42 protein-coding genes and 2 tRNA genes are annotated in these 47,633 nt (G+C 65.5%); 15 read left to right on the top strand and 29 right to left on the bottom strand.

Features of this window, described 5'->3' with window-relative positions; all coding sequences use genetic code 11:
* The coding region (locus tag HNW77_RS11140) for a retropepsin-like aspartic protease (RefSeq protein ID WP_172157669.1) at positions 1-1,127 on the bottom strand (1,127 nt) is incomplete at its 3' end.
* Positions 1,081-2,049: an ion channel gene (locus HNW77_RS11135; protein ID WP_172157668.1), complete on the bottom strand. Its 969-nt coding sequence runs from the start codon at positions 2,047-2,049 to the stop codon at positions 1,081-1,083. The genes HNW77_RS11140 and HNW77_RS11135, both read right to left, overlap by 47 nt.
* Before the next feature lie 158 nt (positions 2,050-2,207).
* Between HNW77_RS11135 and HNW77_RS11130 the strand changes: the two genes are divergently transcribed.
* Entirely contained in the window at positions 2,208-3,107 is a 900-nt protein-coding gene (locus HNW77_RS11130) for a 3'-5' exonuclease (RefSeq protein ID WP_172157667.1), read from the top strand.
* A gap of 99 nt (positions 3,108-3,206) precedes the next feature.
* On the opposite strand, the gene HNW77_RS11125 is transcribed toward HNW77_RS11130, so the two are convergent.
* From HNW77_RS11125 to HNW77_RS11090, 8 genes are all read right to left on the bottom strand, one after another.
* Complete coding sequence (locus HNW77_RS11125) at positions 3,207-3,452, bottom strand: hypothetical protein (RefSeq protein WP_241694417.1); 246 nt, start codon at positions 3,450-3,452, stop codon at positions 3,207-3,209.
* A 14-nt stretch (positions 3,453-3,466) separates the two neighbouring features.
* Positions 3,467-4,864: an amidohydrolase family protein gene (locus HNW77_RS11120; RefSeq protein WP_172157665.1), complete on the bottom strand. Its 1,398-nt coding sequence runs from the start codon at positions 4,862-4,864 to the stop codon at positions 3,467-3,469.
* A gap of 79 nt (positions 4,865-4,943) precedes the next feature.
* On the bottom strand, positions 4,944-5,282 hold the full coding sequence (locus tag HNW77_RS11115; RefSeq protein WP_172157664.1) for a hypothetical protein: 339 nt from the start codon (positions 5,280-5,282) through the stop codon (positions 4,944-4,946).
* 308 nt (positions 5,283-5,590) lie between these two features.
* A tRNA-Glu gene (locus tag HNW77_RS11110) sits at positions 5,591-5,666 on the bottom strand.
* Between the two features lie 69 nt (positions 5,667-5,735).
* Complete coding sequence (gene recJ / locus HNW77_RS11105) at positions 5,736-7,436, bottom strand: single-stranded-DNA-specific exonuclease RecJ (RefSeq protein WP_241694420.1); 1,701 nt, start codon at positions 7,434-7,436, stop codon at positions 5,736-5,738.
* A 222-nt stretch (positions 7,437-7,658) separates the two neighbouring features.
* Positions 7,659-8,999, bottom strand: a complete 1,341-nt coding sequence (locus tag HNW77_RS11100; protein WP_172157663.1) for a homoserine dehydrogenase — start codon at positions 8,997-8,999, stop codon at positions 7,659-7,661.
* A gap of 26 nt (positions 9,000-9,025) precedes the next feature.
* Positions 9,026-10,267 carry an LL-diaminopimelate aminotransferase gene (locus HNW77_RS11095; RefSeq protein WP_172157662.1) on the bottom strand — a complete coding sequence of 414 codons (1,242 nt, stop codon included), beginning with the start codon at positions 10,265-10,267 and terminating at the stop codon, positions 9,026-9,028.
* Positions 10,268-10,358: 91 nt separating this feature from the next.
* Entirely contained in the window at positions 10,359-11,393 is a 1,035-nt protein-coding gene (locus tag HNW77_RS11090; RefSeq protein ID WP_172157661.1) for a hypothetical protein, read from the bottom strand.
* A 211-nt stretch (positions 11,394-11,604) separates the two neighbouring features.
* Here HNW77_RS11090 and HNW77_RS11085 point away from each other — a divergent pair, with 211 nt between their 5' ends.
* The gene (locus tag HNW77_RS11085) at positions 11,605-12,279 is read left to right on the top strand and encodes an ATP-dependent Clp protease proteolytic subunit (RefSeq protein ID WP_172157682.1); all 675 of its coding nucleotides are present in this window, start codon (positions 11,605-11,607) and stop codon (positions 12,277-12,279) included.
* 211 nt (positions 12,280-12,490) lie between these two features.
* A complete protein-coding gene (locus tag HNW77_RS11080; RefSeq protein ID WP_172157659.1) occupies positions 12,491-13,495 on the top strand; it encodes a ferritin-like domain-containing protein in 1,005 nt (334 codons plus the stop codon).
* A 58-nt stretch (positions 13,496-13,553) separates the two neighbouring features.
* On the opposite strand, the gene HNW77_RS11075 is transcribed toward HNW77_RS11080, so the two are convergent.
* Complete coding sequence (locus HNW77_RS11075) at positions 13,554-14,078, bottom strand: hypothetical protein (RefSeq protein ID WP_172157657.1); 525 nt, start codon at positions 14,076-14,078, stop codon at positions 13,554-13,556.
* A gap of 246 nt (positions 14,079-14,324) precedes the next feature.
* On the opposite strand from HNW77_RS11075, the gene HNW77_RS11070 reads away from it, so the two are divergent.
* The 7 genes from HNW77_RS11070 (at position 14,325) to HNW77_RS11040 (ending at position 24,809) form a co-directional block, all read left to right on the top strand.
* Complete coding sequence (locus HNW77_RS11070) at positions 14,325-14,690, top strand: hypothetical protein (RefSeq protein ID WP_172157655.1); 366 nt, start codon at positions 14,325-14,327, stop codon at positions 14,688-14,690.
* A gap of 58 nt (positions 14,691-14,748) precedes the next feature.
* Positions 14,749-15,300, top strand: a complete 552-nt coding sequence (locus tag HNW77_RS11065; RefSeq protein ID WP_172157653.1) for a cytochrome b — start codon at positions 14,749-14,751, stop codon at positions 15,298-15,300.
* Positions 15,301-15,697: 397 nt separating this feature from the next.
* Positions 15,698-17,773 (top strand): putative bifunctional diguanylate cyclase/phosphodiesterase, encoded by a 2,076-nt coding sequence (locus HNW77_RS11060; protein ID WP_241694416.1) that lies wholly within the window; start codon positions 15,698-15,700, stop codon positions 17,771-17,773.
* A gap of 38 nt (positions 17,774-17,811) precedes the next feature.
* Complete coding sequence (locus tag HNW77_RS11055) at positions 17,812-20,070, top strand: EAL domain-containing protein (RefSeq protein ID WP_172157649.1); 2,259 nt, start codon at positions 17,812-17,814, stop codon at positions 20,068-20,070.
* A 162-nt stretch (positions 20,071-20,232) separates the two neighbouring features.
* Positions 20,233-22,368, top strand: a complete 2,136-nt coding sequence (locus HNW77_RS11050; RefSeq protein ID WP_187353235.1) for a sensor domain-containing protein — start codon at positions 20,233-20,235, stop codon at positions 22,366-22,368.
* A gap of 174 nt (positions 22,369-22,542) precedes the next feature.
* Entirely contained in the window at positions 22,543-23,883 is a 1,341-nt protein-coding gene (locus HNW77_RS11045; protein WP_172157647.1) for a dihydroorotase, read from the top strand.
* Between the two features lie 200 nt (positions 23,884-24,083).
* On the top strand, positions 24,084-24,809 hold the full coding sequence (locus HNW77_RS11040; protein ID WP_172157645.1) for a hypothetical protein: 726 nt from the start codon (positions 24,084-24,086) through the stop codon (positions 24,807-24,809).
* Positions 24,810-24,904: 95 nt separating this feature from the next.
* On the opposite strand, the gene HNW77_RS11035 is transcribed toward HNW77_RS11040, so the two are convergent.
* The 12 genes from HNW77_RS11035 to HNW77_RS10980 all read right to left on the bottom strand — a co-directional run bounded on the left by HNW77_RS11035 (position 24,905) and on the right by HNW77_RS10980 (position 34,220).
* Positions 24,905-24,980: transfer RNA gene (locus HNW77_RS11035), tRNA-Phe, on the bottom strand.
* A 59-nt stretch (positions 24,981-25,039) separates the two neighbouring features.
* Positions 25,040-25,246, bottom strand: a complete 207-nt coding sequence (locus HNW77_RS11030; protein WP_172157643.1) for a DNA gyrase inhibitor YacG — start codon at positions 25,244-25,246, stop codon at positions 25,040-25,042.
* Entirely contained in the window at positions 25,243-26,361 is a 1,119-nt protein-coding gene (locus HNW77_RS11025) for a ribonuclease E/G (protein ID WP_172157641.1), read from the bottom strand. Before HNW77_RS11025 ends, HNW77_RS11030 begins: the two co-directional genes overlap by 4 nt.
* The gene (locus HNW77_RS11020) at positions 26,358-26,987 is read right to left on the bottom strand and encodes a Maf family protein (RefSeq protein WP_172157639.1); all 630 of its coding nucleotides are present in this window, start codon (positions 26,985-26,987) and stop codon (positions 26,358-26,360) included. The genes HNW77_RS11025 and HNW77_RS11020 overlap by 4 nt, the downstream gene beginning before the upstream one ends.
* 16 nt (positions 26,988-27,003) lie before the next feature.
* Positions 27,004-27,222, bottom strand: a complete 219-nt coding sequence (infA, locus tag HNW77_RS11015; protein ID WP_010508114.1) for a translation initiation factor IF-1 — start codon at positions 27,220-27,222, stop codon at positions 27,004-27,006.
* Positions 27,223-27,319: 97 nt separating this feature from the next.
* Positions 27,320-28,624, bottom strand: a complete 1,305-nt coding sequence (gene hisD / locus HNW77_RS11010; protein ID WP_172157637.1) for a histidinol dehydrogenase — start codon at positions 28,622-28,624, stop codon at positions 27,320-27,322.
* On the bottom strand, positions 28,621-29,388 hold the full coding sequence (gene hisG / locus HNW77_RS11005) for an ATP phosphoribosyltransferase (protein ID WP_241694415.1): 768 nt from the start codon (positions 29,386-29,388) through the stop codon (positions 28,621-28,623). Before hisG ends, hisD begins: the two co-directional genes overlap by 4 nt.
* 58 nt (positions 29,389-29,446) lie before the next feature.
* Positions 29,447-30,709, bottom strand: a complete 1,263-nt coding sequence (gene murA / locus HNW77_RS11000) for a UDP-N-acetylglucosamine 1-carboxyvinyltransferase (protein WP_172157635.1) — start codon at positions 30,707-30,709, stop codon at positions 29,447-29,449.
* A 17-nt stretch (positions 30,710-30,726) separates the two neighbouring features.
* On the bottom strand, positions 30,727-31,281 hold the full coding sequence (gene dcd / locus HNW77_RS10995; RefSeq protein ID WP_061273403.1) for a dCTP deaminase: 555 nt from the start codon (positions 31,279-31,281) through the stop codon (positions 30,727-30,729).
* A gap of 95 nt (positions 31,282-31,376) precedes the next feature.
* On the bottom strand, positions 31,377-31,556 hold the full coding sequence (locus HNW77_RS10990) for a hypothetical protein (protein ID WP_172157633.1): 180 nt from the start codon (positions 31,554-31,556) through the stop codon (positions 31,377-31,379).
* Between the two features lie 58 nt (positions 31,557-31,614).
* Positions 31,615-32,760 carry a Rieske 2Fe-2S domain-containing protein gene (locus HNW77_RS10985; RefSeq protein ID WP_172157631.1) on the bottom strand — a complete coding sequence of 382 codons (1,146 nt, stop codon included), beginning with the start codon at positions 32,758-32,760 and terminating at the stop codon, positions 31,615-31,617.
* Positions 32,761-32,990: 230 nt separating this feature from the next.
* Complete coding sequence (locus HNW77_RS10980; protein ID WP_172157676.1) at positions 32,991-34,220, bottom strand: glycosyltransferase family 4 protein; 1,230 nt, start codon at positions 34,218-34,220, stop codon at positions 32,991-32,993.
* Between the two features lie 202 nt (positions 34,221-34,422).
* Between HNW77_RS10980 and HNW77_RS10975 the strand changes: the two genes are divergently transcribed.
* From HNW77_RS10975 to infC, 4 genes are all read left to right on the top strand, one after another.
* On the top strand, positions 34,423-35,295 hold the full coding sequence (locus HNW77_RS10975) for a tetratricopeptide repeat protein (protein WP_241694414.1): 873 nt from the start codon (positions 34,423-34,425) through the stop codon (positions 35,293-35,295).
* Positions 35,296-35,298: 3 nt separating this feature from the next.
* A complete protein-coding gene (locus HNW77_RS10970; protein WP_172157629.1) occupies positions 35,299-36,201 on the top strand; it encodes a glycosyltransferase family 9 protein in 903 nt (300 codons plus the stop codon).
* A gap of 42 nt (positions 36,202-36,243) precedes the next feature.
* The gene (gene thrS, locus HNW77_RS10965) at positions 36,244-38,178 is read left to right on the top strand and encodes a threonine--tRNA ligase (protein ID WP_172157627.1); all 1,935 of its coding nucleotides are present in this window, start codon (positions 36,244-36,246) and stop codon (positions 38,176-38,178) included.
* A gap of 224 nt (positions 38,179-38,402) precedes the next feature.
* Positions 38,403-38,924: a translation initiation factor IF-3 gene (gene infC, locus HNW77_RS10960; RefSeq protein ID WP_172157625.1), complete on the top strand. Its 522-nt coding sequence runs from the start codon at positions 38,403-38,405 to the stop codon at positions 38,922-38,924.
* 142 nt (positions 38,925-39,066) lie between these two features.
* On the opposite strand, the gene HNW77_RS10955 is transcribed toward infC, so the two are convergent.
* The 6 genes from HNW77_RS10955 to hrpB form a co-directional block, all read right to left on the bottom strand.
* Positions 39,067-39,816, bottom strand: a complete 750-nt coding sequence (locus HNW77_RS10955; RefSeq protein ID WP_172157623.1) for an SIMPL domain-containing protein — start codon at positions 39,814-39,816, stop codon at positions 39,067-39,069.
* Complete coding sequence (locus HNW77_RS10950) at positions 39,813-40,145, bottom strand: hypothetical protein (protein WP_172157621.1); 333 nt, start codon at positions 40,143-40,145, stop codon at positions 39,813-39,815. The genes HNW77_RS10955 and HNW77_RS10950 overlap by 4 nt, the downstream gene beginning before the upstream one ends.
* 4 nt (positions 40,146-40,149) lie before the next feature.
* Complete coding sequence (locus HNW77_RS10945; RefSeq protein WP_241694413.1) at positions 40,150-41,754, bottom strand: sensor histidine kinase; 1,605 nt, start codon at positions 41,752-41,754, stop codon at positions 40,150-40,152.
* 114 nt (positions 41,755-41,868) lie between these two features.
* Positions 41,869-42,549, bottom strand: coding sequence for a winged helix-turn-helix domain-containing protein (locus HNW77_RS10940; RefSeq protein WP_078524887.1), 681 nt, complete (start codon positions 42,547-42,549; stop codon positions 41,869-41,871).
* Positions 42,550-42,580: 31 nt separating this feature from the next.
* Positions 42,581-43,795 carry a S1C family serine protease gene (locus tag HNW77_RS10935; RefSeq protein WP_241694412.1) on the bottom strand — a complete coding sequence of 405 codons (1,215 nt, stop codon included), beginning with the start codon at positions 43,793-43,795 and terminating at the stop codon, positions 42,581-42,583.
* 136 nt (positions 43,796-43,931) lie between these two features.
* Entirely contained in the window at positions 43,932-46,490 is a 2,559-nt protein-coding gene (gene hrpB / locus HNW77_RS10930) for an ATP-dependent helicase HrpB (protein WP_241694411.1), read from the bottom strand.
* Between the two features lie 99 nt (positions 46,491-46,589).
* Here hrpB and HNW77_RS10925 point away from each other — a divergent pair.
* Positions 46,590-47,633: protein-disulfide reductase DsbD domain-containing protein (locus HNW77_RS10925; RefSeq protein WP_408886817.1), on the top strand; the 1,044-nt coding region annotated here is incomplete at its 3' end.

Below are 47,633 nucleotides of genomic sequence, written 5' to 3'. Positions count from 1 at the left end.
GCTTGATCGGGCGTGGCCTGCATCGGCTCGCCTGGCGCGGGTGGGGTGGGCGGCGCATCAATCAGGCGGGCAATGGCCGTTCGGGTCGTGAGCATGCCGTGGGCGGCCTGGCCGTGGTCGTTGGGCATGTCAGCCTGGGGGGTCATGTACATCATGCCCTGCGGAAAGGCCATGAGCACGCGCCTGCGCCGCAGGAAGTTCATGCCCAGCACGCTGTAGCTGGTTTTTTCCACATTCACGTCCAGTGGCAGGTCATGCCATGCGCCAATGGCGATGTTGTCAAAATGGTGCCTGCGTCCGTTCAGGATCTTGCCGGCATTGGTCCGTACGTGAATGTCGTCGTGCAGGATGGCAGGGGTCAGGCCCAGCGCCCTGGCATCCTTGCGCGAGAGCGAGGACATGTCCGCCCCCGGTTCGATCTCCATGCGCGTGCTCCGCGTGCCTGCCTGCATGCTGATGCCGGTCAGGTGGCCGAGGCGGTCGGGCTGCAGGGGCAGGGCCATGCTGTCCGGCCCGAGCCAGTCCTGCAGGGGCGGGCAGCCGGCTGCCGTGCTGGCAAGGAACAGCACCATGACGCGGGCGGGGAAATCAAACAGCACATCATAATTGCCCAGTATGTCGTAGCCGATCACGCCAAGCACCGGCTGGTCATTGAGGCGGGGCTGGACCGTGCCTTCAAGCAGGGCGGGCACGTCACCGGCGCGGCCATTGGTAATGCGCAGTTCGTGCAGAACCGTGGTGTAGGTGGTGTCCACGCCTGCGATGGTCTGGATGCTGATGGCCGACAGCACGGGAAAGGCGGCGGGGGTTGGCGCGTAAACGCCCACCTCATCCTGCGTTACGCTGACATAGGCCAGTCCGGCCATGTCATTGAACGTGGCGGGAATGATCGGGCTGCCGCTATTGGTCAGCAGCGGCGCCGCGATGACATGGGTCAGGCACGCGGCGGGCAGGCCATAGCGCAGCGCGGGTGGCGCGGAGGGCGGGGGCGCGTGCCGTGCGGCATGGGCGGGTGTGCCGCCCGCAAGGGCAAGCAGCACCACGCCTGCGCGGGCAAGCCGTGCTGGTGCCGTGTGCGGGTCAGTCCGGCTGGTCAGCCAGGTATTCCGCCACCTCGGCGCTTTCATCGAGGGGGGATTCGGTCTGGTCAAAGCGGGTGTAGTCAACGGTGATCCGCCCATCCGGCCCGGCGTTGATGATATCGACGAAGCGGTGATTATACAGCATGCGGTCAAATCCGTAAGCGGAACGCGCAAAAACGGTCTGGCCCGAGGCCTCGTCGGTTCCGGTCAGGCTGACGATGATTTCCGCCTCCTCTGCGGCCAGGTCATGTTCGGTCAGGCCATAAAGGGGGCTGCTGGCATCAATGACATGGGTGGGCGTGCACGCAAAGCGCAGCACCGGCACATGCGACTGCTGGAGCGTGAGCGGGTCGAACTGCCGCACTACCCGGCCCGATGGCGTGTGGATAAGGCGGGCAAGCGCAAACTCCACATCCACCGACAGGATGGGGCTGCGGCGGCAGTTGGCCAGGCGGATATCAAGGTGAAGGTGCCCGCCTTCAGACAGGATCAGCGCCTTGTCGCTGAACATGACCCGCGCGCGCGGGCGTGAAAAGCGCGCAAAGATGAGGCCCGTCGCCAGGGCGTTGATCATCATGCCCGCCAGTACTTCCACCGTGGCGATCATGTTGGCGGTGCGGCTGACAGGCACCATGCCGCCATAGCCCACGGTGGAGAGGGTCTGCACGCTGAAGAAGAAGAAATCAGCGAAGCTGTGCGGGTCAGCCCCCTTAACGCCCTGGCTGTCGGCCATGTACAGCAGCGCGAAAAGCAGATTGGCCCCCACATAAACCAGCAGCGCGCCGTAAAAGAACGTGCGCCACGGTGCCGTAAGGGCATGGTGATAGAAATCGGACCAGATGCGGTCCACCTGCCCCACGCGCACGATCGTATCGTGCCCGCGGTCTTCCAGTTTGTGGAAAGGGGGTGGCCTGCCTGCCGGGGGGCTGGGGCGTGGGGGTGTCTGTGGCCCGGCGTCCTGTGCCATGGCGTGTCCTGCCTGCGCGTGTGGTGTGGAGCCAGGGCAGATCAGACCAGCCTGACAAACTTTGTAATATGGCATGCGTCCCGGCGGGGCAACGCCCTGCGTGGTAGAGAGGGCGTGCGCCCGTCGCATATCCATGCATCCCGCCGGCAGGAGACCCCATGACAGAACTGACCCCAGACCAGATGGAACACATGGCCACCACGCTGGAAGGAACGGGCCGCTACCGCGTGCTCCGCCCGCTCGCGCCGCGTGTGCTGGCGGAGTACCCGCCCGAGGCCGGAACGCGGCTGGGCATGTTCCTTGACCTTGAGACCACCGGGTTGAGTGCGGTGAAGGACGAGATCATCGAATTTGGCATCGTGCCCTTTGTGTACACGCTGGACGGGCGGATTCTGGGCAGCCTGGAGCCGTTCAGCCGCCTGCGTGAGCCCACGCGCCCCATTCCGCCACAGATCACCGCGTTGACCGGCATCACCCCGGCCATGGTGGCGGGCCAGTCGGTCACGCCTGAGGAGGTGGCCAGTTTCGTGGCGCCTGCTTCACTTATTATCGCACATAATGCAGATTTTGACCGCAAGTTTGCCGAGCGTTTCACCCCCGCCTTCACCACCAAGCCCTGGGCGTGCTCCATGAAGGATGTGGACTGGGCGGCGGAAGGCTTTGAGGGGCGCAAGCTGTCCTATCTGGGCATGCAGGCGGGGTTCTGGTTTGACGGGCATCGTGCGGTGGATGACTGCCAGGCCGGCATTGCCATCCTCGACCGGGTGCTGCCGGTATCAGGGCAGCCTGCCCTTGCCGCGCTGCTGGAAAATGCCCGGCAGGTCCGCTGTCGCATCTGGGCGGAAAATGCGCCCTATGAGTTCAAGGACCAGTTGCGCCAGCGCGGCTACCGGTGGAATGACGGCACGGATGGCAACCCGCGCGCGTGGTCCATCTCGCTGCCCGAGGCGGAGGTGGAAGCCGAACTGGCTTTTCTGCACGCCGAGGTCTTTGCCCGCCCGGTGGAACTGCCGGTCACGCGCATTACGCCGTGGGACCGGTTTTCCACCCGTTGCTGATGGCGGCGGGGCAGGGATGTTTTTTGGGGCTTTCAGTATTGCGGCGCTGGGTGAAGCTTTTTGGGGAAAAGCTTCGAAAAAACGTAGTCCCCGGAAATTTCACGGGCCGGTAAAGAACGCATCCCCCATGTAATCGGGCGGCCCGCCGTCCAGTCCTTCGGCCTCGAAACCATCATTATAGGGGCCTGAATAATACCCCATGCCGTAATTATGTTCATTCCAGTCATTATTCGCAATCATCGGGCCATCCGGTCCCGAAAGCTGCGGGCCCTGAGGTCCTGCGCACGCTCCCAGGCCGCCCAGCAGGAGCAGGCTCAGGCACAGGGCGGTTTTGCGTGCGGGCATGAAGCGGGTTCCTGTCATTTCCGGGGGGCGGGCTGACCGGGCAGCGGGCCGGGCACCGGCTGGCCACGGTGCCAGACCTGGCGGATCCGGTCCAGCGCGGCAGGCTCCACCGTGGGGTTGCCCTGCACCACCAGCAGGTCGGCCCACTGGCCGGGCGCTATGGTGCCCCGGTCGGTCAGGTGCATGAGGCGTGCGGCATCGCCCGTGGCCAGCGTAATGGCCTGCAGCGGCGTCAGCCCGGCCATGATGGACAGGCGCACTTCCCGATGTTCCGCAAAGCCGGGAATGCGCACCGGCGTGGCCCCTGAATCCGTGCCGAAGCCTGTGGGGATGCCCGCACGGTACACCGCCATCAGGTTCTGCATGTTCATGGCCAGCGCCCGGTGGGCGGCGGCACTCAGGGGGGCGGCCAGCGTTCTGGCCCGCCAGGCGGGGTCGGCAAATTGCTGGCGCAGCGCGGGCGAGAGGCCGAAGGACAGGAAGGGGTCATCCAGCCATTCGGGGTGCTCGGCAAAGATGTAACCGGCCTCGTCAAGCGAGAGCGTGGCGATATAGCCCGTGCCCTGCGTGCGCATGGCGTTGAGCAGGGTTGTGTCTATGGGCCGGTCGCGCACGCCGTGGGCCAGAATATCCACGCCCGCGGCCACCAGCGCGCGGGCATCGGCCAGGTCATGAATATGGGCCGCGATCCGCTTGCCCCGCGCATGCGCCTGCGCAATGGCGGCGCGGTAGATCGCAGGCCGCATCTTGGGCAGGGGGCGGGCGCCGGGCACACCGTTGCGGAAATCATCCACCCACAGCTTGATCAGGTCCGTGCCTTCATCAACCATGCGATCGACGGCGGCGCGCGTCTCGGCAGGCGTGGTCGGGCGAAAGACCTGATCGGGGCCGATATGGAACATACTTTCGGGCGGCACGCCATCGGGCGCGCCAATGCCCTGATCCACGCCAAACAGGTCAGCACCCGGGTTGAGGGCCGCATGCTGCTCGCGGCGCAGGTCATCAAATAGCGGGGAGCGGTTCAGCCCGAGTGCGACCACCGTTGTTACGCCGTAATGTTCATACTGCGCGAGTTCGGCAAGGATGTTGGCGCGGGTATAGTTTTCCGCCCCGTTATGGATGCCCCCGACCTGGCCCACATGGCTGTGGTCTGAAATCAGGCCCGGCAGCACGCTCAGCCCGGACAGGTCAAGCACGCGGGCATGGGCGGGTAGCTTCAGGCCATGCCCCGTGGCGGTGATATGCCCGTTTTCGATCAGGATATCCGTATCGGTCCGTGCCGGCTGCCCCGTGCCGTCAATGACGGTGGCATGGCGCAGCAGCACGGGTCTTGCCGTTTCGGCACGGGCGGTGCCGCACAGGGCGGGCAGGCTGGCCAGAACGGCCATCAGGGCAGGGCGGACACGGGGCATGCATACCTCTCCATCGGGCACGGGCAATGGCGCAGTGTTGCCCATCAGGGGCGCCTGCGTCCATTCACGTCCGTGCCGGTCAGGCGGCCTGGGCAGGCAGGCGGGTCGCGCCCCCTTCAATCAGGTCGGCAAAGGCGTCCTGCACGTCGCCACTTTCGGGAAAGCAGACCAGAACGTCATCGCTTTCCGCTTTCGCCTCGCGCGCGGGGCTGACTACGCTCTCCCACTGGCGCGAAAGGGAGGTGACCGTGCCGATCTCGGGTTCGAGAAACTGCCACGACCCGCCCTTGGCCGTTGACCCCATGACAGTGGTGAGCAGGAACACGCCAGCCTGGTCCGGTAGGGGCGAGGGCACGCGATGAAACTGGTAGAGCGTGCCGGATTTTCCAAACAGCGTGAATGAATTCCACGGTTCCATAAGCCTGTGACCTCCCTCGGTGGCGCGGCAGTATGCCATACTTCGCCATGATGGTGGAAAGGTGGTGCAGGGCCTGCCAGCCATGCGGGCGGGGCGTGAACGGGGAGGAAAGTCAAAGCTCTTGAGGAATGCCTTTATTTTGAAAAGGCAGCATTTTCTTAAGCTTTTTGAAAAAAGCTTCACCAGGAATTTTTGATGATTACCGGGCGTGACGGAAAACCATCTACCATGGAAATGGCGGACAATCTGGTCAATGAGGAGAAGAGCCTGTGTTCAGCAATACGCGCAGGTTGCTGCGGTCAAGTAGCTGGCGTCCCGTACGGGATTCGAACCCGTGTTGCCGCCGTGAAAGGGCGGTGTCCTAGGCCTCTAGACGAACGGGACTAAAGGCGTGAGCGGTAAGTATCCCGCTACGGGGGGCGGGTCAACCCCCTGATGCAAAAAAGGCTGAAATTATTGAGCGATCGCCACGTCGCGGATGAAGAACGTGGCTGATGTCCGCCCGTTCCAGCTCTCGGCCCGCAGCCAGCCTGCAAGGTGCAGCGGGGGCGTGTCGCGGTCTTCCAGTACCGGGGCGATGGCACTTTCATTGGCGCGGAACACCAGTGCCTTGAGCCGTGGGCCCCGGCCTTCGCCCTGAAGTGTGAGGCGCAGGGTATTGCCCTCGCGCCCGATCCGCTCGGCATAGGCCACGCGCACCCGGGGCAGGGCGATGAGCGGTTCGTCATTGCCCGGGCCAAAGGGGGCGAGGCGGTCCATCTCGGTTGCAAGGGCTACGTCAGCGGCGGCCACGTTCACCACGGCGTCGATGGTCAGGTCCACCGCATCGGGCAGGTCGGCGGCGGAGGCCAGGTAGCGGTCAAGAAAGTCGTGCAGCGCGGGCACGCCTTCGGCAGGCAGCCCAAAGCCTGCCGCCATGGCGTGGCCACCGCCCGAGGTGAGCAGCCCCGCCTGCCGCGCGGCAATGATGGCGCCGCCCAGGTCCTGCCCCGGCACGGAGCGGGCCGAACCCTTGACGCTGCCATCATCAAGTTCCGCGCCCACCAGCACGGGGCGGTTGAATTTTTCCTTTATGCGCCCGGCCACGATGCCCACCACGCCGGGGTGCCAGTCGCGCCCGCTCAGCACCAGCACGCCGTGGCCCTGCGCGCGCTGGGCGGCGGCCAGTTCCATGGCGCGGTCCAGAATGCCGGCTTCCACGCTCTGGCGGTTGTGGTTGACGGTATTGAGCTTGTCGGCCAGCGCCTGCGCCTCGGCCGCGTTGTCTGACAGCAGCAGCCGCAGCCCCAGCCCGGAATCGGCAATCCGCCCCCCGGCATTGATGCGTGGGCCAAGCGCAAACCCGCAGGTAAAGGCCGAGAGCGGATCACGCGCGCCCGCGGCCTCAAGCAGGGCGGCCAGCCCCGTGCGCCCGCGCTGCGCCATGATGTTCAGCCCATGAATCACGAAGGCGCGGTTCAGCCCGGTCAGCGGCATCACGTCGCATACGGTGGCCAGGGCCACCAGGTCGAGGCTGTGCTTGAGCTGCGGGTCGGGATGGGTGTCAAACCACCCTTCGCGGCGCAGCAGGCGCGTGGTGGCGCCTGCCGCCAGGAAGGTCACCGCCGCCGCGCAGATATGGCGCAGGCCGGAGGGGCAGTCCGCCCGGTTGGGGTTGACCGTGGCCACCACGCGGGGCAGCGTGCCCTGCACCTGGTGGTGGTCGAGCACGATCACATCGCAGCCCTGGCTGACATGTTCGAGTACATCGACCGCCGCCGTGCCGCAGTCGAGGCAGATGACCAGGCTTGCCCCCTGCGCCTGCATGGCCTCGATGGCGGGGATGTTGGGGCCGTAGCCTTCCGTCATGCGGTCGGGGATGTGGGTGAGCACCGTGCAGCCCTGTCCGCGCAGGAAAGCGGTCAGGAGCGCTGTGGAGCACGCGCCATCCACGTCATAATCGCCAAACAGGCCGATGGTCTCGCCATTGCGGATGGCGCGCGCCATCCGTTCGGCGGTCACGTCCATGTCCACCAGCGTCGAGGGGTCGGGCAGCATCTGGCCCATGACGGGCCTGAGGTAGCTCTCCACCTGCTCCGGGCTGATATGGCGGAGAGCGAGCATGCGGGCCACGATCTCGGGCAGGCCGGTCTGCTGGGCAATGGCCATGCCCATGCGGTCGACATGGCTGGCCTGGCTGCCCGCGCGCCATGTCCATCGCCGCCCTGTCACGCTGTGGGTTACCCCGAGCACGGCGGGAACGGCTCCGTCCTCTACCCGTTGCGCGGCAGGGGCGGGATGTGTCAGGTCGGTAACAGGCACGGGCGGGTCCTTGTGCTGGGGGCCGGGATCAGCGACGGGGGGGGCGGATGGGCTCAAAGCCCACCCGCGCCGTTCCTAGCCCGCGTCGATGCGGATCAGGGCGGGCTCGTCCAGCACGGCGCTTAGTTCGGCAATGTGGTGCAGGGCGTGCTGCATGGCTGCTTCGTTGGTCTTGTGGGTCAGCAGCACCAGCGGCACGGCATGGGTGCCGTCAGGGCGGGTTTCATGCGCATCGGCATGCTGGAGCATGCTGCGCAGCGAGACGCCATTGTCACGCAGTACGGCGGTGATGTCGGCAATCACGCCGGGGCGGTCTTCCACGTTCAGGCGCAGGTAGTATTCGCCCATGAACGACTTGGCCGGCAGGGCCACGGCCTGCGTCAGGCTATCGGCATCGCAGCCCCATACGGGAATGGCGGCCCCGCGCGCGATGTCGATCAGGTCGGCGCATACGGCGGTGGCCGTCGGTCCTTCGCCCGCGCCCCGGCCTTCAAGCATCAGGCGGCCGACAAAGGCGCCTTCGGCCACCACGGCGTTGAACACGCCATTGACCTGCGCAATCGAGGCATCCTGCGGCACGAGGCACGGATGCACGCGGGCCTCGATGCCGTTTTCATGCTGGCGGGCAATGCCCAGCAGCTTGATGCGGTAGCCCATCTTGCGCGCGAACTGCAGGTCAAGCGCGCCAATGCGGCGGATGCCCTCGATATAGACGGAGGCGAACACCACCGGCCGCCCGAAGGCCAGCCCCGCCAGGATGGCCAGCTTGTGGGCGGTGTCGATGCCATCGACATCGGTGGAGGGATCGGCCTCGGCATAGCCCAGCTTCTGGGCATCGGCCAGGATCTCGGCAAAGTCGCGGCCGGTCTCGTGCATCACGCTCAGGATGTAGTTGCACGTGCCGTTGAGGATGCCGCCGATCTTGAGGATGCGGTCCGCCGCCAGCCCTTCGCGCACGGTCTTGATGGCGGGAATGCCGCCCGCTACCGCCGCCTCGAACATCAGCGGCACGCCCGCCGCCTGCGCCGTGCAGGCCAGCTCCGCGCCGTGGATGGCGATCAGCGCCTTGTTGGCGGTCACGACCGGCCGGCGGTTTTCCAGCGCGCGGGTCACGGTCAGGCGGGCAGCGCCTTCGGCGCCGCCTATCAGTTCGGCCACCACGTCCACATCGGGGTGGGTGGCCAGTGCCTCGGGCGTGTCGCACCAGGCCACGCCAGACAGGTCGATGCCACGATCACGCGTGCGGTCGCGCGCGCTTACGGCGGTCACCACCAGTTCGCGGCCGGCGCGGGCGCGGATCAGGGCCGCGTTCTCGCGCAGCAGTTTCATAACGCCAGCGCCAACCGTGCCCAGCCCTGCAATGCCGATGCGCAGGGGCGGTCTGGGTGCGGGCGAAGAAGAAGGTTTAGAAGTCATCTGTTTTCCGTCAACCGAATGGGCCGTCATGAATGGGCGGGCTGTTCTTCAGGCAGGGGGGCAGCCTGCTGGCTGGTGGGGGCAATGCCGCCATGTTCCGTCATGAAATGGCGGATCGAGCGGCAGGCCTGCCGCAGGCGCTGGGTGTTCTCCACCAGGCCGATGCGCACGAAACCCTCGCCATGCTCGCCAAAGCCAAGGCCGGGTGCCACCGCAACGCCTGCTTCCCTGAGCAGCAGCTTGGAGAAGCCGACGCTGCCAAGGTCGCGGAACCGCTCGGGAATCGGCGCCCAGGCGAACATCGAGCCCTCGGGCGAGGGTACGTCCCACCCGGCTGCATGCAGGCCCTGGATCAGCACGTCGCGGCGCTTGCGATAGATGTCGCGAATTTCGGCAACGCAGTCCTGCGGGCCGCTCAGCGCCGCCACGGCGGCGACCTGGATGGGCGTGAATGCGCCATAGTCAAGGTAGGACTTGATGCGCGTCAGCGCCGAAATCAGCCTGGGGTTGCCTGCCGCAAAGCCCATGCGCCAGCCCGCCATGGAATAGGTCTTGGACAGCGAGGTGAACTCGACCGCGATATCCTTCGCCCCCGGCACCTCAAGGATCGAGGGGGGCACGTTGTCGCCAAAATAGATCTCGGCATAGGCCAGGTCGGACAGGATCCAGATCTCGTGCTTGCGGGCGAATGCCACGAGCTTGCGATAAAAATCGAGATCGGCCAGATACGCGGTCGGGTTTGATGGAAAATTGACGATCAGCGCCGTGGGCTTGGGCACCGAATGGCGCACCGCGCGGTCAAGGGCCTCGAGCATTTCATCATCCGGCGTGGCCGGGATGGAGCGCACGGACGCGCCCGCGATGATGAAGCCGAACTGGTGGATGGGGTAGGACGGGTTGGGCACCAGAATGGTGTCGCCCGGGCTGGTGATGGCGGAGGCGAGGTTGGCCAGCCCTTCCTTTGAGCCAAGGGTCGCGATCACCTCGGTCTCGGGGTCGAGCTTCACGTTGAAGCGGCGCTCGTAATACCCCGCAAGCGCCCGGCGCAGGCCCGGAATGCCCCGGCTGACCGAGTAGCGGTGCGCGCGCGGGTCCGACACGGTCTCGACCAGCTTCTGCACGATATGCGGCGGCGTGGGCGTGTCGGGATTGCCCATGCCGAGATCGATAATATCCTCTCCCCGCGCTCGGGCGGCGGCCTTGGCCTTGTTGACTTCAGCGAAGACATAGGGCGGCAGGCGGCGGATACGATGGAATTCTTCGGTCATGGGACGCTCTGTTGCGGGCGGGCGGAAAATGCGCGCGCCGGGTTGGGAATCAGCTCATGCAGGCCCGCGTGCCGGGCCTGCGGGCGCCACTCTAGCGCAGCACGGCAATTCTTGCACCATTGCCAAAGGCATGGGCGCGCACCACGATTTTTGACGCGGGCACGCCGCGCGCAACCAGCATGCTGGTGATGGTGCGGGTGCGCAGGATGGCGAGGTTGAGGGCGGCGGTCTGCCCTTCCGCCGTGGCGCTGGTGGCGTTGCCATAGCCGTTCACGATCACGAAATTGTCGCCGCGTTCCGTTACGGCGTTGTTCACCACCTCATCCTCGCCATCGGCAATGTGATCCGAGCCGGGCAGGAAATGCACCGTTGGTCCGTCATCGGCGCTGGCAAGGTGGTAGTTCGGCAGGTCCAGCCCGTCACGCGCCGCGTTGTCGGGCAGGGTGATGCCGCCCACCTGGGGCAGGGCCGGGGCTTCGGCCGCAATGGGGGGCAGGTTGGCGGGAATGGCCTCGGGGTGTTCGCTCACCATCGCCGTAACCGCGGGCATGAGCAACTGGCCGTTGCTGCCATAGAGCGGGCTCCCGTCCGGGCCGGTCTGCGGGGCGGATGCGCTGTTCGGCGCCGTGGTGGCCGATGTGGTAGTGCCCGCTGCGGTGGTGGCGGTCGTGCGCGCGGCAGGCGTGTCAGGGCTGTCCGCCGCCTTGAGCGAGGCGGACTGCGTGCCGAACTGCGTGCGCGAGGGGATGGGCGGAATATCCGTCATCGTGGGCATGGTGCCCATGATCGCGTCCTGGCGTTCGTTGAGTTCGTGCTGGGCCTCGAGGTCGGCGGTAATGTCCTCGCGCAGGTCGGGCGAGGGGAGTTCAGGCGCCTTGCGCGGGCCGAGCCCGATCCTGGGATAGGGCTGGTGGGTGCCCGGCGGCGGGGGGCGCTGGTGGCTGATCACGCCGCCCTGGTACTGGTGGTACCACTGCGTCACGGTATCGACCGTGTCCTGATGGTGCACGCAGCCCGCAAGCGCTGCCGCGCACAGGGCCAGCATGGCGGGCCGTGCGGCACGCACGTGGCCTGGTGGCGGAAAAAAAAATCTTCCGGGACTTGGCGATGGCACCCGCTTTCCCAATCTCTAGCTCCCATGGCCCTTGTGGCCTGCACACGACACGACCGGGGCAAACTAGCCTGCAATGCCGTTCTTAGCGAGAGGGGTTGCATCACTTGCGTCATGACGTGCGCCACCTCTCTGCCCGATTGCAAGCTCGGGACTTGGCACCGGGCGCAAGGCAGCGCAGGATAAGGGCATGACCAGGACAGTCCCGGAGAAGAGGGAGAACCCGATGAACGGCATGCAGCCGAACTACCGCATCCGCATGGATGATGAAGACCCGAGAGATCCCGATATCCCCGAACCCCAGGGCCCGGAAACCGAGGAGCCCGACAAGAACCGCACGCTGTCCTCGCCCATTGGCGAGCTTGAAAGCCGCCTGTTCGACCAGCGCAAGGTTCTGGTGTTCGGCCCGATCAACGACAAGATCGCCCGCGACGTGACCGGTCGCCTGCTTGCCCTTGCCGGTGCCTCCGACAAGCCGATCGATGTGTACGTCAACTCGCCCGGCGGCCATGTGGAAAGTGGCGACACCATTCACGACATGATCCGCTTTGTCGATTCGGTGGCGCCGGTGAACATGATCGGCACGGGCTGGGTCGCCTCGGCTGGCGCGCTCATCTTTGCCGCGGGCAACAAGGAACGGCGCTACTGCCTGCCCAACACGCGCTTCCTGCTGCACCAGCCCATGGGCGGCGTGCGCGGGCCTGCCACGGATATCGACATCGAGGCCCGCGAGATCGTCAAGATGCGCGCGCGGCTCAACCACCTGTTCGCCCGCGAGACCGGCCAGCCTTACGAGAAGGTGTGCAAGGACACCGACCGGAACTACTGGATGTCCGCTGATGAAGCGATCGCCTATGGCCTGGTGACACGCGTGATCGACAAAATCTCCGACCTGCATTGATTTAAGGCAAGGCGGCGTTTAGGGCTCGCCCATAATGCTGGCGTTCCGTTCCGCAGGAGGGGCAAGACCCCTTCTGCGGAGTCCTGATAACAGTCCTGCACTTTGCATGGACTTATGATATGGGAACCGGCAACGAGGGTGTCAGGCAGTTTGAATGAACGCCTCATCGGCCGGCGTATTCACGCGACACCGTTCCGAACAGCGAGCCGACATGACGAAATCACTTTCTGACATTTATACAACCCTGCCTGAAGCCCGTGATCCAGGTGCCGCCACGGCGGATGCCGTGGCGAAGGCCGATTTCAATGCGCGGCACTGGTCCAGCCCGGTTGCAGGTCCCCTCAAGCCGGGCTCGCCTGCGCACAAGAAGGCCGTGGCGGACATGTTCCGCGAGACCTTCAACCCCTACAAGCCATCCGTCATCGAATGGCCCGAACTCGATGCCGAGACGCTGCAGCGCGTCACCTCCCTGCCGATCTGGGACATCGCGGTCCAGACCGAAGGCAAGGCCCGCCTGCGCATGGCTGCCTACGCCCGCCTGATCGACGACCCCGACATGAAGGATGCCCTGTCACGCAATGCGTGGGAGGAGAACCGCCACAAGGAAGTGCTGTCCAAGATGGTGGCGGCCTACAACATTCCGCTGGCGTCCGAGCCGCCCTACATCGAGCCGCGCGATGTGGAATGGGCCTATATGGTCACCGGCTTTTCGGAATGCGTGGACAGCTTCTTCGCCTTCGGCCTGTTTGCCATTGCCCAGAAATCCGCCTTCTTCCCGCCCGCGCTGATCGACACGTTCGAGCCGGTGATGCAGGAGGAATGCCGCCACATCCTGCTGTTCGCCAACTGGCTGGCCTGGCACCGCGCCACCATGCCGTGGTGGAAGCGCCCGTGGTTCGAGGCGCGCGTGCTCGGTGTCTGGTTCTTCCTGCTCTATGAGCGTCTGGGCATGGTCACCACGTTCGATGCCGATGGCAACAAGCACGAGCAGGATAACAACTTCACCGTCAACGGCACGAAGGAAGTGGCCGATGTGGATGTGAAGCTGCGCGACATGATCGATATCTGCCTGATCGAGAATGCGCGCCGCTTCTCGGGCTATGACCCGCGCCTGGTGCGGCCGAAGCTTGCGCCCAACCTGGCGCGCATCATCCGCTTCTTCCTGCCGCGCACGCCCAATTCGGCCAGCCTTGAAAGCCAGCCCGGCGCGGCATAACCCGCTGCCGTAACCGCCCCCCCCCGCCTGTCTGGCGCAGGCGGGGGAAGAAGCGGGTTCAGCCCAGCGTGGGCACGGCCGGGCCTGCCCCGAAATCAAGCAGCCCCAGATAGGCCACGCGCTCGCCGGGCACGATATCGCCAATCCGGCCGCCGTCGATGCGGGCATAGGCGAAGACCTTGCTTTCTTCCTCATCCGACGAGCCAATGGCAAGGCCGGTGAACGGCTTGCCCTGCGCATCCTTGAGTTGCCACACATCGCCGCGCACCACGGCGTCATATTTGTAGCGGAAGCCCGGCACGATCTTGGTCAGCAGCAGGGGCATGGCGGCGGTGACGTCAATGGCCGTGCGCACGAAGGCGGTGCAGGCTGCATCAGGCACGAAATAGCCGCGTACATCCGTCGCCATCAGGATCAGGCCCGGCGTTGCGCTGCCATCGGGGCCGACAAGGCGGCTGCGGATGACGATCTTCTGGTCATCACGCGAGACTTCCGAGGCGAGCATCACGGTGCCGACCGGTGCAGCGAGCAGGTCAGGCACGACGATGAGGTCTGAGAGGGGAAGGGTGGCGAGTCTGGTCATTTTTCATTCTCCATCGCGGCAGCCGCCAGGGGACGACGGGGCGGACTGTGCGCCCCGTTACGTTTCATGACAACCGTGCACCCCTGCGGGTGTTACATGCTGCATGGCACGCGCATGCTCCATGCATGGCAGGAATATCCCGCCGTTCATGCATGCGTGATAAACATTGGTAATATGGGGTTATTGCCCCAATTTAAAAGGGGGTCATGGAAACGGGTCCATGCTCCATAGAGGGAGGGTAGCCACATGACAGGTCATATCACGAAGGGGCTGGCGGCTGCGGCGTTTGGCCTGTTGCTGGCCTGCGGGTCGGCTGGCGTGGCCGAGGCGCGCAGTCATTCGGCCAGTGCCGCCACGGGCGCAGACAGCTACGGGGCTGGCCAGGATGAAGGCGCGGCGGACATGCCGCCTGCCTACAGCGCACCCGAGACCGGCGCTGGCGGGGGCGTGCCGCAATTCCGCAATGACAACGCGGAATCCGACCAGATGAGCGGCGCGATGATGATGCCCGGCTCCGCCTCCGGCAGTGCCGCGCCCGGCATGACCGATGGCAACTATACCAATATGAACATTGGTGGCGAAGACAGCGCGATTCTGCCCGGCGTCAACTGATGGCGGGTAAGAGCGGGCTGCGGCCTTTTTATCGGTAATTTTGATCAGAGACCACCGGATGACCGTATCTTTGCTTTCTTCGCCGCCCGCACATTACAGCTGGGAGACACGGTGGCTGCACTGGCTGACTGCCGTTCTGGTGCTCGAGCAGTTCGTGGTGGGGCAGGTGGGCTGGCATCTCATGGCCCGCACGGCGGCGTGGCGGCCTTTCCTGGTGGCGACGCATACCTCGCTTGGCGTGGTGCTGGCCGCGGTGTTCATCACTCGCGTGGTATGGGCCATGACCGGCGGCCGGGCCATCCGCTTCCCCGTCGTGACAATGCAGGACCGCGTGGCGCGCAGCGTGCACCGCCTGCTTTATATGCTGCTTGGTGGTGAGATCGTGTTCGGCTACATGGCGCGCTGGTCAACCGGGCGGCCCGTCATGGCGTTTGGCGTTCCGATCAACTCGCCTTTGCCCATGCTGATGCATGGAACGCATTCCTTTTTTTCAGGATTACATCATTGGGACGCATGGTTACTGTTCTGCGTCGCGCTCTTTCACGGCGCTGCGGGGTTTTACCATCTGTTCGTTTATCGTGACCGAATTTTTCAACGCATGTTACCCTGACGGGCAGGGGCGGGGATGAGTGTCCTAATGGCGCCTGGAAGTGGTATAAATCTCTCCCCGCAAATAAAAAATTAGGAATATAAGCCTAATATTTGTTATTTTTTAATTTATCCGTTACGGTTTTGAATAGGAAACCCCTTTAACTATACGGGGGTGTTGCGTTCCAAGGTATTATGAATTTTTCTTAGGATAATTTTTTGTTGCATTATGAATGAATGTTTATTAAAAACTGATTAATATCGGTAAATATAAAAATAAATGGCTGATTTTCCGTTGGATGCCCTTATTGTAAGTGCTTGATGTCAGGTGGCTTTACACATTGCCCCATGTGAAGCCAGGCGTTTGTTGGAACCTGTTTTCGTGAACGCATGGTATCGGGCGCTCAAAAATGGAAGTCATGAGCAATCATATCTATGAACTGAAGGTGTATGATCCCTTCCTGCTCGCCGGTGCACTGCTCGTGTGCGTAATGGGCGCGTGGATTACGATGCGGCTGGTATCGCGGGTGGCGCAGACCCACGGCCGCCAGCGCCTGGGGTGGTACTGCCTTGCCAGCATGGCAGGGGCGAGCTTTGTGTGGTGCACGCATTTTGCCGCCATGCTGGCCTATCATTGCAGCGCAGGCGTGCATCTTGATCCCCTGCGCACCGGGCTTTCGCTCCTGGTCATGCTCGTGGCGGTGCCGCTGGCGGTGATGCTGGCCGTGCGCCTGTATGGCCGGGGTGGCTGTATGCTGGGTGGCGCCGTGTTCGGGCTTGGCATTGCCTGCATGCATTATATCGGCATGGCCGCCTACCGGCTTGACGCGCCCGTGGCGTGGAACGGGCCGCTTGTGGTCGCCTCCGTGCTGATCGGGGTCGGTTTTTCCGCGCTGGCGCTGCTGCTGGCGTTGCGGCCAGTAAATCCGCGCCGCGAGATCGAGACGACGCTGGCGCTGGTGGGGGCGGTCGCGGGGCTGCATTTTACCGGCATGGAGGCCATGCATGTGGTGGCCATGCCGCAGCACATGCTGGCCGCGCATGATAATGGGCAGTTCCTGGCCCTCGGGTTCTCGGTCATCGGGGGCACGATGCTCATGCTCATCGCCGGTATCGCCTCGTTCGTCATTGATGGCAGCGTGCGGCAGGAATCCTATGAGGAACTGCATCGCATGGCCATGTCGGACGGGCTGACCGGCCTGCCCAACCGCATCAGCTTCAACGAGCGGCTGCAAAACGAGGTCAGCCGGGCCAACCGCGATGGCGAGCAGTTTGCCGTCATTGGCATCGACCTGAACAAGTTCAAGGAAATCAACGATACCCGTGGCCATGCCGCAGGTGATATCGTGCTGACCACGTTGGCCGAGCGCTTCAGCGCCCTGCTCGCGGATGGCGAATTCGTGGCCCGTCTTGGCGGTGACGAGTTCATTGCCATCCACCGCACGTCCGACAGCGCCGAACTGCATGGCTTTGTCGAGCGCATCCAGCAGGCGCTCAACCAGCCGATTCCCATCGAGGATTACGTGGTGACCAGTGGCGGCAGTATTGGCGTTGCGGTCTACCCGGTGGATGCAACCGACAGCGAGACCCTGATCTCGCGCGCGGACATGGCCATGTACCGCGCCAAGACCGACCCGCACCACACCATCTGGTATTATGAAACTGCGCTCGACCAGACCATGCGCGAACGGCGCGCGTTGGGCGAGGACCTCAAGACCGCCATGGCCAACGGGCAGCTTTCGCTGCACTACCAGGTGCAGACCGTGGTGGCCACGGGCGAGATCTCGGGTTACGAGGCGCTGCTGCGCTGGGAACACCCCGAGCGCGGCGCCATCGCGCCCCCCGAAATCCTGCAGCTTGCCGATGAGAGCGGCCAGATCATCAAGCTTGGCGAATGGGTGCTCCAGACCGCCTGCGCGGCAGCGGCAGGGTGGGATGAAGCGGTCCGGGTCGCGGTCAATATGTCCGCAGCCCAGTTCCTCCAGCCCCGCTTCGTGGTGGCGGTGCAGGAAAACCTTGCCCGCAGCGGGCTGGCGCCCGACCGCCTGGTCATCGAGATCACGGAAGAAACCGTGCAGCGCAACCCCGCCCGCGCGCTGGCCATGGCCGACAGCCTGCAGGCGCTTGGGGTGCGTCTGGCGCTTGACGAGTTCGGCGGCACCCGTTCGGTGCTGCACATGTTGCGTGCGTTCCCCTTCAGCAAGCTCAAGATCGATCGCTCGCTCATGCAGCAGGTCGATACCGACCCGGTGGCGGCGCAGCTTGTCCGCTCCATCCTGCTTATGGGCCGTGCGCTGCGCATATCGGTGCTGGCGCAGGGGATCGAAACGAAAGGCCAGTTCAGCGTCGCCTCGGCCGAAGGGTGCGACGAAGGCCAGGGATACCTGATCGGCCACCCTGCGCAGCTGGCCCAGGCAGCGGTCACGACCGGGGGCGGAACGCCCGGCAGTGCCATGCGCGCCGTCTCTTCTCCCGTATTCGGCCCCGATATCTGAGAGGCGCGATTTTTTTCATGAAACAGCAAGAGCATGTAATGAACCCTCACGATGCCCCCGCGATGACGTCTGAACAGACCCCGAGCCGTGAACTCGACATGACCGCCGATGTCAGCCTCCAGTTGCTCGAGCAGGCGACGGATGGCGTGGTCATCATCAATGAACGCAACGAGGTGGTCTTTTTCAACCCGGCGGCCGAGAAGCTGTGGGGCTATTCCGAGGATGAAGTGCTCGGCCGCAACGTGAGCTGCCTCGTGCCATCGGTCTATCGTGGCGATCATGACAGCTATATCTATAAAAACCGCAAGACGGGCGTGAACCGCATTGTCGGCACCTCGCGCGAGGTGACGTTCGAGAACAAGGCGGGTGACTACATCTCGGGCGAGATGTCGATCTCGACCGCGCTGCTCGGCCCGGAAAAGAAGCGCTATTACATGGCCTTCATGAAAGGCGTGACCGAGGAGAGCCACCGCCGCAAGCTGCTCGACCTGCAGAATACGGTGTTCCAGGCCATCTCCAACGACATGCTGGTCGAAGACGTGGCCGACCTGGTCTGCCGCGAGGTGGAAAGCTTCGTGCCCAACACGGTCTCGGCCATCATCCTGCTTGATGAGAACAACCGCCTGAGCATCCTGTCCGGTCCCGGCCTGCCGCGCCGTTATGCTGCGGCACTCGAGAACATGGCCCTGACCGAGGGCGACCTTGCGGCGCTGGGCAATGACCTGTCGGAAGCCAACAGCATCGTGTGGGACAGCTACCGCTCGCTGGGCATCTCGCTGGGGCTGCACAACTGCTGGGCTTCGGCCATCAAATCGCGCAACGGGCGCATTTCGGGCATTTTCGCGCTGTATTCGCGCAACCAGTACAAGCTGAGCGACTGGCCGCAGAAGATCGTGTCGGGCTGCGTGCCCTTCTGTAGCGTGGTGATCGAGAACTATGAGGCGCAGCAGCACATTGCCCAGCTCGCCAACCATGACTCCCTGACCGGCTTCCACAACCGCACCGCCATCCACAAGGTCATCAAGTCGATGATCGACCGCCCGGGTGATAACGAGTTCGCGGTGTTCATGATCGATATCGACCGCTTCCGCGATATCAACGACACGCTTGGCCACATGAATGGCGATGCCTTCCTCAAGGCGGTGGCCCAGCGGCTCAAGGACCTGTCGCGCAGCAATTACATCCTCAGCCGGTCGGGCGGGGATGAGTTCGTCATCGTCATGCCCGACAGTGATGAAGCCAAGGCCGCGAACTTTGCCGAGAGCCTGATCAAGGCCATGCAGGAACCCATCGAGATCGCGGGCAACCTGCTCGTCGTCTCCCTTGGCATCGGTATCAGCCTGTTCCCTGAAAACGGGCCGGATGGCGAATCCCTGCTGGGCCATGCCGAGATTGCCATGCGCCGGTGCAAGAAGGAGGCGCGCGGCGGCTACTGCGTGTCCAGTACGGCTGATAACCGTGCCGCCCAGGACCGGCTGCTGCTGGGCTCGGCGCTGCGTGAGTCGCTGGCCAAGGGCATGCTCAACCTGCATTACCAGCCGCAGGTCGATATCAAGACCGGCAAGCTGTATGGCGTTGAGGCGCTCTCGCGGTGGAAGCACCCGACGCTGGGCAACATCTACCCCTCGCGCTTCATCGCGGTGGCGGAGGATACCGGGCAGATCGAGACGATCGGCACCTGGTCGCTCGAAGAGGCGACCAGGCAGATCCTCGACTGGGAGCGCGCCGGGCTTTACGTGCCGACCGTATCGGTCAACCTGTCGGCCGCCCATTTCCGCAATCGCGGGCTGCCCGCGCTGATCGAGCGCATCCTCAAGGAGCGCCAGATCTCGCCGGAGCGCCTGTGCGTGGAAATTACGGAAAGCGTGATGATGGACGAAAACGAGGACACGATGGAAGGGCTCGCCGCCATCCGCAACCTCGGCGTTGGTCTGTCGATGGATGATTTCGGCACGGGCTACTCCTCGCTCTCGCGGCTGACGCGCCTGCCGCTGACCGAGATCAAGATCGACCGCAGCTTCATCATGAACCTTGACCATGATCCCAACGCCCAGGCCGTGACCACGGCGGTGATCGGCATCGGCAACCGCCTGGGCATGACCGTCGTGACCGAAGGTGTCGAGACCGAGGCCCAGCTCAAGCTGCTGCAGGAGCTGAACTGCGATGTGGTGCAGGGCTATCTGTTCGCGCGGCCGATGCCGCCGGCGGAACTGCTTGAATGGTCGCAGGGACCGGCCAAGACCCTTGCGCTCGAACTGGTCGCCTCTGATGCGGTTGAAAGCAAAACGAAGAAATAGTGCCGCCACAATTCCTGGCTTGTTCGCTGTTCCCATGCCTGGTTGGAAACAGGCCTGCTTAACCTTGGATCCCTATGAAAACGCAGAATCCCCCCCCCTTCGCCAGCTGTTGTGGCCATTCCTGAGATCAGTTTTGAACTGCTGCATCAGGCGCATGATGGCATGGTCATCATCGATGACCACAACATGATCCTCTATGCCAACCCGGCAGCCGAGACGTTATGGGGTTACGACCCTGGCACGCTGGCGGGGCGGCCCGTGGGGGAACTCATGGCTGCATCGGTGGAGAACGGGGCTGCCCCCTTTGACATCAACGCCTCGATCCAGGCGGTTGAGCCGGTGTCGGGGGAGGTGACGTTCGAGAACCGCAGCGGGGACTACATCTCCGCCGAGGTCAGCCTGACGGCGGCGCAGGTGGGGGCTGACGGGCGGCGCTACCGGCTGATGATGGTGCATGGCATTACCGGCGCGGGCCATCGCAGCCGGGTGGTCGAACTGCAGAATACGGTGTTCCGCTCGCTGTCGAGCGAGATCCAGATCCAGGACGTGGCGGACATGGTCTGCCGCGAGGTCGAGACACTGGTGCCCAATACGGTTGCCGTGCTGATCCTGCTTGATGAGCAGAGCCGCCTGCGCATCCTGTCCGGCCCCGGCATGCCGCGCCGCTTTGCCGCAGCCCTTGAAGACATGCGCCTGACCGAGGCCGATATCGCAGCCCTGGCCAATGACCTCAACGAGGCGACGACCATCGTGTGGGACAGCTACCGCTCGGTTGGCATCTCGCTGGGGCTGCACCATTGCTGGGCCTCGGCCATCCGCACGCGCAACGGGCGCATTACCGGCATCTTCGCGCTGTATTCGCGCTCCGAGCGCAACCGTGGCAGCTGGCCCGCGCAGATCGTGAACAGCTGCGTGCCGTTCTGTGGCGTGCTGATCGAGCAGCATGAGGCGCGCCAGCATATCTCGCAGCTGTCGAACTACGATCCGCTGACCGGCTTCCTCAACCGCACGGCGGTGCACAAGGTCATCCGCTCGCTGATTGGCCAGCCGGGGGATAATCACTTCGCGCTGTACATGATCGATATCGACCGCTTCCGCGATATCAACGATGCGCTGGGCCATATCAATGGCGATGGCTTCCTGAAATCCGTTTCCGAGCGGCTCAAGGGCGTGTCGCGCAGCAATTATGTGCTCAGCCGGTCCGGCCCGAACGAGTTCCTGATCATCGTGCCCAACACGCGCCGGGAAGAAGCGCTCAAATTCGCCGATACCCTGCATGGCTGCGTCAAGCAGCCCATCGAGATCGGCGGCAACATGATCGTGCCGACGCTGGGCATCGGCATCAGCCTGTTCCCCGAGAACGGGCCGGATGGCGAATCCCTGCTCAGCTATGCCGAGCAGGCCATGCGGCAGGCCAAGCGCTCGGGGCTGGGCATGACCCACCTTGCGCGCTCGGAAGACAACAAGGCCGCGCAGGACCGGCTGCTGCTGGGCTCGGCGCTGCGTGAATCGCTGGCGCAGGGCCTGCTCAACCTGCAGTACCAGCCGCAGATCGACGTGCGCAACAACACGCTGTATGGCGTGGAGGCGCTGTCGCGGTGGAACCACCCCACGCTGGGCAACATCTACCCCTCGCGCTTCATTGCCGTGGCGGAGGAAACCGGGCAGATCGAGGCCATCGGCACCTGGTCGCTCGAGCGCGCCGTGCGGCAGATTCTCGAATGGGACGCCCATGGCATTTACGTGCCCACGGTGGCGGTCAATCTCTCGGCGGGGCATTTCCGCAACCGCAACCTGCCCGGCTTCATTGCCCGCCTGCTCAGTGACAGCAAGCTCGAGCCCCATCGCCTGACGGTCGAGATTACCGAGAGCGTGATGATGACCGAAAACGAGGACACGAACATGGTCCTCCAGTCCATCCGCAACCTTGGCGTGGCCCTGTCGATGGATGATTTCGGCACGGGCTACTCCTCGCTCTCGCGGCTGACGCGCCTGCCGCTGACCGAGATCAAGATCGACCGCAGCTTCATCATGAACCTCGAGCATGATGCCAACGCCCAGGCCGTGACCACGGCGGTGATCGGCATTGGCGGCCGCCTTGGCATGACGGTGGTGACCGAAGGCGTGGAAACCGTGCGCCAGCTTGACCTTTTGTGCCAGCTTGGGTGCGACGTGGTGCAGGGCTACCTGTTCGCCCGCCCCATGCCGCCTGAAAAGCTGGAGGAATGGCTGCGTAATGACCGTCTTTCCGCCGTGCTGAAGGAAGCCAGGGAAAGCCGCGCCGCCGCGGGCGAATAAGGCGCGCGCCTGCATCGGCCTTCATGATCCGCACCCCGGCCCGCAAGGACCGGGGTGTCTTTGTATGGGCGGTTTGCACGGGGCCGGGCGCATGCCATACAAACACGATCAGCAACCCCTGCGCCCGCCTGCCGCATGCGGCGGGTTGCGGGTTTATGGCCACAGGATAGTCCCATGACCTTACCCATTTTCGATCTCTGTCTGAAAAATGGCAGCGTTGTCCTGCCTGATGCCACGGTCGTGACCGATGTTTACGTGCGGGACGGGCGTATTGCCCGCATTGGCGGGCCGGGCGATGCGGGCCGGGTCATTGACTGCACGGGGCTGACTGTCCTGCCCGGCGTGATCGACACGCAGGTCCATTTCCGCGAGCCGGGGCTGACGGCGGCGGAAGACCTGGCCACCGGCAGCCTTGCCGCCGTGATGGGTGGCGTGACCGCCGTGTTTGAAATGCCCAACACCAAGCCCGCCACTGACTGCCCCGAGGCGGTGGTGGCCAAGCTTGCGCATGCACGCGGGCGGATGTGGTGCGACCATGCCTTTTACGTGGGGGCCACGACTGATAACGCCGATCGCTGCGCCGAACTGGAAATGCTGCCGGGCACGGCGGGGATCAAGATTTTCATGGGGTCTTCCACCGGCAACCTGCTGGTGTCCGATGATGCGGTGCTTGAGCGCGTGCTGCGCTCGGGCCGCCGCCGGGTCGCGATCCATGCCGAGGACGAGACCCGCCTGCTTGAGCGCATGGGGGAGCGCAAGGCGGGCGATCCGTCGAGCCACCCGGTCTGGCGCGATGATGAAACGGCCATGCGCGCAACACGGCGCATCGTGCATCTGGCGCGGCGCACGGGGCGGCGCATCCATGTGCTGCATGTCACCACCCCGGCTGAACTTGAGTTCCTGTCGGGGCACAAGGACATTGCCAGTTGCGAGGTCACGCCGCAGCACCTGACGCTGGCGGCCGAGGATGCCTATCCCCGGCTGGGCACGCTGGCGCAGATGAACCCGCCCATCCGTGGCCGGAAATACCGCGACGGGCTGTGGCACTGGATGGGCCAGGGCGTGCCCGACATCATCGGCTCCGACCATGCGCCCCATCCGCTTGCTGCCAAGCAGCGCGCTTATCCCGATACCCCTTCGGGCATGCCGGGGGTGCAGACCCTGCTGCCGCTCATGCTCGACCACGTAGCCCACGGGCGGCTGTCGCTGCGCCGCCTGGTGGACATGACATCGGCTGGCCCGCAGCGCCTGTTCGGCCTGGTGCGCAAGGGGCGCATCGCGGTGGGGTATGACGCGGATTTCTCGGTGGTGGATCTTGCCGCGCGCTGGACGGTGCAGCAGGAATGGCTGGCCTCAAAATGTGGCTGGTCGCCTTTCGTGGGCGATGAACTGACCGGCCGCCCCATGGGCACCATCATCCGTGGCAACGTGGTCATGTGGGAGAACCAGCTTGCCCCCGCCGCGCAGGGTGAACCCCTGCTGTTTGAAGCCACGGATCGCCCGCGCGCGGCCTGATGGCAAAAGGCGTTTTCCGCCCCTGCTTGGACTTGAAGCGTGTGGAGGCACGGTAGTTTCCTTACGGAGTAAGGGCTGCCCGTTATGCAGGGCAGCTTTTCCATATTATCAAACTGGAAATGCCATCGTTACAGCATGCTCGAGCCTGTAAGGAGAACCGGTATTTTACGACCGGCATCTTGAACAGGAATGGATTTTCCATGACCCGACATGCGCCTTCAGTGGCCGAACTTCCCGCTTCCATCCGGAATCATACGTTTGATGGCCCTGGGGATATCGGTTCCCCCAGTCATCGTTCGTTATGGTTATGTGGCATCGAATATGGCGAAGCGCCTGTCCCCGCAGGCCATGAACTCCCTGAAGGAGAGTATCCCGTAGAAGTGCAATGGGATCGGTGGACCTATAACAGGAATGCTTTCAAGCTGATTTCCGTCATTGAGGGGCAAAATATAGAAATTGCTTATGACTATGCGAAAAAGCAGAAGATATTTGAAAGCAGGACAACAGGGTATTTTCAGACCAATCTTTTCCCTTTTGAATGCCGAACCTTGGAGACATGGTCCACGGATGCGCAGTTGCGCAGCGGGTTTAAGGATAAAAAGGATTATATCCGCGCTATCAGGGAAGTATGCTTTACCCGGATGCATGAGGCTGTATTGCAGCGACGGCCCCGCCTGTTTCTCGGTGTTGGTGTAACGCATGTCCAGGATTTCATGCGGGTGGTATTTGGCAGGGAGGTCGAACTTGAACGCAAGGAATTTCAGGTAAACGGTCATGGTAAGGTGATCTACCTTCGTCCCGGTCCGATTCCCTTTGCCGTTGTCTCCCACCTTTCTGCGCCAAGCGGCCTCAATAGTAATGAAGCGCTGCGCCGCGCGGGTCAAATGATCCGTGACATGATGGAGGCCCCTGCATCGGGCCAATGACGCCTGTGCTACAGATCGCGCCCAGCCGGAAAGACTGACTGGGGCGAGTGGCATGGCCCTGCCAATTTTATCAAATATGTATTTGATGATAAAAGTGGTGCCCAAGACCGGGATCGAACCAGTGACACTGCGATTTTCAGTCGCATGCTCTACCAACTGAGCTACTTGGGCACCGGGCCGTTGGTCCGGCTAGGTCATGGGGCAGGGCCGTCATGACGTTGGACAAGCGTTTAACCCACCTCATCATCGGGATCAACCCGTCTTGTGTATTTTTCATCCGTTCCGGAGGGAATTTCAGTCGAGGGCACGCGATACTGCCCCGAGAACCAGCGCCCCAGATCCACATCCGCGCAACGTCGCGAGCAGAAGGGGCGGTAGCGCGGGCTGGCAGGCTGGCCACAGATGGGGCAGGGGGCGGCTTTGGGCTGCGCGGTCATGGTTCAAATCTCCAGCCATGGGCGGGCAGGGCCGGGTCGGCAACGGGTGCAAGCACGCGCCCGGTCAGGCGCATGAAGTCCTCCACCCAGGCCGGATGGTCCTGCATCATCTGCATGATACCATGGCCGCAGGCCAGCCGCACGGGCTGCCCGTTGGGCGGCATGCCGCGATGGGCCTGCATCTGCCCGCGCAGGGCGTGCAGCATGCGGCCCTCGCGCGAATGGAACAGTTCATGCAGCGGCGGGTGCACGCGCGGGCGCACGATCTCGGCCAGGCCCAGCGCCGTAAAGCCCAGAAAGCGCGGGCGCAGCGGGTCATCACGCAGCACGGTCTCGATCGTCTCACCCAGCGCGCGGCGCTTGCGGATGGCAAGCCCCGCCACGTCAACCACGATCGCGCCAGACAGGTTGCGCAGCCGCAACTGGCGCATCAGGTCGGGCAGGGCATCGCGGTTGGCGGCAAACTGCGCGGTCTGCTTTGGGCGGCGGTCCATGCTGGTGGCCGCCCCCCCATCCATGTCAATCGCAACCAGGGCCGGGGTGGGTGTAATGCTGGCCGACATGCCGCCGGGCAGGGCCACGGTAGCCTCCTCCAGCGCATCGGCCTGGGCGCGCAGGTCGCTGTCAAAGGCGGAACTGGCGCGGGTCAGGCGCGGGTGCAGGCTGGTAGGCAAAAGCGTAGCAATCGCCGCATCATCAATGACGATGGGCGCATCAGGGTAGCGCGCGGCCAGCCGCTCCAGCGGGGTGGGGCCGCGACGCAGCAGCCGGGGGTCGGCGCCGCCGGGCAGGTCGGGGGGGAGGTTGCGCGCACCGAGCCGCACGCCCTTGCCGCCCTGCGCGCTGCGGGTGACGGTGACCAGCACCGTCTGCCCCTGCGTCAGCGCGCCCAGCCCTTCCGAATCCGGCAGGAAGCCCGCCTGTTCCTGCCCCGGCAGGGTGACGAACGTGCCGCCGAGTGCGGGCGCATGCGCACTGACGCGGGCGCGGTAGATATCGCCCACGCCATCGGGCATGTCAGGTCGCCACAGGGCGAATTCCTGCATGATGCCGTCAAGGGTTGCGGCAATGCGGATTTCACCCGGGCTGCTGCTGGCGCAGAGGCGCGCGCTCACGAAAGCCAGCTTCCCTTCTGCCCGCGCAGTAGCTGGGCTGTCTCGAACAGGGGCAGGCCGACAATGCCGGTATAGCTGCCCGACAGGAAGCGCACGAACGCTGCCGCATGGCCCTGGATGGCATAGCCGCCCGCCTTGCCCTGCCAGTCGCCTGCGGCAATGAGCGCGTCGATCTGTACCGGTGTCAGGCGCGAGAAGGTGACCGTGCTGGCAACGATGCGGCTGCTGGCGCGCCCTTGCGCCCATGCTGCGGTGGGGCGCAGGGCGATGGCGGTAAAGACGGTGTGGCGGCGGCCCGAAAGCTGTTCAAGGCAGGCGCGTGCCGTCTGCTCGTCTTCCGCCTTGGGCAGGATGCGGCGGCCAAGGGCCACGACCGTATCGGCCGCGAGTATGAGTGCCGGGCCATCGACCTGAGCAGCCACATGCGCCGCCTTCTCAGCGGCAAGGCGCGCGGCGTAGGGGCGGGGCAGTTCATCACGCCCGGGCGTTTCATCGATATTGGCGGGAAAGACCTGACCGGGCACAAGCCCGATCTGGCGCAGCAGGTCAAGCCTGCGGGGTGAAGCCGAGGCGAGGACAAGCCGCACGCCTGCCTCCGCGCCACCGGGCGCGGTGGTTCCGGTCATGACCGACAAGAGCGGCTTACTTGAAGCGGAAGGTGATGCGACCCTTTGTCAGGTCATAAGGCGTCATTTCCACATTCACGCGGTCACCGGCGAGCACGCGGATGCGGTTCTTGCGCATCTTGCCGCTGGTATGCGCGAGGATGGTGTGCTCGTTGTCCAGTGTCACGCGGAACATGGCATTGGGCAGCAGTTCGGTAACCGTGCCGCTGAATTCGATCATGTCTTCTTTAGACATCGTGTCCTTCAATCATCAAAAGTGCCGTCCTGCCGCGGGCCCGCGGCGTAGTACGGTTGGTTTATGTGGGGAGACTCGCCGCCGGGGTCAAGCTCCGTTATCGTGCGCCGTCCAGCTTTGCCAGCCGTACGGCCACACTCAGGGCATGGGCATCAAGCCCTTCGGCCTCGGCGAGGCTGACGGCGGCAGGCCCGATCTTGCGCAGCGACTCGGCCTGCGCCTCGATGAACGTGGTGCGCTTGATGAAGTCGAACACCGAAAGCCCCGACGAGAACCGCGCCGTGCGGCTGGTGGGCAGCACATGGTTCGGCCCGCCCACGTAATCGCCGATCGCCTCGGGGCAGTAGCGCCCCACGAAGATCGCGCCCGCATGCCGCACGCGGTCGAAAACCGGCTGCGGGCTGTCGATCATGAGTTCCAGATGTTCCGGCGCGATCTCGTTGACCAGGCCAGCGGCTTCATCAAGGTCGCGCACGGTAATGATCGCGCCATGCGCATCCCAACTGGCGCGGGCGATATCGGCGCGTGGCAGGGTTTCAAGCTCCTTGGCCACTGCCTGTTCCACCTTGTCTGCCATGCCCGCATCGGGCGTGATCAGGATGGACTGGGCCATGGGGTCGTGCTCGGCCTGGGCCAGCAGGTCCAGCGCAATGGCGCGGGGGTCGTTATTGCCATCGGCAATCACCACCACTTCCGACGGGCCGGCAATGCTGTCGATGCCTACCGTGCCGAATACCTGCCGCTTGGCTTCGGCCACATAGGCGTTGCCCGGCCCCACCACGCGGTCAACCGGGGCGATGGTGGTGGTGCCATAGGCCATCGCACCCACGGCCTGCGCCCCGCCCACGCGGTAGATCTCGGTTACACCCGCGCGGCGGGCGGCGGCGAGCACGAGCGGGTTGAGCACGCCATCGGGCGTGGGCACGCACATGGCAATCCGCCCCACACCCGCCACATGGGCGGGGATGGCGTTCATCAGCACGGAGGAGGGGTAAGCCGCCTTGCCGCCGGGCACGTACAGCCCCACCGAGTCCAGCGCCGTCCAGCGCATGCCCAGCGTCACGCCCGCGGCATCGACATATTTCATGTCGGTGGGCATCTGCGCCTTGTGGAAGGATTCGATGCGGGTGGCGGCGACTTCCAGCGCCTCAAGCAGTTCAGGGCTCACATCGGCGCAGGCGGCCGCAATCTCTTCGGGCGTGATGCGCAGGGTGGCGGGGGTGACATTCGTGCGGTCGAAGCGGTTGGTGAATTCGCACAATGCCTCATCGCCGCGGCTGCGCACGGCGGCGAGGATTTCGGTTACGGGACCATCGACGCGGGCGGTGTCGCTATCACGGTCGGCCAGCAGGCGTTTGAATTCAGTGCGGAAATCCGCCTGGGTGCTTGTAAGGCGCTTCATGCCTCGTGCTCCTTGGCCAGCGCCGCGCGGAAACGGTTGATGATCGCGCTAATGCGCTCGGGCTGGGTTTTCAGCGCCGTGCGGTTCACGATCAGGCGGCTGGTGATGTGGGCGATGGTCTGGGTTTCCTCCAACCCGTTGGCGCGCAGCGTGGAGCCGGTATCGACCAGATCGACAATCAGGTGCGAAAGGTCGAGCACCGGGGCCAGTTCCATCGCGCCATGCAGGTGCACGATGGCGGCATTGATGCCGCGTGCCGCGAAATGCCGCCGCGTAAGCGAAGGGTATTTGGTCGCCACCCGCACCTGCGAGAGGCGGTTTGGGTTGTCTTCCTGCCCGCTGCGGTCCTTGGGCCGGGCGATGGAAATGCGGCAGCCTCCGATGCCCAGGTCAAGCGGGGCATAGATTTCGGGGTAGTCGAACTCCATCAGCACATCAGCGCCGCAGATGCCGATCTGCGCCCCGCCAAAGGCCACGAAGGTTGCCACATCGAATGAGCGCACGCGCACCACGTCGATGCCGGGGTCATTGGTCTCGAAACGCAGCAGGCGGCTTTTGTCATCATTGAAGTCCGGGCCGGGCACGATGCCCGCCATATGCAGAAGCGGCGCCGCGGCTTTGAGGATACGGCCCTTGGGCAGGGCGAGTACCAGCGGGCTATCCGTTTCCGGAATGGCGGTCTGGGCCGGTGACAGGACGGTCAATGCATTCTCCACGCATGAAGGCAGGCCCGCTGCAATCGCGCAGCAGCCCGTAAGTGACATGCGCGCATACCACATTCCGCCATCAGGCAGGAAGCGCCCTTTTCTCAGGGCAGGGGCCTCAGCCCGAAACGCGCTCGATATGCGCGCCCACCTGTGCCAGCTTGCGCTCGACCGCCTCATAGCCACGGTCAAGGTGATAGACCCGGCTCAGGATCGTCTCGCCATGGGCGGCAAGCCCCGCGAGGATGAGCGAGAACGAGGCCCGCAGGTCGGTCGCCATGACCGGCGCGCCCGAGAGCGAATGCACGCCCCGGATGATGGCTGACGAGCCATGCACGTTGATGCGCGCGCCCATGCGGTTGAGTTCGGGCACGTGCATGAAGCGGTTCTCGAAAATGGTCTCGGTCACCATCGAGGCGCCTTCCGCCACCGAGAGCAGCGCCATGAACTGCGCCTGCATGTCGGTCGGGAAGCCGGGATAGGGCTCGGTCATGATATCGACCCCGCGCAGTGCGCCGGTGCGCTGCACGCGCACGGCACCTTCTTCCTGCACCATTTCCACGCCGGCTTCCTCCAGCGCGCGCACCACCGCGCCGAGATGCTCGACCTGCCCGCCCACAAGGCGCAGCTCGCCCCCGGTAATGGCGGCGGCACAGGCATAGGTGCCGCATTCGATTCGGTCGGGCATGACGCGGTAGCGCGCGCCATGCAGGCCCTCGACCCCGTCGATCACCAGCTTGCCGGTGCCGGTGCCGGTAATGCGCGCCCCCATGGCGTTGAGGCAGCCGACAAGGTCGCCAATCTCGGGCTCGCGCGCGGCGTTGATGATCTCGGTGCGGCCTTTGGCAAGCGCGGCGGCCATGAGCAGGTTCTCGGTCGCCCCCACCGAGGCAAACGGCAGGATGACCCGCTCGCCCTTCAGCCCGTCGGGCGCCTCGGCGTGGATGTAGCCGTTCTCGAGCGTGATCTTCGCCCCCAGCGTTTCCAGCGCCTTGAGGTGCAGGTCAACCGGCCGGGTGCCGATGGCGCAGCCACCGGGCAGCGACACCCGGGCCTCGCCACAGCGGGCCAGCAGCGGGCCGAGCACCAGGATCGAGGCCCGCATCATGGAGACGATGTCGTACGGCGCTTCCGTATTGGTGATCTCGCCACCGACCGAAAGCGTGCCGCCGTCACCGCTTACGTCTTCCACGTCCAGCCCATGCTGCGCGAGCAGGCGGCGCATGGTGCGGATATCGGCAATGCGGGGCACGTTTTCGAGCACCAGCTTCTCGGGCGTGAGCAGGCCGGCCACCAGCAGCTTGAGGGCGGAGTTCTTGGCCCCGCCAATAATGATGTCGCCACGCAGCGGGTGGCCGCCGTGGATGATGAAACGGTCCATAGGCTTGCGGTTCCTGCTTACATGCGCGGTGGGGCGACGCCGACCTGCCCCATGTATTTGCCCTTGCGGTCGGCGTAGCTGACCTCGCACGGGCTGGCCCCCTGAAAGAACAGGAACTGGCAGATGCCTTCATTGGCATAGATGCGCGCGGGCAGCGGCGTGGTGTTGCTGATCTCGATCGTGACCTGCCCCTCCCATTCCGGCTCCAGGGGCGTCACGTTGACGATGATGCCGCAACGCGCGTAGGTGGATTTGCCCAGGCACACCACCAGCGTGTCGCGCGGGATGCGGAAATATTCCACCGTATGCGCCAGCACGAAGCTGTGCGGCGGAATGGTACAGCAGTCGCCATGCCGGGTTACGAAGCTGTTCTCGGCAAAGTTCTTGGGGTCGACTACCGCGTTGTCCACGTCGGTGAAAATCTTGAATTCGTTGGCGATACGCGCATCGTAGCCATAGGAGGACAGGCCGAAGGAGATTACGCCCTCACGGCTCTGTTTTTCCACGAAGGGCTCGATCATGCCGTGTTCCGTGGCCATGCGGCGAATCCACGTATCAGGCATTATGGGCATGGTGTCCGTTCCTCCGGCATGGATTGCGCGCGGGGCGTGCCCCTGCGGCTTGCGCGACCACTAACGAAGTGACCGGCCAACCGCAACCGGCAAAATCACGCTTCGTTGCCGGATGTGTCCTGCGGCGGGGCTTCGGGTGCGGTTACGCGGGCGCGGCTCTGCTGCTTGCGCCGGCGCAGGTTGGCGCGCAGGGCTTCGGCCTCGCGCGCGAGGCGGGCGCGGCGCGCGGCTTCCGCCCGGTCGGTCAGGCGTGGGGTATCGGGCCGGTCGGTCATGGCGGTGTTTCGTTCAGGGTCAGGCCACCCGCCCCTGCCGGGGCGGGTCGTGCGGCGCTCAGGCCGTGGTTTCGGGTTCGGCGGTGCAGGCGGCAGGGGCCACGGGTTCGACCGCGCCTGACTGCGCGGCATCCTGTGCAATGCCACAGCGCATGAGCAGTTCGCGCAGCGCCTTGACCACGGGGAAGATCTCGACATTGCGGTCGTAGCCGACCTCGTTCCAGGCGGCCTGCTCCAGTTCCACGATTTCCTTGTCCTCAAGGAAGATGCGGTTGGTGAACCAGCCCAGCGCGGGCCAGATCAGGTCGATCAGCAGCGGGGTCTGCGGGCGCAGGATGGACAGCAGGCCAAAGGCCTGGGTCACGCGCTCGTTCTTGTCCACCGGCACGTAGGCCGTCCACAGATCCATGATCAGGTCACCATCCTTGTCGGTGATGCGCAGGGTCTGGTACGGGTATTCGGTGCGGATGGTCACCACTTCCTCAACGGGCTGCTCGCGGCCGTTGAGATCCTTGTGCTTGCCAAAGATCAGGCGCTCGGCCAGCGGCTGCTGGCCCGCGCAGCGCATGAAGCTGTAGCGCGCCTCGATGAAGTCCTCGCCCTTGTCCTGGCCAAGGAAGCGCGCCTTGATCTGGCCCATCTGGCGGCGGTGCAGGAACTGATGGTTCATGTCCATCAGGTTCTCGTGCATGAAGGTGTAGTGGCAGTTCACGCGCGGGCCGAACTGCTTGGTCTTGTAAGCGGGGTTGGCGGTCTGGGCCAGCTTGGGGAAGGGGACGGTCTCCGCCTTGGCCGGATCACCGGGGAAGACGAAGATCAGCCCGCCTTCCTCGCGCACGGGGAAGGTGCGCACGCCGTTGGGCAGCTTGCCCTTGCCCAGGTAGGGCACGTCGATGCAGCGGCCCGAGCGGCCAAAGGCCCAGCCATGGTAGCAGCAGCGCACGGTCTGGCCGTTCACGGTGCCCTTGCTCAGCGGCACCTGGCGGTGGGGGCAGCGGTCGAACAGGGCGAAGACGGTGCCTTCCTCGGGGCGGACGAGCACCATGGGAATGCCCGCAAAGCTTACGGCCAGCGTCTTGTTCTTGCGCAGGGCGGAAGACCACGCCACCGGATACCAGAAATCCGGGTTGGAATTGACCCGCCGCAGGTCCGGCTGGGCTGCCGTGGCGGCGGTGTCTGTCTGGACGGGGGAAATCTGGTTCATGTGGTGCAGTCCCGAAGTGTTCACGTTAAACGGCGGTCAGCGGGCATCCCCGTCCGCCAGGAATCAGAATGTGCCATGGGTGAAGAATTTCAGCCGTGTTGTCGACTGTAAAACCACCCCTTGCATATGGCCCATGCTCGGGGCTGGATGCTCGGCCCGTGTTTTGGCGCGGCCATGAGGCAGATCAAGGCATTGTTGCACCGTATATGACATAATTACGGTGCGCCCCCTCAGCCCGCCTGGGGCAGGGCTTCCTCATCCCAGTCCAGGCTGCCCACGGCAGCGTGATAGAACGTGTCCGCCAGCCGGGTGTGCAGGAGTTCATCATAAACGCACAGGGTCGCGTACTGCATGGCCTGGGTGGAATAATGCAGGTACACGTTTTCGCGCGCGCGGGCGGCCAGGTCCGCGCGTTCGCCTGCCGACAGGTCGGCCACGTGGCGGATGCACGCGGCCAGCGCCTGCGCATCATCGGGGGGGAAGGCAAAGCCGGTCACGCCGTTCTCCACCGTCTCGAGTGCGGCGCCGTGGGCGGCCACGATCACGGGGCGGCCCATGGCCTGCGCCTCCACCACCACGCGGCCGAACGGCTCGGGCCTGCGTGAGGGCACCACGATCATGTCAGCCAGCATCATGGCCGCGGGCATGTCGGCACAGTGTCCGGCGAAGCGCAGGTGTTCGGCGATGCCGCAGCGCTCGGCCTGGGCTACGAGCGCACGGCCTTCCTTCGCGTTGGCCTCGCCCACGAAAATGCATACCCAGTCCTGGGCGATGCCCTGCGTGCGGGTGAGGTGGGCCAGCGCCTCGATCAGCACGGCGTGGCCTTTCCACCCGGTTACGCGCGCGGGCAGCATGATGACGGCGGCCCCGTCGGGGATCTGCCACAGCCCCATAAGCTTCTGCACGCGGTTGCCGCGCACGTTATGCGGGTCGAAGCGCAGCATGTCCGCCCCGCGCGGGATCAGGCGCAGGCGGTCATCGCCCACCTTGTATTCATCGCGCAGGCGGGTGGCGATGTACTGGCTGATGGCAATGACCCGCGCGCCCGAGGCGAGCACGCTGTTATAGCGCTTCTTGCCCGGCAGGTTGGCGGCATGCACCCCATGCCAGGTGGTGACCAGCGGCACGCCCGCCCGGCGGCAGGCCAGCGATGCCGCCCAGGCGGGCGCGCGCGAGCGGGCATGCACCAGGTTGACGCCATGCTCGGCCATGACATGGCGCAGCCTGCTGGCGTTGCGCATGATGGAGAAGGGATTCTTGGCCCCGAGTTCGAGCGCGATGGGGGTTGCGCCGATATATTTCAGGCGTGGCACAAGGCGCCCGCCCGCACTGGCCACAAGCGCCGTGCCGCCAGCCTGTACGATGGCCTGCGCCATTTCCAGCGTGCCATGTTCTATCCCGCCGGATTCGAGCGCAGGCAGCACCTGCAGGATGACGGGTCGGTCAGTAACGGTTTGCATCACATTCCACCATATCACGAACGCAATGGAACTGCACGGTCTGCCGGTCAATGGGGCTTTGGCCTTGACCTTGGCCGCAGGCAGGCCGACGAATGCGCTAATGAGATTTTCTGCCCAGTCCTTCCCCTGCGCGCCTGCCGTATGGCGCAGTCCTGCCGCAAGGCCGGTGGCGGTGTTTTCGTGCCCCCGGCGCGCGGGTTTCATGGCCGTTGGCCTCGTGCTGGCCGCAGGCCTTGCGTGCGGGCGCGCCCGGGCCGATGAAACCGGTCCCGTAAAAGAAGAAGCGGCGCCGCCCATCGCCACGCCCTCATCCACGCCGCCTGCGGCACCGCAGGGCTGGGATTTCAACCACTGCACCGCCACCCTGGCCGATGACCCCGATGGCGCCCGCGATTATGCCGAGGACTGGCGCAGCCATGGCGGCGGCCTCGAGGCCGAGCAATGCGCGGCCCTGGCCCAGATGGAACTGGGTGATGTCGCCACCGCCGCCACCACCCTCGACCGGCTGGCGCATGTGCCCGACTGGCCGGATGGCCCGCCGCCCGAAGGCAGGCGGGGCAGCCGGCAGGCCGTGGTGGAAACACCCGCCTCCCGCCTGCGCCGTGCCAGCGTGGCGGAGGCGGCAGCCCGCGCCTGGCAGGCTGATGACAGCCCGAAACAGGCCTTCGACAGCGCAACCTATGGGCTGGCGCTGGCCCCCGATGACCCGGCGCTGAAGCTGGTCTATGCGCGGGTGGCGGTGGAACTGGGCCAGCCCCAGCGCGCCATCGACATGCTCACGCCGCTGCCATCCGCGCCAGGCGCGCGTGACGAGGCGCTGGTGGCGCGGGCGGGCGCGTGGCGCAAGCTCGGGCGCATCGACCAGGGCATGGCCGACATCAACGCCGCCCTGCATGACATGCCCCATAACGGCGCGGCCCTGCTCGAGCGCGGTATCCTGTACCAGCGCCAGGGCCAGATGGAACTGGCCCGCGCCGACTGGCTGGACGTGGTCAGGCAGGCCCCGGATTCGGATGAGGCCGACCTTGCGCGCCAGGACCTCGCTTTGCTGGAAACCGACCCCGAGGCACCCTGATCAATGGCCCGCATCCTTGTCATCCGCCTGGGCGCGCTGGGCGATTTCGTGCAGTCCTTTGCCCCGTTTGCCGCCATCCGCGCCCATCATGCCCATGATGAAGTGGACCTGCTGACCCAGGCACCCTTTGCCGAACTCGGTCGCGCCTGCCCGTGGTTCGACCATGTACTGCTCGACCGCAGGCCGCCGTGGCGCGACATTGCCGCCATCATGGCGCTGCGGCGCATGCTGCGGGGGTATGACTTCATTTACGACCTGCAGACCTCGGGGCGCAGCACGCGCTATTTTCATCTTTCGGGCGGCAGGGCGTGGTCGGGAATCGGGCGCGGCGCGCAGGCGGTGCATGACAACCCGCAGCGGCGCTTCATGCATACCCGCGCCCGCCAGCGCGACCAGCTCAGGCGGGCGGGACTCGCGCACCTGCCCGTGCCCGACCTGTCATGGCTGGCACGGGGCGGCCCGGTGCTGCCCGCGCCCTATGCGGTGCTCGTGCCAGGTGCTGCCGCCCACCGCCCGGCCAAGCGCTGGCCGGCAGAACGCTATGCAGCCCTTGCCGTGCGCCTGCGCGGCCAGGGCCTGCTGCCGGTCGTGGTGGGGGGCGGGGGCGAGGCCGGGCTGGCCTGCACCATCCGCAACGCCTGCCCCGATGCGCTTGACCTGACCGGCCGGACCACGCTGCTCGAACTCGGCGGCGTGCTGGCCCGCGCGGCCTGGGCGGTGGGCAATGATACCGGCCCCATGCACATGGCAGCCGCCCTTGGGGTGAAGTGCACCGTGCTGTTTTCCGCCGACAGCAACCCCGCCCTGACCGCCCCGGTGGGGGTGCGGGCAGGGCAGGTGCGGGTGATTTATGTGCGTGATCTGGCCACCGTGCGCGTTGACAGGGTTGCGGCAACGCGCGGCTGACGCCATTACAGCGCAGTATCTTCTTACCGGAGCAATGAAACCATGCCTGCCATAACCCTGCCTGACGGATCCGTTCGCCGCTTTGACGGGGCAGTGACGGGCACGACCGTGGCGCAGTCCATCGGCGCCGGTCTTGCCCGCGCCGCCCTTGCCATGGAAGTGGATGGCAAGCTCATGGATATCGGCCGCGAGATCGACCATGATGCCAGCCTGCGCTTCATCACGCGCAAGGACCCCGAGGCGCTGGAAATGATCCGCCACGATGCCGCCCACGTGCTGGCGGAGGCCGTGCAGTCGCTCTTTCCGGGCACGCAGGTCACCATCGGCCCGTCGATCGAGAATGGTTTCTATTACGATTTCTATCGCAACGAGCCGTTCAGCCCGGAGGATTTCGCCGCCATCGAAAAGCGCATGGGCGAGATCGTGGCCGCCAACGAACCCTTCGTGCGCGAGGCGTGGCCGCGGGACAAGGCCATCGAATTCTTCGAGAACAGGGGCGAGCGCTTCAAGGCCGAACTGATCCGCGACCTGCCGGCGGATGAGGAAATCTCGATCTACCGCCAGGGCGAGTGGCTGGACCTGTGCCGCGGCCCGCACCTGCGCGGCACGGCCGATGTGGGCCATGCCTTCAAGCTGATGAAGGTGGCGGGTGCCTACTGGCGCGGCGACCACCGCAACCCCATGCTCACGCGCATCTACGGCACCGCCTGGCGCGACCGCAAGGAGCTTGAGGCCCACCTGCACCAGCTTGAGGAAGCCGAGCGCCGCGACCACCGCCGCATTGGCCGCGAGATGGACCTGTTCCACATTCAGGAAGAAGCCGTGGGCCAGATCTTCTGGCACCCCAAGGGCTGGCGGCTGTACACCGTGCTGCAGGACTACATGCGCCGCGCGCAGGACGGCAACGGCTACCAGGAAGTCCGCACCCCGCAACTCGTTGACCGCGCCCTGTGGGAGGCTTCCGGCCACTGGGACAAATACCGTGAGCACATGTTCATCGCCACCGTGGAGGACGAGGACAAGACCCTCGCGCTGAAGCCGATGAACTGCCCGTGCCATGTGCAGATCTTCCGCCACGGGCTGCGCTCGTATCGCGAACTGCCGCTGCGCATGGCGGAATTCGGGGCCTGCCACCGCTACGAGCCCTCGGGGGCGTTGCACGGCATCATGCGCGTGCGCGGCTTTACGCAGGATGATGCGCATATCTTCTGCACCGAGGACCAGATCGCCGACGAGACCGCACGCTTCGTGCGCATGCTCGCCGATGTGTACCAGGACCTTGGCTTCGAGCATTTCCGCGTCAAATTCGCCGATCGCCCCGAGCAGCGCGCAGGCGACGACGCAACATGGGACCGCGCCGAGAACGCGCTGAAAGTGGCCTGCGACATGGCGGGCGTCACCTATGAGCACAATCCGGGCGAGGGGGCATTCTATGGCCCCAAGCTGGAATTCGTGCTGCGTGACGCCATTGGCCGTGACTGGCAGTGCGGCACGCTGCAGGTCGATTACGTGCTGCCCGAGCGGCTCGATGCCTCCTATGTGGGCGAGGACAGCGCGCGCCATCGCCCGGTCATGCTGCACCGGGCCATCCTTGGTTCGTTCGAGCGCTTCCTCGGCATCCTGATCGAGCAGCATGCCGGGCGCTTCCCGCTATGGCTGGCGCCGACCCAGGTGGTCGTGGCCTCGATCGTGACCGATGCGGCCGATTATGCCCAGCACGTGACCGACAGCCTGCGCGCGGCGGGGCTGGTGGTGGAAGCCGACCTGCGCAACGAGAAGATCAACGCCAAGATTCGCGAGCACAGCCTGGCGCGCGTGCCGGTCATCCTGGTCGTGGGCCGCAAGGAAGCGGAGGAAAACACCGTGGCCATGCGCCGCCTTGGCGGCAAGACGCAGGAGGTGCTGCCGCTGGAAGAAGCGGTCTCGGCCCTTGCATATGAGGCCCTGCCACCCGATATCCGTCGCAAGCGCGGCTGATTGCCACTGTCGTGTGCCGGAACTGCATGGCTGTTTTCGCAGGCACGGGGCAGACAGTACTTGATCTGGGGCGCGTCTTTGCGTCACATATCTTTCCATAATGTAAGGTCATTCCTTGCCTGCGTGTTTTTCCGTGGCTCTGCCCACGGGCGCGGGCGGCAGGAATGGCCTTGCCTGCCGTTTGAATGAAACAGTTACAGGAGCTGACCATAGCCAGACCCCCGATGCCCACTCCGCCAAATCGAGAGGGCCCCCGCGTCAATGAAGAGATCCGCGTGCCGCAGGTGCGTCTGATCGATGAAGAGGGCGAGATGCTCGGCATCATGTCCACGCGTGATGCGCTGGCACGCGCCTATGCCGCTGGTCTTGACCTGCTTGAAATCAGCCCGAATGCCGAGCCCCCGGTGGCCAAGGTGCTCGATTACGGCAAGTTCAAATACGAGCAGCAGAAGAAGCGCAACGAAGCGCGCAAGAAGCAGAAAGTCATTGAAATCAAGGAAGTCAAGGTTCGCCCGAACATTGATGAAAATGACTATCAGGTTAAAATGCGTGCCATGAAGAGCTTCATTGGCGAGGGCGACAAGGTGAAGGTGACCCTTCGCTTCCGTGGCCGTGAAATGGCGCATCAGGATCTGGGTGTGAAGGTTCTCGAACGCATCCGCGCCGAGATGGATGAACTGGCCAAGGTTGAGCATATGCCCAAGCTTGAAAACCGCCAGATGATCATGGTGCTGGCACCGCGTTGATCCCTTTGCGGGGACAGGACGCAAAAGCCCGGAGGGATCACCCTCCGGGCTTTTTTTATGGATAAAGGGTTTTGGTGAAGCTTTTTTTCAAAAAGCTTCAAGGAACACCGCCTTTTGGAAAAAAGGCAGCGCCCAAGAACGTTCAGGGCTTGAGGATGACCGTCGCCCGTGCCATCGCGGTCACATCCTGCTGCCCGGTGGGGGCCTCGGGGGCGGCTCCATCAGCCGAGGCCATGCGGGCCATCATCATCATGGGCATGGGGCGGGGGAAGTTCTGCTCCTCCAGCGCAACCGAGCGGATGGAAACGACCCTGAGCCTGAGGGTCGCCGCCGCCGCCTGCGCGCGGGCCTGCATGTCTTCCAGCGCCAGGGTTTCGGCCTTGCGGGTCAGCTCCGCGCGCCTGGCGCGCGAGAGCGACCAGTCCAGCCGGGTCAGCGCCAAGTTCTCGGCCTGGATGCGGCCCACGAGCGGCAGCAGCACCTTGCCGTCGGCCGCTGTCAGGCGCAGGCCCTGCCGGGCGACCCAGCGTGGTTTGCGGTTTTGGTGCACATCGCCTTCATCATGATGCACGAAATAGGATTCGGCGTTGATCTCCAGCCCGTCCGTATGGGCGGTGGTGGCAATGGCCGCGCTGATGAGCGCATTGAGCTGCGCCTGTGCCGCGGCGGCGGTATCAGCCTGCGCCTCGGCCACGAAGGTGGCGGTCAGTTCATCGGGCGGGGCCTGCACGGTGCCGGTGGCACTCAGTTCGAGTTCGGTGCCATCGGGGCGGGTGGAGTCGGGTGTCTGGGCCATGCCTGCTGCCGGGTGCAGCCCGGCAACCGCCAGCAGGCCGCACAGTGCTATCCTGTGGCGGGTGCGGGCGGGAAAGGGAAAATGGAGTCGGGTCATGAATGCGTGGTCTCCTTGAGTTCGACCAACGCACGACGCAACCGTACGATGCCTGAGCGGATGCGCCCCTCGCGGCACATGTCGGCTCCCTGCATGCGCAGGCTGTCCACATCCTGCGGCAGGGTGGGGCCGTAGGCATCGATGATGTTGAGCAGCCGGTTGCAGTAGGCCTTGGTGTCGCTGGTAATGATGACCGGCTTGTCGCTCCCGCCGTCACGCGCGGCCATGATCTGGGGCGTGCCCTCCGGCGCTATCGGCGCGGGCGCTGCGCCGCACAGGCAGAAACTCATCACGACGATGGCGGGCGTCACGGAGGATTGCATGGTCATGATGCTACTCTACGCTACTGTTCGTGTCGTGCTGATGGGGTAAAGGTGACGTTTGAGTCATGCCTGATATGTGCGTGGATGCAGGCATATCCTCATCCGCTTCAGCCAGGGCGCTGGCCGCTACGGGCAGGGCGAGCGAAACCGTAAGCCCCGGCGCATGCGATGAGAGATGCATCTGCCCCCCATGCAGTTGCACGATGGCCCGCACCATCGACAGCCCCAGCCCCGAGCCGGGGGTGTGGCGGGCCTTCTCCGCGCGGAAGAAGCGCTCGGTCGCGCGCGCCATGTCCGCCTCGCTCATGCCAATGCCCTCGTCACTGACCGACAGGTCGAGCATGCCCTCGCCCGTGGGGCCGGCAAGGCGCCCCGGCGCGCTCTCGCGCAACTGCGCGCGCAGGTAAACCGTGCCGCCGGGGGGCGAGAATTTGATGGCGTTATCCAGCATGTTGGCCACCGCCTGCTGCACCAGCGAGCGGTCGCCATAAAAGAACAGGCGCGCGGGCAGGTCGAGGGCGAGGGCAATGCCATGCTCCTCGGCCACGGCTTCATACAGGTCGGCCACGTCGCGCAGCACGGGCACGAGGTCGAAGGTCATGAACGCCGAGCGGCGCGCGCCCGCCTCGATCTGGGCAATGCGCAGCAGGGCCTCGAACACGGCGGTCACGTTATCCAGGTCGCCTACCGCGCGATCGATCGCGCCGCGCAGTTCATCGGGCGTGCTGGCATGCAGCGCGGCATCTTCAAGCTGGGTGCGCGCGCGCGCGATGGGGGTGCGCAGGTCGTGCGCAATGGCGTTGGAGACCTGCCGCACGCCATCCATCAGGCGCACGATCCGGTCGAGCATTTCATTGATGGCCTCGGCCACCTGGTCCATCTCGTCGCCGTTGCCCACGAGCGGCATGCGGCGGCTCAGGTCGCCATGCGCGATGGCGGAGGTGGTGCGCGCCACGGTCTTGACCATGCGGCGGAAGATGCGGTGCACCAGCACCGCCCCGCTGATGGCCAGCAGCGTGACCATGACCCATGCCCAGAGCAGCGAATCGGTCAGCAGGTGGCGCAGGATGCCGCGCGCGCGCACGTCGCGCCCCACCAGCAGGCGGTAGCCGCTGTCAAGCTGGCCTTCCGTATGGGTCTGGGCCGTGCCGGGCAGGTTATAGGCATGGAGCTGGGCCATCCCGCGCAGCCCCGCGCGGGTATCGGGCAGGTTGTACCACCTGTCGGTATGTTCCACCCTGGCGGGCCAGGCGGAGACGTTGCCGGTCAGGTAATTGCCCTGCGGGTCCATGACCAGATAGATCGCGTCATCATCAAGGTTCTGTTCAAGCCGGTCCTCGATGGTCAGGGCCAGCGTGGGCAGGCCGCCCATGACCCAGCGCTCGGCCAGGCCGCGGGCATCGGCGTTGATGGCGGTTTCCACCTGGCGTTCAAGGAAGCCGATCGTGCCCCACCACATGAACGACATGAACAGGATGGAAGACAGCGCGAACATGGTGCCATAGGCCAGCGAAAAACGCAGGCTGGCCGACCGCCATGCCCGCCAGCGCGAGCGGCGTGGCGTGGCGGGCGTGGAAAAGGCGGGCGTTGTCATGGCCACCCGTGCAGGCGCCATCCACGCACGCACGACGGGGCATGGGGCGGACTGTAAAGGCGCATCCCTGCTGCCATGGGCCGCGCCGCCCCGTAAAAGGGCGCGCGTTTGCCCCTGCGGGGCGGGGGGCGCCTGTTACTCGGCACGCAGCATGTACCCCGCATTGCGGATGGTATGGATGAGCGGCGCGCCGAAGGGTTTGTCCACCTTCTGGCGCAGGCGCGAGACATGCACGTCGATCACGTTGGTCTGCGGGTCGAAATGGTAGTCCCACACACCCTCGAGCAGCATGGTGCGGGTCACGACCTGGCCTGCGTGGCGGGCGAGATATTCCAAAAGGCGGAATTCACGCGGCTGGAGGTCGATCTTCTGCCCCGCCCGGCGCACCGTGCGCGAGAGCAGGTCGATCTCGAGATCGGCCACTTCCAGCTTGGTCTGGGGCGCGGTTTCGGTGCGGCCCCGGCGGCCAAGCGCTTCGACGCGGGCCAGCAGTTCGCTGAAGGCGAACGGCTTGGTCACGTAGTCATCGCCGCCCGCCTTGAGGCCCTGCACGCGGTCATCCACATCGGCCAGCGCCGAGAGCAGCAGCACGGGGGTGGTGTTGTTCTGCGCGCGGATGGTCTCGAGCAGGCGCACGCCATCAATACCGCCGGGCAGCATGCGGTCGAGTATGATCAGGTCGAATTTCTCGCTCACGGCCATGAACAGGCCGTCCTTGCCGTTATCGGTCATCTCGACCAGGTGGCCCGCTTCCTTCAGGCCCTTGGCCACGAAAGAGCGGACGGTGGGGTCATCTTCAACAACAAGAATATGCAAAGTGGCCTCGTGTCGGTTGGGGCGGGGTCGGTCAGTCGTCCAGGTCTTCATCGGGGCGGTGGCCCACGCAGGCTTCCAGGCTCATGGTATCGTGGCGGCGGCGGATGTGCAGCGTTACGGTGGAGGCGGGCCGCTTGGCCGCGATCGAGCGGATCAGCATGCGCGCGGTATCGATCGGCTCGTCATTTACCGCCGTAATGACATCGCCAATGCGCAGGTGCGCCTTCATGGCCGGGCCATCGCGGTCGATTCCCACGATCTGCACGCCGCCATGCCCTGCGCCGTCGGCCAGTGTAACACCAAGCCAGCCGCGGTCTATATGCCCGTTATGGCGCAGTTCCTCCACAATGGGGGCCACGATCTCCGATGGCAGGCCAAAGCCGATGCCCACCGAGCCGCCGGTGGGCGAGACGATGGCCGTGTTCACCGCCACCACCTGCCCGCCCAGATTGAAGGACGGCCCGCCGGAATTGCCAGGGTTGATGGGCGCGTCGATCTGGAAAAAATCATCGAACGGGCTGGTGCCGATGTCGCGCCCGCGCGCCGAGACGATGCCTGCCGTAACACTCGAGCCCAGCCCGAAGGGGTTGCCCGCCGCCATGATCCAGTCACCGATATTGACCAGCCTGCTGTCGCCCCATGGCACGAAGGGCATGGGGTGGGGCGCATGGATCTGGATCACCGCGATATCGGTCAGGTCGTCGCTGCCCACAAGGCGGGCGGGAAACTCCGTGCCATCGGAGAGCGAGACGGTAATCTGGTCAGCGCCCCCCACCACATGCGCATTGGTCACGATCACGCCGCCGGGGTCGATCAGGAATCCCGAGCCCGCGCCGAGCATTTCCTCGCCATGGGCGCGCATGCGCTCGCGGAATTTATGCTCGAAGGGCGTGCCCTTCACGCTGGGCGGCAGGGGCTGGCGGGTAGCGGCCTGGTGGCTGTCCTGCGCCTGCGATACGGCAATGTTCACCACTGCGGGGCCAACCTGGCGCACCAGGGGGGCGAAGGTCAGCGGCCCGGTCTGCACCACCGGCGGCACGGGGGGCGCGAACAGCGAGGGACTGGCGGGCACGGTCGGTGCCCCCCCGTCCTGCGCAAGCGCCTGTGTGCCCGCGCCAGCCATGCCCAGCAGCAGGACCGGGAACAGGCGTGAAGCCGGACGGGCCGTGGCGGGCCATGTCATGCCGGGGGGCGGGGGAATGCGTTCATGATGCAGCATGTTATCCGAAAAAAGCGGCAATGCCATGTCTGCATGGCATGGTAGGGCAAGATGCATGCGTTTTTCGGAGCTGTCCGACAGACCCGCGCCCCACGGCCTGAAAACTGCATGACGTTTATGGTGGGGCTTTTTTCAAAAAACGCTGAAAAAACGCTGGCATGCCTTATGACGGACGGCGCGGGCGTGGTGGCGGCGGGCTGGCTGTCGCCGGGTTCTCGGGCCAGTCATGGCGGGGGTAGCGCCCGCGCATGTCGCGCCGCATATCCGCCCATGACCCGGCCCAGAACCCGGCCAGGTCCGCCGTGATCGCCTGTGGCCTGCCTGCGGGCGAGAGCAGGGCGATGCGCAGGTCGAGCCTGCCATCGGCCAGGCGCGGGGTCTGGGTCACGCCATAGAAGGTCTGGGCGCGGGCGGCGGCCACCGGCACGGGTTGCAGGTAGTCGATCGCGGCGCGGCCACCGGGCAGGTCCAGATGGGGGGGCAGCATGCGGTCCAGCCATTTCAGGCTGGCATGGTCCATGGTGGCGCGCAGCATGGCCAGAAGGTCCATCTCCGCCAGCGCGGACAGGCGGTTGACCCCCGCAAGCCATGGGGCGAGCCATGTTTCGGTGGTGGTGGCCAGCGCCGCATCCGACAGGTCAGGCAGGTCGGGGCGGTCAAGCCGCGTGCGGGCGGTCTCCACCCGCGCCTGTAGCTGGCGGCAGGCATCGGACCAGGTGAGCGTGGCAGCAAGGTTCTGCGCCGCCTGCGCGCACAGCAGGGTGCAGACCTCATCGGCGCTGGCGGTCACCGTGCGGTCGCGCAGCACGAGGGCGCCCAGCCGCAGCCTGCGCCGGGCCAGTACGCTGCCCGTGGTGGTGTCGAGCGTGGTTTCCACCTGTTCCTTCGCCCGCGCCAGCAGGGTCTGGGGCAGGTTGTCGCGCTCCAGCGGGGCGGCCAGGCAGATCTCGGCCGCCTTGCGCACATGCAGGCCCGCCACTGCCAGCAGGGGGCTGCGCGCCAGTTCATCGGTCTTGGAAAGCCGGGCACTCCCCCCGCCCGCCAGCCGGAAGGACCCCACATCGCCACGTGCCTGCGCCACCCGGTCGGGGAAGGCTGCGGCAATCAGGGCGGCCGGGTTGCCCGTGGCCTCGATGTCGCGGCCCAGTCCCAGCCGCCTGCGATACTGCCGGGCAGCATGGCGGATGCGCGAGAGTGCCGCGCGGTCGGCATCGGGGTGGTCGCCGCCTGCAATCAGGTCAAGGCGCAGGCGGATATCGGCCGGTGCCGCGGGTGGCGCGCCCCGGCTGCCGCCTGCAGGGCGGCGGGGGCGCAGCGGGTCGCGTTCCTCCAGCAGGGCGGCGATATCGGCGGCCATGGCGCGTTCGGGGGGGGTGCGGGCGGCCAGCATCATGGCGGCCAGGCGGGGATGGGCGCCAAGGGCTGCCATGCGCGTGCCCTCACGGGTGATGCGACCCGCCTCATCCAGCGCGCCGAGGGCTTCAAGCAGGCTGCGCCCGGCCTCGAACGCGCCATTGGGGGGCGTATCGGGAAAGGGCAGGTCGGCAGGCGCCGTGCCCATGGCTTCCTGCCACGCGGCGGCATCAAGCCGCAGGCCGGTCAGTTCGGCCTCCATCATTTCCGGCTGGTCGTGGGGTGGCATGGCGCGGGTGGTCATTTCCGTCCACAGCCGGATGGCGATGCCGGGTGCGACGCGGCCCGCGCGGCCCGCGCGCTGCTGGGCGGCAGCCCGCGAGATGCGCACCGTATCGAGTCGCGTCAGTCCCGTGCCCACATCCAGCCGGGGCACGCGGCGGAACCCGCCATCAACCACAATGCGCACGCCGGGCACGGTGAGCGAGGTCTCGGCAATGGAGGTGGACAGGATCACCCGCCTGCGCCCGGCGGGGTGGGGGGTGAGGGCCAGGTCCTGCTCGGCGGGGGGGAGTTCGCCATAGAGTGGCAGCACATCGGCATCGATACCGGCAAGGGCGGTGCGCGCGCGGTGAATTTCGGCCACGCCGGGCAGGAAGGCCAGCACGTCGCCTTCATCCTGCGCAATGGCGGTGCGGATGGCGGCGGCCATGGCATCGGGCAGGTCGCGGCGATGCACGAGGTCGCGCGTGGCGTGGCGGATTTCCACGGGGAACATCCGGCCTTCGCTTTCCACGCGCTCGGCATTCATGCGGGTGGCGAGTGCTGCGCCATCCATGGTGGCCGACATGGCCACCAGCCTGAGTTCCGGCCGCAGGCTGCGCTGGAGGTCAAGGCAGAAGGCCAGCGCCGCATCGGCATCGACCGAGCGTTCATGGATTTCATCAAAGATCACGCAGGCCACGCCATCAAGCGTGGGGTCGGACAGCAGGCGGCGCACCAGCAGCCCCTCGGTGATCACCTCGATGCGCGTGCGCTCCGAGGTCGCGCCATCAAGCCGGGTGCGGTAGCCCACCAGCCCGCCAACCGGCTCGCCCACCAGTTCGGCCATGCGGGTGGCGGCTGCGCGCGTGGCCAGCCTGCGGGGCTCAAGCATGAGGATGCGCCCATCACCCCGCCATGGGGCCGCAAGCAGGGCCAGCGGCACCAGCGTGGTCTTGCCTGCCCCCGGTGGCGCAACCAGAACGGCGTTGGATGTGCGGGCGAGTGCTGCCTGCAGGGCAGGCAGGGCCTCAGCCACGGGCAGGGCGGCGGCGTTTTGGGCCACAAGGGCATGCAGCCGGTTTTGCAAGGTCGGGTCGAAAGCCATATCCTCATCTTATGGCGTCGGGCATGGTGGCGGGGCAATCCTTGCCGTGCCGCGTGGCTGCGTTTTTCCTCATCCCCGGTTTTTGGTGGAGTACTGTCCGTGCCCTTTCTGTGGCTTGTGTCGATCCTGTGCATGCTGGTGGCAAACCTGCCGACTGCCCATGCAGCCCAGAGCGACCCCGTAACCTCGACCCGCGCCACCGCCACGCTGGTCACGGATGATGACACCTACAGCCCCGGCCGACCGCTGCATGTGGGCCTGCGCCTGCAACTTGCCCCCGGCTGGCACACCTACTGGCTCAACCCCGGTGATGCGGGCGATGCGCCCACGCTTGTGGTGAACGCGCAGGGGGGCGCCACCGGGCAGGCCAGCACCATCGAATGGCCCACGCCGCGCGTGCTGCATGACGGGCCGCTGACATCCTATGCCTATACCGGCGATGTGCTGCTGCCCGTTACCCTCACCCCCGTGGCGGGTGAGGGCGATGGTCCGCTTACGCTCAATGCCGTGGCGGACTGGCTGGTCTGTGCCGAGGTGTGCGTGCCCGAGCACGGCACGTTCAGCCTGAGCCTGCCGCGCGGTGCGCCCCAACCCTCGGCGCAGGCTACGGCCTTTGCGCAGGCCGCAGCGGGCCGCCCCGTGGCCTCGCCGTTTGCGGCCAGGGTCTCGGCGGAAGGGATCATGCAGTTGCGCGGGCGCGAACTCTCGCCCGACAGCGTGCGCGATGCCTGGTTCATGCCCGAGGTGGCGGGCGCGATCGATCAGGACGCCGCGCAGCCGCTCACGGTGCGCGATGGCGTGGTGCAGCTTGTGCTGCATCCGGGGCCGGAATTCCATGGCGGTGCCAACCTGTCGGGCATCGTGGTGCTGCGTGATGGCTCGGGGCGCGAGCGTGGGTTGCAGGTCAGGCCGGTGCCGGGGGCGGTCGAGGCCCTTGCCGCCCCCGTGGCGGTAGCGGATGCGCGCGCCAATGTGGGCGTGCTGCTGCTCATGGCGTTTGCAGGTGGCGTGATCCTGAACCTCATGCCCTGCGTCTTTCCCGTGCTGGCCATGAAGATCCTGGCCCTTGAGCGCATGGCGCGCGGGGAACGGGGGACGGCACTGGCGGGGGCTGCGGCTTATGGCGCGGGCGTGGTGGTGTCC

The sequence above is a fragment of the Komagataeibacter melomenusus genome, assembly GCF_013155395.1.
Classification (GTDB): domain Bacteria; phylum Pseudomonadota; class Alphaproteobacteria; order Acetobacterales; family Acetobacteraceae; genus Komagataeibacter; species Komagataeibacter melomenusus.
The sequence above is the reverse complement of the archived record's forward strand: the minus strand, read 5'-3'. Positions and strand labels throughout refer to the sequence as shown.

What these genes read in the sequence shown, in the direction of transcription:
- HNW77_RS11135 (WP_172157668.1), bottom strand. Translation starts at nt 2,049, where the DNA reads ATGGCACAGGACGCCGGGCCACAGACACCCCCACGCCCCAGCCCCCCG.
- HNW77_RS11130 (WP_172157667.1), top strand. Translation starts at nt 2,208, where the DNA reads ATGACAGAACTGACCCCAGACCAGATGGAACACATGGCCACCACGCTG.
- HNW77_RS11125 (WP_241694417.1), bottom strand. Translation starts at nt 3,452, where the DNA reads ATGCCCGCACGCAAAACCGCCCTGTGCCTGAGCCTGCTCCTGCTGGGC.
- HNW77_RS11120 (WP_172157665.1), bottom strand. Translation starts at nt 4,864, where the DNA reads ATGCCCCGTGTCCGCCCTGCCCTGATGGCCGTTCTGGCCAGCCTGCCC.
- HNW77_RS11115 (WP_172157664.1), bottom strand. Translation starts at nt 5,282, where the DNA reads ATGGAACCGTGGAATTCATTCACGCTGTTTGGAAAATCCGGCACGCTC.
- recJ (WP_241694420.1), bottom strand. Translation starts at nt 7,436, where the DNA reads ATGGGCATGGCCATTGCCCAGCAGACCGGCCTGCCCGAGATCGTGGCC.
- HNW77_RS11100 (WP_172157663.1), bottom strand. Translation starts at nt 8,999, where the DNA reads ATGACTTCTAAACCTTCTTCTTCGCCCGCACCCAGACCGCCCCTGCGC.
- HNW77_RS11095 (WP_172157662.1), bottom strand. Translation starts at nt 10,267, where the DNA reads ATGACCGAAGAATTCCATCGTATCCGCCGCCTGCCGCCCTATGTCTTC.
- HNW77_RS11085 (WP_172157682.1), top strand. Translation starts at nt 11,605, where the DNA reads ATGAACGGCATGCAGCCGAACTACCGCATCCGCATGGATGATGAAGAC.
- HNW77_RS11080 (WP_172157659.1), top strand. Translation starts at nt 12,491, where the DNA reads ATGACGAAATCACTTTCTGACATTTATACAACCCTGCCTGAAGCCCGT.
- HNW77_RS11075 (WP_172157657.1), bottom strand. Translation starts at nt 14,078, where the DNA reads ATGACCAGACTCGCCACCCTTCCCCTCTCAGACCTCATCGTCGTGCCT.
- HNW77_RS11070 (WP_172157655.1), top strand. Translation starts at nt 14,325, where the DNA reads ATGACAGGTCATATCACGAAGGGGCTGGCGGCTGCGGCGTTTGGCCTG.
- HNW77_RS11065 (WP_172157653.1), top strand. Translation starts at nt 14,749, where the DNA reads ATGACCGTATCTTTGCTTTCTTCGCCGCCCGCACATTACAGCTGGGAG.
- HNW77_RS11060 (WP_241694416.1), top strand. Translation starts at nt 15,698, where the DNA reads ATGAGCAATCATATCTATGAACTGAAGGTGTATGATCCCTTCCTGCTC.
- HNW77_RS11055 (WP_172157649.1), top strand. Translation starts at nt 17,812, where the DNA reads ATGAACCCTCACGATGCCCCCGCGATGACGTCTGAACAGACCCCGAGC.
- HNW77_RS11050 (WP_187353235.1), top strand. Translation starts at nt 20,233, where the DNA reads ATGGTCATCATCGATGACCACAACATGATCCTCTATGCCAACCCGGCA.
- HNW77_RS11045 (WP_172157647.1), top strand. Translation starts at nt 22,543, where the DNA reads ATGACCTTACCCATTTTCGATCTCTGTCTGAAAAATGGCAGCGTTGTC.
- HNW77_RS11040 (WP_172157645.1), top strand. Translation starts at nt 24,084, where the DNA reads ATGACCCGACATGCGCCTTCAGTGGCCGAACTTCCCGCTTCCATCCGG.
- HNW77_RS11030 (WP_172157643.1), bottom strand. Translation starts at nt 25,246, where the DNA reads ATGACCGCGCAGCCCAAAGCCGCCCCCTGCCCCATCTGTGGCCAGCCT.
- HNW77_RS11020 (WP_172157639.1), bottom strand. Translation starts at nt 26,987, where the DNA reads ATGACCGGAACCACCGCGCCCGGTGGCGCGGAGGCAGGCGTGCGGCTT.
- infA (WP_010508114.1), bottom strand. Translation starts at nt 27,222, where the DNA reads ATGTCTAAAGAAGACATGATCGAATTCAGCGGCACGGTTACCGAACTG.
- hisD (WP_172157637.1), bottom strand. Translation starts at nt 28,624, where the DNA reads ATGAAGCGCCTTACAAGCACCCAGGCGGATTTCCGCACTGAATTCAAA.
- hisG (WP_241694415.1), bottom strand. Translation starts at nt 29,388, where the DNA reads ATGTCACTTACGGGCTGCTGCGCGATTGCAGCGGGCCTGCCTTCATGC.
- murA (WP_172157635.1), bottom strand. Translation starts at nt 30,709, where the DNA reads ATGGACCGTTTCATCATCCACGGCGGCCACCCGCTGCGTGGCGACATC.
- dcd (WP_061273403.1), bottom strand. Translation starts at nt 31,281, where the DNA reads ATGCCCATAATGCCTGATACGTGGATTCGCCGCATGGCCACGGAACAC.
- HNW77_RS10990 (WP_172157633.1), bottom strand. Translation starts at nt 31,556, where the DNA reads ATGACCGACCGGCCCGATACCCCACGCCTGACCGACCGGGCGGAAGCC.
- HNW77_RS10985 (WP_172157631.1), bottom strand. Translation starts at nt 32,760, where the DNA reads ATGAACCAGATTTCCCCCGTCCAGACAGACACCGCCGCCACGGCAGCC.
- HNW77_RS10980 (WP_172157676.1), bottom strand. Translation starts at nt 34,220, where the DNA reads ATGCAAACCGTTACTGACCGACCCGTCATCCTGCAGGTGCTGCCTGCG.
- HNW77_RS10975 (WP_241694414.1), top strand. Translation starts at nt 34,423, where the DNA reads ATGGCCGTTGGCCTCGTGCTGGCCGCAGGCCTTGCGTGCGGGCGCGCC.
- HNW77_RS10970 (WP_172157629.1), top strand. Translation starts at nt 35,299, where the DNA reads ATGGCCCGCATCCTTGTCATCCGCCTGGGCGCGCTGGGCGATTTCGTG.
- thrS (WP_172157627.1), top strand. Translation starts at nt 36,244, where the DNA reads ATGCCTGCCATAACCCTGCCTGACGGATCCGTTCGCCGCTTTGACGGG.
- infC (WP_172157625.1), top strand. Translation starts at nt 38,403, where the DNA reads ATGCCCACTCCGCCAAATCGAGAGGGCCCCCGCGTCAATGAAGAGATC.
- HNW77_RS10955 (WP_172157623.1), bottom strand. Translation starts at nt 39,816, where the DNA reads ATGACCCGACTCCATTTTCCCTTTCCCGCCCGCACCCGCCACAGGATA.
- HNW77_RS10950 (WP_172157621.1), bottom strand. Translation starts at nt 40,145, where the DNA reads ATGACCATGCAATCCTCCGTGACGCCCGCCATCGTCGTGATGAGTTTC.
- HNW77_RS10945 (WP_241694413.1), bottom strand. Translation starts at nt 41,754, where the DNA reads ATGGCGCCTGCACGGGTGGCCATGACAACGCCCGCCTTTTCCACGCCC.
- HNW77_RS10935 (WP_241694412.1), bottom strand. Translation starts at nt 43,795, where the DNA reads ATGGCATTGCCGCTTTTTTCGGATAACATGCTGCATCATGAACGCATT.
- hrpB (WP_241694411.1), bottom strand. Translation starts at nt 46,490, where the DNA reads ATGGCTTTCGACCCGACCTTGCAAAACCGGCTGCATGCCCTTGTGGCC.